The sequence below is a fragment of the Pseudomonas sp. FW305-96 genome (assembly GCF_058783825.1).
In genome coordinates this window covers 57672-113987 of sequence record NZ_JBYSYW010000007.1, presented here as the reverse complement: position 1 = coordinate 113987, position 56316 = coordinate 57672, and the positions used below count along the sequence as shown (strand labels likewise).

Sequence of the window (56316 nt, the reverse complement as noted above, 5' to 3'; positions counted from 1 at the left end):
AGGTAGTCGGCCAGGATATCCTGGACCAGCTTGAGCGTGCCCTCGCTGAGTTCGGCGCGGGTCTGCAGGTTGATCATGAACGGGCCGCGCACCTGCATCGGGCTGAAGACCGAGTACACGCCGTATGTCAGGCCGCGTTTCTCGCGAACCTCGCTCATCAGGCGGGTGCCGAAGGCGCCACCGCCGAGGATCTGGTTGCCCAGCGACAGGGCCGGCCAGTCCGGGTCGTTGCGGTCGATGCCCAGCTCGGCCAGCATCAGGTGAGTCTGCTTGGACGGGAAGTCGATATGCGTAATCCCCGGCTTGGGCTCGACCGGTTGCTCCGGCTTGGCCAGTGCAGCGCCCTTGGGCAGGCCGGCAGAGACCTGCGCGGCGATGGCCTCGGCTTCGCCGCGGCTGAGGTCGCCGACCAGGGCGATCACCGCGTTGCCGGCGGCGTAAGCCTTGCCGTGGAAAGTGCGCAGCTGGGCCAGGGTGATGCCTGGAATGGACTCGGCGGTACCGTCGCTGGGGCTGGCATAGGGGTGCTGGCCATAGAGATTGGCGAACAGCGTCTTGCCGGCAATCTTGCCCGGGTTCTGCTTCTCGTACTCGAAGCCCGCCAGCAACTGGTTCTTGATGCGCTTGAGGGCGTCCTCGGGGAAGGTCGGCTGGCCCACCACCTCGGTGAACAGTTTCAACGCCGGCTCGCGTTTTTCCGTGGCGCTGAGGCTGCGCAGCGAGGCCACGGCCATGTCGCGGTAGGAGCCGTTGCCGAAGTCGGCGCCCAGGCCTTCGAAGCCTTCGGCAATGGCGGTGACGTCCTTGCCGGCCACGCCCTCGTTGAGCATGGCGTTGGTCAGAGTGGCCAGGCCTGGGGTGCCGCCGTCCTGGCTGCTGCCGGCGGCGAAGGTCACGCGCAGGTCGAACATCGGCAACTCGCGGGCCTCGACGAACAGCACCCGGGCGCCTTCGGCAGTGGTCCAGTGCTGGATGTTCAACTGGCGTCGGCTGGGGGCCTTGCCGTCCAGTTCGGCCAGCGATTGCAGGGTGTTGGCCGGGCGGGCCGCGGCGTCGGCCTGGCTTTGGCTGTCGGACTGGGCAGGGCGCGCCAGCAGCGCGGCGATGGCCACCACCAGCACGATGATCGCCAGGCCGAACAGGGTGTAACGGGGTGCGCTGCGATCACTCATGAGCGGACTCCTCGGGCAGTACATGGGCAACGCTCAGGCGTTCGCGGGTGAAATAGGTGCGGGCGGCGGCCTGGATGTCCTCCGGGGTCACGCGCTTGAGGTCGTCGAGTTCGCTGTCGATCAGCTTCCAGGACAGGCCGACCGTTTCCAGTTGCCCGATGGTGGTGGCCTGGCTGCTGATCGAGTCGCGGTCGTAGACCAGGCCGGCGATCACCTGGGCGCGTACGCGCTCGAGCTCTTCGGCGGTCGGTGGCGTGGTCTTGAGCTCGTCGAGCAACTGCCAGATGCCTTTCTCTACTTCGGCCAGGGTCTTGTGTTTCTGCACGTTGGGGGTGGCCGAGATCATGAACAGGCTGTCGCCGCGGGTGAAGGCGTTGTAGCTGGAGGAGGCACCGGCCACCAATTCCTGGCCGCGCTCCAGGCGTGCCGGCATGCGGGCGCTATAGCCGCCGTCGAGCAGGGCCGAGATCAGCCGCAGGGCGTTGACGCTGCGCGGGTCCTTGGCGGTGGCCAGGGCCGGGACATTGAAGCCGTAGATCAGGCTGGGCAGTTGCGTGCGCAGGTGCAGGGTGAGCAGGCGCTGGCCCGGCTCGGCCAGTTCCAGCGGCAGTTTGCTCGGCGGCACGGCGCGTTTGGGGATGGGGCCGAAGTACTTCTGCGCCAAGGCCCTGACCTCGTCTGGCTTGACGTCGCCGACCACCACCAGGGTGGCGTTGTTCGGGGCGTACCAGGACTCGTACCAATGACGCAACTCCTCGACCTTCATGCGCTCGAGGTCGGCCATCCAGCCGATGGTCGGCGTGTGGTAGCCGCTGGCCGGGTAGGCCATGGCGCGGAACAGCTCGAAGGCCTTGGCATTGGGCTGGTCGTCGGTGCGCAGGCGGCGCTCTTCCTTGATCACCTCGATCTCGCGGCTGAATTCGTCGGCTGGCAGGCGCAGGCTGGCCAAGCGGTCGGCTTCGAGCTCCAGGGCCACCGGCAGGCGATCGCGGGCCAGCACCTGGTAGTAGGCGGTGTAGTCGTCGCTGGTGAAGGCGTTTTCCTCGGCGCCGAGATCGCGCAGGATGCGCGAGGCCTCGCCGGGGCCGATCTTGGCGCTGCCCTTGAACATCATGTGTTCCAGGGCATGGGACAGGCCGGTCTGGCCCGGCGTCTCGTAGCTGGAACCGACCTTGTACCAGATCTGCGAAACCACCACCGGCGCCCGGTGGTCCTCGCGCACGACCACTTTCAGGCCGTTATCGAGGATGAATTCGTGGGTGGGTTGCACATCGGCGGCGAAAGCCGCCAGCGGCAGGCACAGCGTGCCGAGCAACAGGCCAGCGGCGCGGCGGGCTAGAGCATTCATACGGTGTTCAACCTGTTCGGCGGCCCGCTTGGGTTTAGCGTCGGCGGGCCAGGAGGTGCTAGGATACTGATCCGGTTGCCTGGCGACCATGCCTGTCGCCGTTCTGGCCTGCAGGCCCTTACGACAAAACGTTGCGCATGAACCCGCTGGCTTCACAGTAGTCTGTTCTGCGTGAGTTAAGAATTCCCGATGCGCCGCTGCTGGCCCATCGCTACCCTGAGATAGCCGTCTTCCATGTTTGGTTCCAACGACGACAAAAAAGCGCCGGCCGCGGCTGGCGAGAAGAAAGGCCTGTTCAGCTGGTTCCGCAAGAAGCCGGAACAAACTGCCGCCGAACAGCCGCAAGCCCCTGCACCGCAAGCGCCCGTCGAGCAGACCGCACCGGCTGCCGAGCCGTCGCAGGCACCTGTTCCTGAACCAGTGGTTGCCACGCCGCAGCCGGAGCCCGTGCCAGAGCCGGTGGTTGTAGCGCCGCAGCCGGAGCCCGTGCCAGAGCCGGTGGTTGCTGCACCGCAACCGGAGCTCGCTCCAGAGCCGGTGGTTGCAACGCTGCAACCGGTCGAGGTCGAAGTAACTGCGGCCCCGGTCAGCAACCTGGTCTTGCCTGTCGCTGAAGAGCCGGTGGCATTGGTCGAGGACCTGGAACCCAAGGCGCCGCCCGTCATCCCTGCCCGGCCGTCCGTCCAAACGGTAGCCGCTGCCATTGTCGCTCCAGCACCGGTTGTCGAAACCGCCCCGGTCGTTGTGCCGGCTCCAGTCGACCCTGAGCCTGTCGTCGTGGCGGCCGCCGAGCCGGCCAAACCTGGTTTCTTCGCCCGCCTCAAGCAGGGCCTGTCGAAAACCAGCGCCAGCATCGGCGAAGGCATGGCCAGCCTGTTCCTCGGCAAGAAGGTCATCGACGACGACCTGCTCGATGAAATCGAGACCCGGTTGCTGACCGCCGACGTCGGCGTCGAGGCCACCTCGACCATCGTCCAGAACCTGACCCAGAAAGTTGCCCGCAAGCAGTTGGCAGACGCCGATGCGCTGTACAAGTCGCTGCAGGAAGAACTGGCCGCGCTGCTGCGCCCGGTCGAGCAGCCGCTGAAGATCGAGGCGCAGAAAAAGCCCTACGTGATCCTTGTGGTTGGCGTGAACGGGGCTGGCAAGACCACCACCATCGGCAAGCTGGCGAAGAAGCTGCAGCTTGAGGGCAAGAAAGTCATGCTCGCGGCCGGCGACACCTTCCGCGCCGCCGCGGTAGAGCAGTTGCAGGTGTGGGGCGAGCGTAACCAGATCCCGGTGATTGCCCAGCACACCGGTGCCGACTCGGCTTCGGTGATCTTCGATGCGGTGCAGGCCGCCAAGGCCCGGAACGTCGATGTGCTGATCGCCGATACCGCTGGTCGTCTGCACACCAAGGACAACCTGATGGAAGAGCTGAAGAAGGTCCGTCGGGTCATGGGCAAGCTAGATGTCGAGGCGCCGCACGAGGTGCTGCTGGTGCTCGACGCCGGTACCGGGCAGAACGCCATCAGCCAGGCCAAGTATTTCAACCAGAGCGTCGAGCTGACCGGCCTGGCCCTGACCAAGCTGGATGGTACCGCCAAGGGCGGCGTGATCTTCGCCCTGGCCAAGCAGTTCAACATCCCGATCCGCTTCATCGGTGTGGGCGAGGGTATCGACGACCTGCGCACCTTCGAAGCCGAACCTTTCGTCAAGGCGCTGTTCGCCGAGCGTGAACCTTCATGATCCGATTCGAACAGGTAGCCAAGCGCTATCCCAACGGCCATGTCGGCCTGCACGAACTGAGCTTCCGGGCGCGTCGTGGCGAGTTCCTGTTCGTCACCGGTCATTCTGGCGCCGGCAAGAGCACCCTGCTGCGGCTGCTGCTGGCCATGGAGCGTCCGACCAGCGGCAAGCTGCTGCTGGCCGGGCAGGACCTGGGCCAGATCAGCAACGCGCAGATCCCGTTCCTGCGCCGGCAGATCGGCGTGGTGTTCCAGAACCACCAGTTGCTGTTTGACCGCACGGTGTTCAACAACATCGCCCTGCCGTTGCAGATTCTCGGGCTGTCCAAGGCCGAGATCGCCAAACGCGTCGACTCGGCGCTGGAGCGTGTGTCGCTGAGCGACAAGGGCGAACTGTTCCCGGCCGACCTGTCCACCGGCCAGCAACAGCGGGTCGGCATTGCCCGGGCCATCGTGCATCAGCCGGCCCTGCTGCTGGCGGATGAACCCACCGGTAACCTCGACCCGCGCCTGGCCGCCGAGATCATGGGCGTGTTCGAGGACATCAACCGCCTGGGCACCACGGTACTGATCGCCAGTCACGACCTGGCGCTGATCGCGCGCATGCGCCACCGCATGCTGACGCTGCAACGCGGCCGCTTGATCGGCGATGGGGAGGCCGGGCAATGAGCACCACACGTACACCAAAGGTTTCCGAGCGGGTCGCGCCGAAAGCCGCTGATCCGCAGCCATCGAAGAAAAAGCGTGGCGATCATGATGACGATGGTCCGGATTTGCGCAGCCTCCTGCACGCCTGGCTGGAAAGCCACCGTGCCAGCCTGGCCGACAGTTTGCGCCGCCTGGGCAAGCAGCCGATCGGCAGTTTCTTCACCTGCCTGGTGATGGCCGTGGCGCTGAGCATGCCCATGGGCCTGTCGTTGTTGCTCAAGAATGTCGAGAAACTCGGCGGCTCCTGGCAGCGCGCGGCGCAGATCTCGCTGTACCTCAAGCTCGATGCCAGCAGCCGCGATGGCGAGGCCCTGCGTGACGAGATCAAGGGCATGCCCGGCGTCGCCGAGGCGCAGTACGTCAGCCGCGAGCAGGCGCTGGAAGAGTTCCAGCAACAGTCGGGCCTGGGCGAGGCGCTGCGTGAACTGCCGGACAACCCACTGCCCGGCGTGGTGGTGGTGACCCCGACCGAGGTCGACAAGCCAGCCCTGGAAGCCTTGCGTCAGCGCCTCTCCGAGCTACCTCGCGTGGAAACGGCGCAGCTGGACCTGGTATGGGTCGAGCGCCTGGCGGCGATTCTCAAGCTGGGTGACCGGTTCGTCTTCGGCCTGGCGGTGATGCTGATTTCCGCGCTGCTGTTAGTAATCGGTAACACAATTCGTCTACATATCGAAAACCGCCGGGTCGAGATCGAAGTGATCAAGCTCGTCGGTGGCACCGACAGCTACGTACGGCGCCCTTTCCTGTACATGGGTGCCCTGTATGGACTGGGTGCGGGCGTGCTGGCCTGGGGCATCCTGGCGTTCGGCCTGAACTGGCTGAACGACGCGGTGGTCGGGCTTTCCGGCCTGTATGGCAGTGATTTCGCCCTGGGTGGCGTACCAGCCTCGGATGGACTTTCACTCTTGATCGGGGCGGTACTGTTGGGGTATATCGGTGCATGGATCGCAGTCGCTCGTCACCTGAACGAGCTTGCACCGCGATAAATGTTTCATGGCCAGTATTGACAAATTTTTCATTCTGGAACTTGTACAACGGTTCCTTGTCTATGCTGGCAGTGCCCAAAAGGCATGAGTCTGTAAGCCGGAGGTACTTGAATGACCAATTCGTTGCAACCTGCCTATGCCCTGGTTCCCGGTGCAAACCTGGAAGCCTATGTGCACACGGTCAACAGCATCCCCTTGCTGACGCCGGAGCAGGAGCGTGAACTGGCCGAGCGTCTCTATTACGAGCAGGATCTCGAGGCCGCTCGGCAAATGGTGATGGCCCACCTGCGTTTCGTCGTACACATCGCGCGTAGCTATGCGGGCTACGGGCTGGCCCAGGCCGACCTGATCCAAGAAGGCAACGTTGGCCTGATGAAGGCGGTAAAGCGCTTCAACCCGGAAATGGGCGTGCGTCTGGTGTCCTTCGCCGTGCACTGGATCAAGGCCGAGATCCACGAGTTCATCCTGCGCAACTGGCGCATCGTCAAGGTGGCCACCACCAAGGCCCAGCGCAAGCTGTTCTTCAACCTGCGCAGCCAGAAGAAACGCCTGGCCTGGTTGAACAATGACGAAGTGCATCGCGTTGCCGAGAGCCTGGGTGTCGAGCCGCGTGAAGTGCGCGAGATGGAAAGCCGCTTGAGCGGCCAGGACATGGCCTTCGATCCGGCGGCGGAAGCCGACGACGACAGCGCCTTCCAGTCGCCTGCGCACTACCTGGAAGACCACCGTTACAACCCGGCCGTGCAGCTGGAGGACGCTGACTGGAGCGACAACTCCACCAGCAACCTGCATGAAGCGCTGCAGGGCCTGGACGATCGCAGCCGCGACATCCTCTACCAGCGTTGGCTGGCCGAAGAAAAGGCCACGCTGCATGAGCTGGCAGAGAAGTACAGTGTGTCGGCCGAGCGTATTCGCCAGCTGGAGAAGAACGCGATGAACAAGGTCAAGGCATTGATCACGATCTGATCGGCGCCCTGGCTGGATTGAAAAGCCGCTGCTCTCGGAAGAGGCAGCGGCTTTTTTGTGTGTTGAAGCTGACTGGGGCGTGGGAGCGGGCTTTAACGCCTGCGCGAAGCATCCAGCTGCATCAGGTAGCTCGGCCCGCCCAACTGGCTCATCTGCCGGCGGATCCACCCCGCACGGCTTGCCACATAGGCGCTGGGGCGGCTGGCACTCCACTTGATCGGGCTTGGCAGCACGGCCGCGAGCTGTGCGGCCTGTTGTCGCGTCAGGCGGCTGGCATCCACGCCGAAGTGATAACGCGCCGCCGCCTGGGCACCGAACACGCCCTTGCCCCATTCGGCACTGTTCAGATACACCTCGAGTATCCGTTCCTTCGACCAGAACAACTCGATAAGGGCGGTGAACCAGGCTTCCAGCCCCTTGCGCAGCCAACTGCGCCCGGACCACAGGAACAGGTTCTTGGCCACCTGCTGGGTCAGCGTGCTGGCGCCACGCACTTTGCCGCCACGCTCGTTGTAAGCCAGCGCCGCCTGGATCGCAGGGATATCGAAGCCCCAGTGGCTGGCGAACTTCTGGTCTTCGCCGGCGATGACCGCCACCTTGAGCTCGTCGGAGATTTCCTCCCACGGCGTCCAGTCACGTTGCAGGTCGATCGGCTCGCCGCTGGCCCATGACTGCACCTTGCGCTCGACCATCAGCGCGGTGCCGGGCGGCGGCACCCAGCGCAACACCAGGACCACGGCGATGCTGCCAGCAGCGAACCAGAGCAGGACGCGGGAAAGGCGGCGAAGAAGGGATGACAGCATGGTGATGGCTTGGCCGGACCGTTGGAACGGGCCATTATACAGACCCCTCCCGAGGAGTCGTCCCATGCTTCGCAGCTTCCTGATGCTCGCCGCGTTCTTCGGCTTTACCGGCGTCGCCCTCGGCGCTTTCGCCGCCCATGGCTTGAAAAACCGTCTCAGCGCCGACTACCTGGCGATCTTCCATACCGGTGTCACCTACCAACTGGTGCATGCCCTGGCGATACTGGGCGTGGCGGTGCTGTCGGCGCACTTGCCCGGGCGCCTGGTTGGCTGGGCAGGTGGCTTGTTCGCCGTGGGTATCCTGCTGTTCTCCGGTAGCCTCTACGCCCTCACGCTCAGCGGCCTGGGCAAGCTCGGCATGATCACCCCGCTGGGCGGCCTGTGCTTCCTTGCTGGCTGGCTTTGCCTGGGGTTGGCCGCCTGGCGGCTGGGCTGACCGGTCGGTCCACAATCGCGACTAATGGCGTGTGTCGCCCTTGGGTTGCAGGGCGGATCGGGGCTAGAATGCGGGCCCCCAAAGAACAATGGTGGCCGTGCGCATGCGCATTCAACTGAACGGTGAACCTTACGAACTGCCCGCGGGCGAGAGCGTCGCGGCGCTGCTGGGCCGGCTGGAGCTGGCTGGCCGCCGGGTGGCGGTGGAACTGAACCTGGACATCGTGCCGCGCAGTCAGCATGAGAGCACGCAGCTCAAGGACGGCGACCAGGTCGAGGTGGTCCACGCCATCGGTGGCGGCTAACCGCCCTTGAAACCTCGCCAGCAAAGTCCCGCAATCTTCCCTGAGGAACAACGATGAGCAACGTTCGCAGCGACAAGCCCTTCATCCTGGCCGGGCGCACTTTCCAGTCGCGCCTGCTGGTCGGCACCGGCAAGTACCGGGACATGGAAGAAACCCGCCTGGCCACCGAGGCCTCGGGTGCCGAGATCGTCACCGTCGCCGTGCGCCGTACCAACCTGGGCCAGAACGCGGGTGAGCCGAACCTGCTCGACGTGCTGTCGCCAGACAAGTACACCATCCTGCCGAATACCGCCGGTTGCTTCGATGCGACGGAAGCGGTGCGCACCTGCCGCCTGGCCCGTGAACTGCTCGATGGCCGCAAGTCCCATGAGTCCAGGACGCTGGTGAAGCTGGAAGTGCTGGCCGACCAGAAAACCCTGTTCCCCAATGTGATCGAAACCCTCAAGGCCGCCGAAGTGCTGGTCAAGGAAGGTTTCGACGTGATGGTCTACACCAGCGATGACCCGATCATCGCCCGCCAGCTGGCCGAAGCCGGCTGCATCGCCGTCATGCCGCTGGCCGGCCTGATCGGCACCGGCCTTGGCATCTGCAACCCGTACAACCTGCAGATCATCCTGGAGGAATCCAAGGTGCCGGTGCTGGTCGATGCCGGCGTTGGTACCGCCTCCGACGCCACCATCGCCATGGAAATGGGTTGCGAAGCGGTGCTGATGAACTCGGCCATCGCCCATGCCCAGCAGCCCGTACTGATGGCCGAAGCCATGAAACACGCCATCGTTGCCGGTCGCATGGCCTACCTGGCCGGTCGCATGCCGAAAAAACTCTATGCCAGCGCCTCTTCGCCGCTGGATGGTCTGATCAAGTAAGAGCCCCTGATGACTGAATCGCAAGAAACGCCGATCTCCGAAGACGGCGAAACCCGCCCGCACCGCCGTATCAAGAGCTTCGTGATGCGCGCTGGGCGCATGACCGAAGGCCAGCAGCGCGGCCTGGACCAGGGCGGCCCGCAGTTCATCCTGCCGCTGGCCGACAGCCCGGTGGACTATGACCAGGTGTTCGGCCGTTCGGCACCGCGCACCCTGGAGATCGGCTTCGGCATGGGCCACTCGCTGCTGGAAATGGCTGCCGCATCGCCTGAGCTGGACTTCATTGGTGTCGAAGTGCACCGCCCGGGTGTCGGCGCGCTGCTCAATGGCGTGCTGACACAGGGGCTGAAGAACCTGCGGGTGTACGACTGCGATGCCATCGAAGTGCTCAACCGCTGCGTGGCGGACAACAGCCTTGACCGTCTAATGCTGTTCTTCCCCGATCCGTGGCACAAGGCGCGTCACCACAAGCGTCGGATCGTTCAGCTGGAGTTCGCCGAGCTGGTGCGCCGCAAACTCAAGCCCAGTGGCGTGTTCCACATGGCGACCGACTGGGAGCCCTATGCCGAGTACATGCTGGAAGTGATGAGCGCAGCGCCCGGCTATCGCAACCAAGCGGCTGATGGTACCTACGTGCCACGCCCGGAAGAACGTCCGATCACCAAGTTCGAGCGTCGCGGTGAGCGCCTTGGGCATGGGGTGTGGGATCTGAAGTTCGAGAAGGTGAGCTGAGCCGGGTTCGTTCCGTGCATCCCTTCGAACCTGCGAAATTGCAGGTACAAAAAAACCGCCTTGAGAAGGGCGGTTTTTTTATGTGGGCCTCGGGTTACGAAGCCTAGCCCACGAACATCACTGGAGACAGTCACAACTGGATCTTAGGATGGCCTCGAATACAGGTCAACCAAGGAAATATCCGGCATTACGTGTGACAGGACAGGTAACAGATCTGGTAAAGAGGTTCACGTAAGATCGATTTGCTCGCATGTGATTCATCCGGTGACGGGCCGGGAGCCCAAACGCCTTCTCGGCCCCTTCGACGTGACCTACGACTCGCGCCGGTGATATTTATCGAAGGGCCACCAACCTGGCCACTTCACTGGAGACAGTCACATGCTCTCCGAAGGTGTCGAAGTGCCGGTTAGACGCTGGAAGAATGGCCCAGCCAACACGGAGGCCAAGGCATATGAAGCGTTTGCTGAATACGCTGAGCCGCGTCTGGAAGTTCATTCGGATCCTGATCGTTTTCAGGACCGTCAGGGACTTCCTGCGTGATCACTTCGACGATGCCCATTAAGGGGTTAGTCGGGTGAGAAGCCGCCCTGGCCCGCCAGGGCGGCTTTTAGTGGACGCTCACCCCCGCCGATCAGCGACCACGCCGATCAAAACCAGCACCACCAGCAGCACCGGCGCCAGCGCATAGTTGTTGAACTGCCCCAGCCCCTTGACGATCCACGGCGTCGCATAGATCAGCGCCGCACCGCTGCCGATCATCACCAGCAGTGCCATGAACGGCACGCGCAGGGCGCCGGCCAGGCCGCCCAGGCGCCCCTCGACCCAGCCTTTGATATCGGTGCCGAACAGCACCAGCAGGCAGCCCACCAGGGCCAGCGAAATCTCCGAGAGGTTGCTGCGGCTCCAGCGGGAAACGGTCGAGAGCAGGTCAAGTACCAGGTCCATGGGTCATCCTTAATTCAAGAAGTACTGCAGCAGGTCGTTGAGGAACAGCTGGCCGCGCGGCGTGGCGGCCAGCCGATCCGGTTCGACCCGCAAAAGGCCTTTTTGTTCGGCTTCACGGCGGGCTTCGGCCAGTTGTGCAAGGGGCAGGCCGGTACGCAGGTTGAACAGCTCGGCCTCCACGCCGTCGGTGAGGCGCAGCGCGTTCATCAGGAACTCGAAGGGTAGCTCATCGGCCGGCAACAGCTTTTCGCCGGCCTTGAACGGCTTGGACGGGTTTAGGTAGTCCTTGGGCAGGCGGGTCTTCCAGGTACGCAGGATGCGCCCGTCCGGGAACGACAGCTTGCCATGGGCGCCGGCACCGATGCCGATGAAGTCGCCGAAGCGCCAGTAGTTCAGGTTGTGCCGCGCAGCACGACCGGCTTGGGCGTAGGCCGAGACTTCATACTGGCGGTAACCGTGGTCGGCCATCAGCGCCTGGCCGGCTTCCTGGATATCCCAGAGGATGTCGTCCTCGGGCAGCTCAGGCGGCTGGTTCCAGAACACCGTGTTGGGTTCTACCGTCAGCTGGTACCAGGACAGGTGCGTCGGCGCCAGTTCGATGGCCTGGCGCAGGTCGCCCAGGGCGTCGTCGAGCGACTGGTCTGGCAAGCCGTGCATCAGGTCCATGTTGAAGTTGTCGAAGCCCGCGGCGCGGGCCATATCGGCGGCGCGCACCGCTTCGGCGCCATTGTGGATGCGCCCGAGTCTTTCGAGCTTGGCGGGCTGGAAGCTCTGTACGCCGATGGACAGCCGATTGATGCCGGTCTGGCGGTAGGCCTTGAACTTCTCCTGCTCGAAGGTACCCGGGTTGGCCTCGAGGGTGATCTCGATGTCCGGGGCGAACGGGATGCGTTGCTCGATACCGCGCAGCAGGCGCCCAAGCGCGTCGGCGCTGAACAGGCTCGGGGTGCCACCGCCGAAGAAGATCGTGCTGATCGGACGGCCCTGCACGGCATGCATTTCCTGGTCTAGGTCGGCGAGCAGGGCGTCGATGTACTCGGCTTCCGGCAGGGTCGGGCCGGCCTGGTGCGAGTTGAAGTCGCAGTACGGGCATTTGCGCACGCACCAGGGAATATGGATATAAAGCGACAGCGGCGGGAGTTCGGGAAGGATCAGGCCCGCCGGCTGTAGCAACAGCTTTTCGCTCATGCCAGGCCCAGACGCTGACGCAGCAGGGCCATGGCGCGGGCGCGGTGGCTGAGCTGGTTCTTGTCGACAGGGGTCAGGTCGGCGCTGGAGCACTTGCGCTCCGGCACCCAGAACAGCGGGTCGTAGCCGAAGCCGTGTTCGCCGCTGGCCTCGAACAGGATACTGCCGTGCCACAGGCCTTCGCAGAGGATCGGCAGTGGGTCGTCGGCGTGCCGCACCAGGGCCAGAACGCAGACGAACTGCGCGCCGCGCTGGTCTTCAGGCACATCCTTGAGCGCATCGAGCAGCTTGGCGTTGTTCGCCGCGTCGCCCTTGCCGTCGGCATAGCGCGCCGAGTAGATACCCGGCGCGCCGCCGAGGAAGTCCACTGCCAGGCCCGAATCGTCGGCCAGCGCCGGCAGGCCGGAGATGCGGGCGGCGTTGCGCGCCTTGAGGATGGCGTTCTCGACGAACGACAGGCCGGTCTCCTCCGGCTCAACCTGGCTGAATTCACCAATCGAGCGCAGGTTCACGGACTCGCCGAGCATGGCCTGCAGTTCCTTGAGTTTGCCGGCGTTATGGCTGGCCAATACGAGTTGCTGGAAATTCATCATTCGCCTGGGAACACTTCCTGGTTGAAGCTGAGTTTATTGCTGACGCCGCCGGTCTCGACGTTGAGGTCGAAGGTGACGGTCTCGGCCTGGTCGATCTTGAACTGTGCGATGTAGTACACCGCACCCTGATCGGTAATCTGCTTGAACGACAACGGACTGCTGCGCCCGGTGAGATCTTTCACTGTGCCGCTGACTACCGCCATCGCGGGTTTGCCGGCCTTGAGCACGGCGATGTTGAGCACGCCCTGGTTCTTGCTGCGGGTCAGGCCCGTGGCGGCAGCTATGTCGGGTTGCAGCATGCTTGAGGTGAAGGCGCTGTAGTGGACCGTCACATCACCGAACACTTCCTTGCGCTCGGGCCTGGCGGCATCGGCAGCCAGTACCGGCAAGGCCAGGCACAGGCTGATCAGAAACAGTGCTAGTCGACGCATGATGCCATTCCTCCGTTGAGGGTCAGACCGCGAGCTGATGCTCCTGCAGGCCCGGGCTGCTGACCCGATAGATACCGATCTCACCTAGAAGATTAGGCCAAAGCCGCCCACCCAACCCGTTACGGTGCAGGTGGTCGACGGCGAGGCGGTCGAGGACCTTGGCCTTGCGCTCATGGCACAGGTTCTCGAAGTCCTCGAAGGTGCAGAAGTGGATGTTCGGTGTGTTGTACCAGGTATACGGCATGAAGTCCGAGACCGGCATGCGACCCTTGGTCGCCAGGTACCAGCGGCAGCGCCAGTGGCCGAAGTTGGGGAAGGTGATGATGCACTGGCGGCCCACCCGCAGCATTTCGTCGAGGATCCGGTCAGGGTATTCCACGGCCTGCAGGGCCTGGGTCATGACCACCACGTCGAAGCTGTTGCTGGCGAAGTTGCCCAGGCCCTTGTCCAGGTCCTGCTCGATCACGTTGACGCCCTTGGCCACGCAGGCGGCGATGTTGTCGGGGTCGATCTCCAGGCCGTAGCCGGTGACGTTCTTGCGCTCGCGCAGCGAGGCCAGCAGTTCGCCGTTGCCGCAGCCCAGGTCGAGTACCCGGCTGCCGGCGGGGATCCAGTCTTGGATGATTTCCAGGTCGGCTCTCATGGGATCCTCAGACGGCGATGCGGTTCATGTAGTTGGCGAAGCCCTGCATGTAGCGGGGGGTCGGGATGAGGAAGGCGTCGTGGCCGTAAGGCGAGTCGATGTCCAGGTAGCAGACGTTCTTGCGCGCGGCCATCAGGGCGTCGACGATCTCCCGCGAACGGGCCGGCGAGAAGCGCCAGTCGGTGGTGAACGACATGATGCAGTAGTCCGCCGTCACATGTGCCAGGGTCGCCGCCAGGTCACCGCCGTGGGCGGCGGCCGGGTCGTAATAGTCCAGTGCCTTGGTCATCAGCAGGTAGGTGTTGGCGTCGAAGCGCCCGGAGAACTCCTCGCCCTGGTAGCGCAGGTAGCTCTCGACCTGGAATTCGACGCTGTGGAAGTCGTAGTTGAGCTTGTCGCTCTTGAGCTCTCGGCCGAACTTCTCGCCCATCGAGTCGTCGGACAGGTAGGTGATGTGGCCGACCATGCGCGCCAGCATCAGGCCGCGCTTGGGGATCACGCCCTGGTCCTGGAACGAGCCGCCGTGGAACTCGGGGTCGGTGAGGATAGCCTGGCGCGCCACTTCGTTGAAGGCGATGTTCTGCGCCGACAGCTTGGGCGCCGAGGCGATGTCCACGCAATGGCGCACCCGATCCGGGTAGGTGATGGTCCATTGCAGCGCCTGCATGCCACCCAGGCTGCCGCCGACGATGGCGGCCCAGGTATGGATCCCCAGGCGATCGGCCAGGCGCGCCTGGCTGTGCACCCAGTCTTCCACGGTCAGCACCGGGAAATCGGCACCGTAGGGCTTGCCGGTGGCTGGGTTGAGGCTGCTGGGGCCGGTGCTGCCATTGCAACCGCCGAGGTTGTTCAGGCTGACCACGAAGAAGCGGTTGGTGTCGATCGGCTTGCCGGGGCCGATGCAGCTGTCCCACCAGCCCGGCTTGCGGTCGGTGGCGGCATGGTAGCCAGCGGCATGATGGTGGCCGGACAGCGCATGGCAGATCAGCACGGCATTGCTGGCGCTGCTGTTGAGGGTGCCATAGGTTTCGTAGATCAGCTCGTACGAGGCCAGGGCGCGGCCACAGGCCAGGGCCAGCGGTTCATCGAACCGGGCGATCTGCGGTGTTACCAGACCGACGGAATCTTCGGGAAGGACAGTGGACATCGACCCTGCTCACGCTTGACGGAGGCGTAAGTCTAAAGAGCGCTACCCCCAGCGGCAAGCAAAGGCTTGCCGCTGGATGCAGGGTGGGTCAGATCATCCGCCACAGCTCTTGCGGCATGCCGGCGTAGGCTGCCAGCTGGGGCATGAGGAACGACTGGATCACCTGGATGGCGATGAAGGCGAAGATCGGCGAAATGTCCATGCCGCCGAGGTTCGGCACCAGGCGGCGGAACGGCGCCAGCACCGGTTCGCTGATCTGGTAGGCCAGTTCTGCAGCAGGGTTATGGCTGTTCGGGGCTACCCAGGAGACGATCACCATGACGATCATGGCCACCCAGAAGATTTTCAGGAACAGCGAGGTGATGCCCAGGATCGACCACATCAGCAGGTGCAGGACGTCGCCGAAGGTGCCGTAGGTGACCATCAGCACGAAGGCCATCAGCAGCGCCTGGATGATGATCGACAGCAGCAGCGAGGAGGTATCCAGGCCAGCGATGCTGGGGACCACGCGGCGCAGCGGCTTGAGCAGTGGCTGGGTGGCGCGCACGGCGAACTGGCTCAGCGGGTTGTAGAAGTCGGCCTTGACCAGCTGCAGCACGAAACGCAGCAGGACGATCACCAGGTACAGGCTGACCAGGGTTTGCACCACGAAGATCGCGGCGCCGGACAGTGCATTCATCAAAAGCTCCTTATTTGCCCAGTTTCTCGGCCAGCTCGGCCGAGCGTTTCGCCGCGGCCTGCAGGGCCTGTTCGACGATGGCCTCGAAGCCGTTGGCCTGGAACGATTTGATCGCCGCTTCCGTGGTGCCGGCCGGCGAGGTCACGCGCCGACGCAGCTCGGCGGCGTCGACGTCGCTGGAAACCGCCATGCGGGCGGCGCCCAGGGCGGTCTGCAGGGTCAGTTGCGAGGCGGTCTCGCGCGGCAGGCCGAGTTTTTCGCCGGCAGTGGTCATGGCTTCGATCAGCAGGAAGAAATACGCCGGGCCACTACCGGAGACGGCTGTGACGGCGTCCAGTTGCTGTTCGTGCTCCAGCCACAGGGCGGTGCCCACGGCTGACAGCAGCTGTTCGGCCTGGCGGCGTTGTTCCATGGAAACTTCCCGGGTTGCGTACAAGCCGCTGACACCCTGACGCAGCAGCGCCGGGGTGTTCGGCATGCAGCGTACCAGGGGGATCGCGCCCAGCCAGGCCTGCAGGCTGGCGCAGGTGATGCCGGCGGCAATGGAAACCACCAGCTGGCCCGGTTTCAGGTTCGGCTTCAGTGTTTCGCAGACCGCTTTCATGACTTGCGGTTTGACTGCCAGGACGATCACGTCCACGCCATCGATAGCCTTGGCGTTGTCTTCGAAGGCTTCGATGCCGTGCTCGGCAGTGATGCGTGCGCGGGTTTCGGCACCTGGGTCGCTGGCGCGAATCAGTGCGGTGTCCAGGCCCTGGGCGCGCAGGCCGCCGATCAGGCTGGCGGCCATGTTGCCGGCGCCGATAAAGGCAATACGAGTCTTGCTCATGTCGGGTCCTTGTGGGGGAAGAGTGAGTTAAGCATGGAATCAGGCCTGGCCGTAGTCGCGGGCGCCGAACAAGGCGGTACCGATGCGGACCCAGGTCGCGCCTTGGGCGATGGCGGCTTCCAGGTCATGGCTCATGCCCATGGACAGGGTGTCCAGGCCGAGGCCGAGCTGGGCCTGCAGTTCACGCAGCGTGGCGAAAGCGGCCTCTTGCTCGGCGCGGTCCTCGGTAGGTTCCGGGATCGCCATCAACCCGCGCAGGCGAAGGCCGGGCAGGACGTTCACGGCCTGGGCCAGGGCTGGCAGTTCGGCGGGCGAGCAACCGGACTTGCTGGCCTCGCCGCTGACATTCACCTGCAGGCAGATGTTCAGCGGTGGCAGCTCGGCGGGGCGCTGCTCCGAGAGGCGTTGGGCAATCTTCAGGCGGTCCACGGAATGTACCCAGTCGAAGTGCTCGGTGATGGCCTTGGTCTTGTTCGACTGAATGGGGCCGATGAAGTGCCAGATCAAGGGCAGGTCGGAAAGCGCCTGTTGTTTTGTCAGGGCTTCCTGAAGGTAGTTCTCACCCATGTGGCACAGGCCAGCGGCATGAGCCTCGCGGATGGCGCTGGCGGGCTTGGTCTTGCTCACCGCCAGCAGCTGCACGCTGGCCGGGTCACGCCCGGCGGCCCGGGCCGCGCTGTCGATGCGGCGGGCAATGACGGAAATATTGTCTGCTAGGGTGGACATGGTTCGTCGCCGACGGCTTTGGGGTCTGCGGCATTCTACCTGCTTGATCGCCGTTGGGGAGTCTCATGGATGTGACCGACCTGCTGGGCCGGGCCGTGGCCGAGGGCGCCAGCGATCTGCACCTGGCCGTGGGCGAGCCGCCGTTGCTGCGCCTGGATGGCGAGCTGCAGCGCCTGGCGGTGCCGGTGCTGACCTGCGCAGCTCTGGAGCAGGGAATGGCCGGCCTGCTCGATGACCGGCAGCGGCGGCAATGGCTAAGCGGTGATGAACTGGACCTGGCGCTGAGCTTGCCCGGCGTGGGGCGGCTGCGCTTGAACCTGTTCCGCCAGCGCAATGGGCTGGGCGCAAGCGTGCGGCTGATCCCTGCGCGGGCTCCCAGCCTCGATGAACTTGAGCTGAACGATGTGTATCAAACCGTTGCGCAATGCCGGGATGGCCTGGTGCTGGTGGGCGGGCCGACGGGTAGCGGCAAGTCCAGCACCCTGGCGGCGCTGCTCGATCAGATCAATCGCGAACGCGCGTTACAGGTCATCACCCTTGAAGACCCTATCGAATTTATCCACAGCGGCCAGGCTTGCCTGGTCAACCAGCGGGAGATCGGCGTGCACAGCCGTGACTTAGCCCAAGGGCTGCGCAGTGCCCTGCGCCAGGACCCGGATGTGATCATGGTGGGTGAGTTGCGTGATCTGGAGAGTATCCGTCTGGCGTTGCGCGCGGCAGAAACCGGGCACCTGGTGCTGGCAACGGTGCACACCCGCTCGGCGGTGAGCAGCATCGACCGGCTGGTGGAGGTGTTCGCGGCCGACGAGAAGCCGCTGGTGCGCATGATGCTGGCCGAATCACTGCGCCTGGTGGTGGCTCAGGTGCTGGTCAGGCGGGTGGGCGGCGGCAGGGTCGCGGCACGGGAGGTGCTGATAGCGACGCCGGCGGTGCGCAACCTGATTCGCGAGGGGCGCATGGCACAGCTGCAGTCGGTGATGCAGGCGGGTGCGGCGCTGGGAATGCGGACGATGGAAGGGGCGATGCAGGCGCTCAGGCAGAAAGGGCTGGTTGATTAGCACTGCTGCCTGCTGGGGGCAATCGCGGAGCAAGTCCGCGATTGACGGTCTAGCGCTTGGCCAGGGCCAGCGTCTGCTGGTTTTTGGGCAGGACGCGCTTGGCGACCACGTAGTGCTTTTGCCAATAGGGTTTTTCCAGGCTGTCGATACTCACTCGCTTGCCAGTGCGTGGCGCGTGGATGAAGCGATCGTTGCCCAGGTAGATGGCTACGTGATTGACCCGGCGACTCTTGATGTTGAAGAAGATCAGGTCGCCCGGCTTGAGATCGCTCTTGGCCACCTTGACGCCCTGGCCCTGAGCCATCGCGTTGGAGGTGCGCGGCAGGTCGACATCGGCCACATCGTTGAACGCGTACTTGACCAGGCCGCTGCAATCGAAGCCCTTCTTCGGGCTGCTGCCGCCCCAGCGATAGGGCGTACCCAGTACGTTCACGGCGCGGCTGAGCACTTCGCTGCTCTGTTTGGGTGACATGGCCACGGCCTGCATGCCCACAGCTTGTTGCTGCTTGGCGGCGTTGGCCGGGCGAGCGCGCACGGAACTGCTGCGATACTGGATCGGGGTGCGTTTCACCGTGGCATCGGCGTTGGTCGTATAGCCGGTGAATCCGCTGGGAAGTCGTTGCTCACGGTTAGTGGCGTGGGCGGCCAGGGGTAACAAAAGGCAGAGGGTCAGCCATGTCTTGATAAAAGGTGGCATAGATGAAGCTCTTATAAGTGTTGGCGCGCAACTTTATAACAGCTTTTTGATCAGATTCTGATCCGTTGGTCGCTCAAGCACGTACCATATGTCGGGTCAAAACGAAAAAGTCACATTTTTCCTTAGAAAATTTTCGGCTATCCCACGAGGGCTTCGAATGAATGGTTATCAACAGGGTGCCCCCTCGCACGACACCCATAGCAAAGTTCTCGGCTACCTGCTGTGGATCTTCGGCTTTACCGGCTCGCACCGCTTCTACTATGGCAAACCGATCACCGGAACCCTCTGGTTCTTCACCCTGGGCCTGCTGGGCATCGGCTGGCTGATCGACCTGTTCCTGATCCCTTCGATGGACCGTGAGGCCGACATGCGTTTCGAGTCGGGCGGCGTGGACTACAACCTGGCGTGGATACTCCTGACCTTCCTCGGCATCTTCGGCGTGCATCGGCTGTATCAGGGCAAGTGGATCAGCGCGCTGATCTACCTGTTCACCGGCGGGTTGTTCCTGTTGGGCGTGCTGTATGACTTCTGGACGCTCAACAGCCAGATTTCCCAGGTCAACGCCGAGCGTCGCCGGGTATGAAAAAAGGCCTTGTCGCTACGAGCGGCAAGGCCTTTTTCATTACTGACGCCGCTGTTGCAGCAGCAGGTTGCTGAAACCTGCCCCGGCCAGTTGTTTCTGCGCCACGGTCAACTGTTCGCGGTTGCTGAACGGGCCGACCATCACGCGGTACCAGGTCTCTTCCTTCACCGTGCCCGACTCAACCTTGACCGCCTGGCCAAGCAGGATGATCTGCGCACGGACCTTGTCGGCATCGGCCTGCTTGCGGAACGATCCGGCCTGCAGGAAGAACTGGGTCGTGGCCGCTGGCTTGATCACCGGTGGTGCCGGTGGCGGTGTCTGGCCCAGCAGCGCGGCCTGGGCGCGGGCGGTGTCGATCTTCGCCGCTTCCGCAGGGGTGACCGGCGTGCTTGGCACGGGCGGTTGCGCCGGCACCGGCGGGGTTTTCTCCGGCACGGCCTCGGGCGGCACGATCACTTCCGACTCCGGCAGCAGGGTGTAGAAGTCATACTTCGGCTTCACTGGTTGCTGGGGCGTCGGTGTGGTGGTCTTGCTCGCTTCGGCGACTTTCTCCTGCTTATGTTGCTCGGGCTTGGTGCGCTTGATATCAGCGCCACCGGGCTCGAGTTTCATCAGGAAGACGATGAACGCCCCCACGGTCAGGCCGACCGCCAGCCACACCCAGCCGGGGATCGGCTGTTTGGCGGGTGGCTGGTGGCGGCTGGCGCCGCGCTTGGGCGCGGGCTTTTTCTTTGCAGCCAACTTACATGCGCTCCAGGGTTTCCAGGCCAAGCAGCTCCAGGCCCTGCTTGAGGGTGCGACCGGTCAGGGCAGCCAGGCGCAGGCGGCTTTGCTGTTGTTCGGCGGTTTCGGCAGAAAGGATCGGGCAGTTCTCGTAGAAGCTGGAGAACAGGCCGGCGAGGTCGTACAGGTAGGTGCACAGCACGTGAGGCGTGCCTTTTTCGGCGACGTTATTGAGGATTTCGCCGAACTGCGCCAGGCGCGCGGCCAGGTCCTGCTCGTGCGCTGCCTGCAGGACGATGCTGCCATCGACTTTGTCGAAGCCCTTGCCGAGCTTGCGGAACACGCCGGCCACGCGGGTGTAGGCGTACAGCAGGTACGGCGCGGTGTTGCCCTCGAAGTTCAACATCAGTTCGAAGTTGAAGCTGTAGTCGCTGGTGCGGTGCTTCGACAGGTCGGCGTACTTGACCGCGCCGATGCCGACCACTTCACCGATGTGGCGCAGCTCGTCCTCGGCCAGCGACGGGTTCTTCTCCTTGACCAGCGCATAGGCGCGGTCCTTGGCCTCGGTGAGCAGGTCGATCAGCTTGACGGTACCGCCATCGCGGGTCTTGAACGGGCGGCCATCGGCGCCGTTCATGGTGCCGAAGCCCATGTGTTCCATCTTCATCGGGTGGCCGACAAAACCTGCGCGGCGGGCCACTTCGAACACCTGGTTGAAGTGCAGGGCCTGGCGCTGGTCGACGAAGTACAGGGCGCGGTCGGCCTGCAGCTTGTTGCTGCGGTAGCGCACGGCGGCCAGGTCGGTGGTGGCGTACAGATAGCCGCCATCGGCCTTCTGCACGATCACCGGCAGTGGCTCGCCTTCGGCATTCTTGAACTCTTCGAGGAACACGCATTGGGCGCCTTGGTCCTCGACCAGCAGACCCTTGGCCTTGAGGTCGGCGACCACGTTGGCCAGGTCGTCGTTGTAGGCGCTCTCACCCATCACGTCGGCCATGGTCAGCTTGACGTTGAGCAATTCGTAGGTCTTCTGGCAGTGCGACAGGGAGATGTCCTTGAAGCGCGTCCACAGCGCCAGGCACTCGGGATCACCGGCCTGCAGCTTGACCACCAGCCCGCGGGCGCGGGTGGCGAACTCTTCGGACTCGTCGAAGCGTTTCTTCGCCGCGCGGTAGAAGTTCTCCAGATCCGACAGCTCGTCACTGGTGATCGGGTTTTCCTGGAGGTAGGCCATGAGCATGCCGAACTGGGTACCCCAGTCACCCACGTGGTTCTGGCGGATGACGTCGTCACCGAGGAACTCCAGTACCCGTGCAACGCTGTCGCCGATGATGGTCGAACGCAGGTGGCCGACGTGCATCTCCTTCGCCAGGTTCGGTGCCGACATGTCGATCACCACCTTTTCCGCCGGGCCGGCCTTGCGCACGCCCAGATGGCCATCGGCCAGGGCAGCGTCGAGGCGGCCTGCCAGCGCTTCGGTGTTCTGGAAGAAATTGAGGAAGCCGGGGCCGGCGATCTCGGCCTTGCTTATGTCGGCGCTGGCCGGCAGGGCGGCGATGATCTTCTCGGCCAGGTCGCGCGGCTTCATGCCGGCCGGCTTGGCCAACATCATGGCGATGTTGCTGGCGAAATCGCCGTGGGTCTTGTCCCGGGCGTTTTCCACCTGGATCGCCGGCGTCAGCCCTTCAGGCAGCACACCGTCGGCGACGAGTTGGGTGAGGGCTTGCTGGATCAGCTGGCGAATGGTGTCTTTCATGGGGTTCTCTTTTCGACCGCAAGCGCGGTGGAGCGCTTCGATGCGCAGGTGGAAAAACTGGGCATTATCCGTTGCCGGGGGCGGGTTGCCAACCTTTTGGGGCGAGCCCGCTCCTACGCCAAACCTCAAACAGTCAGTAAAGGTCGACCGGATCGACGTCCAGCGACCAGCGCACTTGCCGCCCCGATGGCATCTGCTCCAACACTAGCAACCAGGCACTGATCAGTCGATGCAGGGGGGCACGGGCATTGGCCTGGAGCAATAGTTGCGCACGGAATCTGCCCGCCCGTCGCTCCATGGGGGCCGGCACCGGGCCGAGCAACTCGATGCCGTGCAGGCCCTGCTCGGCAAGTATGCGCTCGGCAGCGGCGCAGGCTTCGTCAAGGAAGCCTTCCGCCTGGCCCGGCTTGTGCGCGTCGGCGCGCAGCAGTGCCAGGTGGGCGAACGGCGGCAGTCCGGCCGCACGGCGCTCGCTCAAGGCCTGTTCGGCAAAGGCGAAGTAGCCCTGTTCGGTCAACTGCACCAGTAACGGGTGGTCTGCCAGGTGGGTCTGCACGATGACTTTGCCCGGTTCCTCGGCGCGCCCGGCCCTGCCGGCCACCTGGACGATCAGCTGGGCCATGTGTTCGCCGGCGCGAAAGTCGCCGGAGAACAGCCCGCCGTCGGCATCGAGGATCGCGACCAGGGTGACGCGAGGGAAATGATGCCCCTTGGCCAGCATCTGGGTGCCGACCAGGATGCTCGGCTGACCACGCTGGATAGTGGCGAACAGGTTGTGCATGGCGTCCTTGCGCGAGGTGCTGTCGCGGTCCACACGCAGGATCGGGTAATCCGGGAACAGCACCTTCAGACGCTCCTCGGCACGCTCGGTACCGGCGCCCACGGGACGCAGGTCGACGTGGGCGCATTGCGGGCACTGCAGCGGCAGGCGCTCGTCGTAGCCGCAATGGTGGCAGCGCAGCACGGCGGAGCGCTGGTGCACGGTCATGCGCGCATCGCAACGTGGGCATTCGGAGAGCCAGCCGCAGTCGTGGCACAGCAATGTGGGGGCGAAGCCGCGGCGGTTGAGGAACACCAGCACCTGCTGGCCGGCCTCGAGTGTCTGGCGGATGGCCTGCTGCAACGGGCCGCTGATGCCGCTGTCCAGTGGCAGGCTGCGTACGTCCAGGCGCAGGAAGCGGGGCGCCTTGGCGTCGCCGGCGCGCTGGTTCATGCGCAGCAGGCCGTAGCGGCCACTGTGGGCGTTGTGCAGGCTTTCCAGCGACGGTGTGGCCGAGCCCAGCAGGATCGGGATGTTCTCCTGGTGCGCACGCACCACGGCCAGGTCGCGGGCGTGGTAGCGCAGGCCTTCCTGCTGTTTATAGGAGCCGTCGTGCTCTTCGTCGATGATGATCAGGCCCGGGTTCTTCATCGGGGTGAACAGCGCCGAACGGGTGCCGATGATGATGTCCGCATCGCCATCACGTGCCGCCAGCCAGGCGTCCAGGCGCTCGCGATCGCCCACCGCAGAATGCAGCAGGGCGATGCGCGCGTTGAAGCGCTGCTCGAAGCGTTGCAGGGTCTGCGGGCCGAGATTGATCTCGGGGATCAGGATCAGGGCCTGCTTGCCGGCCTCGAGCGTTTCGCGGATCAGCTGCAGGTAGACCTCGGTCTTGCCGCTACCGGTGACGCCGGCCAACAGGTAGGCATGGAAGGCACCGAAGCCCGAGCGCACAGCCTCGAAAGCAGCGCGCTGTTCTTCGTTGAGCGGTAGTTCCGGTTGGGCCAGCCAGTGCTCGTGGCGCGCGGCCGGCAGGTGGCGGCGTACTTCGACTTCCACCATCTCCTTGGCCAGCAGCAGGTCGAGGCTGTCTTTGTTCAGGCCAAGCTTGCTCAACAGGCTGTGGGCCACGCCGTGGGGGTGCTGCGACAGGGTCTTGAGGGCGTCGCGCTGGCGCGGGGCACGGGCGATGCGGGGGTCTTCCAGGCGCGCACCGGGCGCGACATGCCAGAAGCGTTCCTGGCGTGCCTCGGCCGGTTCGCCCTGGCGCAGCAGCGTCGGTAGGGCCCAGTTGAGGGTGTCGCCCAGGCTGTGCTGGTAGTACTGGGCCGTCCACAGGCACAGCTTGAACAATGCCGGCGGCAGGGGTGAGACAGGGTCGAGCAGGGCGCTGGCTGGCTTGAGCTTGTCGGCAGGCACTTCGCTGTGCTCGGCGACTTCTACCAGCACCCCGATCATCTCGCGGCGGCCGAACGGCACGCGGATGCGCATGCCGGGCGTCAGTGCCTGGCGTGCCATGCTCGCGGGTGCCCGGTAGTCGAACAGGCGACGCAGGGGCGAGGGCAGGGCAAGGCGCAGAATGACGTCGGACACGCGGAAGGTCTCTGGAGGGCGTTTCACAAATCAGGCGAGCCTAGCAGACGACGGTCGGTGCAAGCGACAACTTGCGCTACGGCCGCTCTCTGGTATTATTCGCCGCCTAATTACGTGCGGTATTCAACAATAGGTGTTGGGTGGCGGCACGCAGCTCGAGGAAGTGACCATGAAAGCAGATATTCATCCGAACTACGAAGTAGTTGCAGTCACCTGCAGCTGCGGCAACAAGTTTGAAACTCGTTCGACCATGGGCAGCGTCCTGGCAATCGACGTTTGCAACCTGTGCCACCCGTTCTACACCGGTAAGCAGAAAGTCCTGGACACCGGCGGCCGCGTACAGAAGTTCGCCGATCGCTTCGGCATGTTCGGTGCCAAGAAGTAATCATGCACATGGCGAAGCCTTCGGGGTTCGCGCTGTTGCAAAAGAAGGCGCCCCTTGTGGGCGCCTTTTTTGTGGCCGCGATCTGGCATTTCCCGGCCCTGGCCTTCTGCCCGAGGCCCGACAGGGTGCAAGCGGTGGCGGTACGTCACGTGGTCGATGGCGACACCTTGCGCCTGAGCGATGGGCGCAGCGTGCGGTTGATCGGTATCAACGCCCCCGAAATCGGCCGCAAGGGGCGCTCCAGCGAACCTTATGCCGAGGCTGCCAAAAAGCGCCTGCAGGCGCTGGTGAAGGCCAGCGATGGCCGTGTCGGGCTGGTTCCGGGCGTCGAACCCAAGGACAAGTACGGCCGTATCCTGGCGCATATCTATGGCCGCACTGGCAACAATCTGGAAGCACAACTGCTCAGCGAGGGCCTGGGCTACCAGGTGGCCATTGCACCCAACGTGCAGCTGTCGGGCTGCCAGCAGCAGGCCGAGCATCAGGCACGCCAGGCCAGGGCAGGGCTGTGGAGACAATCACCGGTCACGCCTGGGCGCGAGGTGCGGCAATCCGGATTCGCGGTGATCGGCGGCAGGATCAACGGGATCGAGCGTAATCGCAGCGGCATCTGGCTGGAGCTTGACGAGAACGTGGTCCTGCAGGTTCCCGCTCGTCTGCAGCGCCACTTCCCCGCCAGCTTCTTCGCTAACCTCAAGGGACGCCAGGTCGAGGCGCGTGGCTGGGTGCTGGATCGTTCCCGCAAGGGCGGGCTCAAGCCTGGGCAGCGACGCTGGCTGTTGCCATTGACCGATCCGAGCATGTTGGCGCTTGTTTCTGGCTAAATAGTTGTAGACATTTTGCTATTGGATTGTACACACTGGCTCCCGTAAGCCCCGTGGGTTATAGCGTAAAGTCGTAGGCCAAAGGCCTTGACACATAGTGACCGGGCAGTCTTGTCGCCCCCCGGCTCTTTGCGTATCCTCGGCGGTCCGTCAGAACAGTAAATAGCGGAATGCCCATCATGTCAGACCTGAAAACCGCCGCTCTCGAATACCACGCTCAGCCTCGTCCGGGGAAACTGAGCGTCGAGCTCTCCAAGCCAACCGCCACCGCCCGTGACCTCGCCCTGGCCTACAGCCCGGGTGTCGCCGAGCCTGTGCGCGAGATCGGCCGTGATCCGGAGCTGGCCTACAAGTACACCGGCAAGGGCAACCTGGTTGCGGTGATCTCCGATGGCACCGCCATCCTCGGTCTGGGTGATCTCGGCCCGCTGGCCTCCAAGCCGGTCATGGAAGGCAAGGGTGTTCTGTTCAAGCGTTTCGCCGGTATCGACGTGTTCGATATCGAAGTCGAGTCGGAGAGCCCGCAAGCCTTCATCGACACCGTTCGCCGCATCTCCATCACCTTCGGCGGCATCAACCTGGAAGACATCAAGGCACCTGAGTGCTTCGAGATCGAGCGCACGCTGATCGAGCAGTGCGACATTCCGGTCTTCCACGATGACCAGCACGGCACCGCGATCGTTACCGCGGCCGGCATGATCAACGCCCTGGAAATCGCCGGCAAGAAGCTCGAAGACGCCAAGATCGTCTGCCTGGGCGCCGGTGCCGCGGCCATCTCCTGCATGAAACTGCTGGTGAGCATGGGTGCCAAGGTCGAGAACATCTTCATGATCGACCGCAGCGGCGTGATCCACGCTGGCCGCGACGACCTGAACCAGTACAAGGCCCAGTTCGCCCACGCCACCGACAAGCGCACCCTGGCTGATGCCCTGGACGGCGCAGACGTGTTCGTCGGCTTGTCCGGCCCGAACCTGCTGAGCGCCGAAGGCCTGAAGTCGATGGCCGCCAACCCGATCGTGTTCGCCTGCTCGAACCCGGACCCGGAAATCGCCCCGGAGCTGGCTCACGCCACCCGCAGCGACGTGATCATGGCCACCGGTCGTTCCGACTACCCGAACCAGGTCAACAACGTACTGGGCTTCCCGTTCATCTTCCGTGGTGCCCTGGACGTTCGCGCCAAGCGTATCAACGAAGAGATGAAGATCGCTGCCGCCATCGCCCTGAAGGACCTGGCCAAGCTGCCGGTGCCGAAGGAAGTGTGCGAAGCCTATGGCGTGCAAGCCCTGGAGTTCGGCCGTGAGTACATCATTCCGAAGCCGCTGGATGCCCGCCTGATCACCGTGGTTTCCGATGCCGTGGCCAAGGCCGCCATCGAGTCCGGTGTGGCCACTCTGCCGTATCCGAAGCACTACCCGCTCAAGAGCGTGGATGACGTGTTCAACGGCTGATCCAGTCGTAGCGTCATGAAAAAGCCCCGGCTCGCAAGAGTCGGGGCTTTTTGTTGGGCGCGGAAAACATCGCGAGACCTGTCCGTTCCCACAAGCACCTGCCTACGTTCGTGCGTGGGGGCGGGCTTGCCCCGCGAAGGGTCGATGGATCAGAACAGATCCATCGGCGCTGCTTCATCTGCCGGCAGCGGGCTGCCCGGTGCTGCGCCGTTGCCCAGTTCGTCCGCCGACGGTGGCGAGTCCTCGGCCTTGAACAGTTCGAAGTAGGCGTTCGGCGTGCTCGGTGTAGCGGCGCGGCCGCTGATTGGGTCGACGCGCAGGCTGAGGATGCCTTCGGGTTCGGCAGGTGGGTGCTCGGGCATGCCCTTGAGTGCGGCGCCCATGAAGCTCATCCAGATCGGCAGGGCCACGGTGCCGCCGTATTCGCGGCGCCCCAGGGTTTCCGGCTGGTCGAAGCCGACCCACACGGTAGTGACATAGTCAGCGTTGTAGCCGGAGAACCAGGCGTCCTTGGACTCGTTGGTGGTGCCGGTCTTGCCCGCCAGGTCCGAGCGGCCAAGGGCCAGAGCTCGGCGGCCGGTACCGCGCTTGATCACGTCCTGCAGCATGGTGGTGAGAATGTACGAGGTGCGGCCATCGATGATCTGCTCGGCAACGGCGGGCGCCTGAGGCACTTGTGGGGGCGGGGTGACCTGGCCTGCGGCCGACAGCGCTTCGCCTGGCATCGGGGCGGTGCTGATGGGTGCCTCAGGTGCGGCGAGGCCGGCCTGGTCCTGGCTGCCCTGCGGTACGCGTGGCGGGTTGGCGGTGAACAGGATTTCGCCGTTGCGGCTCTCGACACGCTCGATAAGGTACGGGCTGATCTTGTAGCCGCCGTTGGCGAAGGTGCTCCAGCCGGTGGCGATCTCCATCGGCGTGAGTGTCGCGGTGCCCAGTGCCAGCGACAGGTTGCGCGGCAGGTCCTGTTTGTTGAAGCCGAACTTGGCGATGTAGTCGATGGTGCGATCCACGCCCATCGCCTGCAACAGGCGGATCGATACGAGGTTGCGCGACTTGTACAGCGCTTCGCGCATGCGGATCGGGCCGAGGAAGGTGTTGGTGTCGTTCTTCGGGCGCCAGACCTTGTCCAGGTACTCGTCGACGAACACGATCGGAGCATCGTTGACCAGGCTGGCGGCGGTGTAGCCGTTGTCCAGGGCGGCGCTATAGACGAAAGGCTTGAAGCTCGAGCCTGGCTGGCGCTTGGCCTGCATGGCGCGGTTGTAGTTGCTCTGCTCGAAGGAGAAACCGCCGACCAGCGCACGGATGGCGCCGTTGTAAGGGTCGAGGGTGACCAGCGCGCTCTGGGCGGCAGGAACCTGGCTGAACTTGAGCTTGCCATCCTCCTGGCGTTGCAGGCGCACCAGGTCGCCGACCTGGGCCACATCGGCCGCTGATTGCGGCGAGCGCCCCTGCGAGTTGCTGTTGAGGTAAGGGCGGGCCCATTTCATGGTGTCCCAGGCGACGTTTTCCTCCAGGCCGCCACGGGTCATCACCTTCAACCCGGTCTTCTCGACCTGGGTGACGATGGCGGGCTCCAGGCCACCCAGGGTGCGTTGCTTGCTCAGCTCCTGCAGCCAGGCCGCACGCGTCTTGCCAGGGAAGCGCGCCTCGGGGCCGCGGTAGCCGTGGCGTTCGTCGTACTCGCTGAGGCCGTTGAGGACTGCGCTGTTGGCCATCTGCTGCATGTCGCTCGGCACCGTGGTGGTGACCCGGAAGCCTTCGGTATAGGCGTCGCTGCCGTAGCGACCGACCATCTCGGCCCGGGCCATCTCGGCGACGTACGGCGCATTCACTTCCGGGGTCGGTACGTGGTAGCTGGCATTCAGCGGTTCAGCCAGGGCGGCCTGGTAGCTGGCTTCATCGATCTTGCCGAGTTTGTACATGCGCCCGAGGATCCAGTCGCGGCGCTCCTTGGCGCGTACCGGGTTGGCCAGCGGGTTGAAGCGCGAGGGTGCCTTGGGCAGGCCGGCGATCATGGCCATCTGCGCCAGGCTGACGTCGCGAATCGACTTGCCGTAGTACACCTGTGCCGCGGCGTCGATGCCGTAGGCACGGTTGCCCAGGTAGATCTTGTTGACGTACAGCTCGAGAATTTCGTCCTTGGTCAATTCCCGCTCGATCTGCAGGGCCAGGAGAATCTCGTTGGTCTTGCGCGAGAAGCTGCGTTCGCTGGTGAGGAAGAAGTTCTTCGCCACCTGCATGGTGATGGTGCTGCCGCCGCTCTGGATGTGTCCGGACTTGACCAACTGCGAGGCCGCGCGCATCAGGCTGCTAGGGTCGACGCCATAGTGGTTGAGGAAATTGTCGTCCTCAGCGGACAGAAGCGCCTGGATGAACTGTGGGGGAATTTCCTGGAACTTGATCGGCGAGCGCCGCATCTCGCCGAACTCGGCGATCAGCTTGCCGTCGCTGCTGTAGACCCTCAGGGGGATTTGCAACTGGACGCTTCTGAGCGCGTCGACCGAGGGCAGGCTGGGACTAAGATACAGAAACGCACCGCTCACACCGAGAACGAGCGCGCAGATGACGGCGACGAGAGACCACCAGAAGAACTTCAGCAGGCGTATCAAGGCTTTTGGGTGTCCAGGTTGAGAGTGGATTGCGCGCAGGGCCGGCGGGCAGAAAAACGCTGGCCATTATAAGCATTTTTCGCCCCGTCGGGTGACCGCCCGGGGAGAGGGACGACCGCCTGCGCCGCAAGGGGGCAGGCAGCCAATGACCAGGAAGGAACAGCCATGCTTGGACGCTTTGGCAGGGACGCCGGTTCACTGCTGGGGGTGGAAATCGCCTCCGACGCCGTACGGATGCTGCACCTGCGCCGCCAGCGTGGCGGTTGTCGGGTGATGGGTTGGGCGCAAGAGCGCCTTGGTGACGCGCCAGGCAGCTCATTGGGGCGTGACGAGGTGGAGTGCCTGGTCGCGGGGCTGCGACAGGCACATGCCAGGTGTCGGACTTCGCAGTCCCGGGTCGCCCTGGCGTTGCCTGCATCGCAGGTCATCTGCAAGGTTTGCCGCCTGCCTGCAGGGTTGCCCGGCCATGGCGTCGAAGCCGCCTTGCTTGCACAGGCCGAGCAGCTGTTTCCCTTTCCTGTGGAAGACCTTGCCCTGGATTTCCAGGTGTATGGCCCATGCGCGGAGGATGCCGGGCAGGTCGAGGTGTTGGTGGTGGCCTGTAGGCAAAGTCAGCTCGACCCACTGGAGCGCGTGTTCGCGCAAGCCAGCCTGCAGTTGGTAGCTGTGGAGGTGGACAGCTTTGCGTTGCGCCGGGCATTGGTGGCCGAGGCGCAGGCAAGCGTCACGGCGCTGCTGCAGTTGGAGCGGGACGAGGTAGTCCTGCATCGTTGGCAGGGAGGCCACATACCGCATCGGCAGCGCTGTGTCGTGCCCTCTGTGGCGCGTTGGGCCGAGGCTGTCGAGGGGCTCTGGCAGTCGGGTGCCCAGGGCGCGTTGGAGCAAGTTGTGTTGTTCGGGGCCACCGCCGATGAGGTTCGGGCAGCAGAGCTGTCCGAGCGTCTGGGCGTGAAATGCCATGTCGGCCGCCCGGGGCCTCTGGCCGGCGAATTCGATGAAGCCAGCGTGCCCGCTGCCGCCATGGCCTTGGTCTGTGGCTTGGCAATGGGAGGCCTGGCATGAAAGGACGACTGAATCTGATGCCCTGGCGCGAACAGCGCCGGGCAAGCGTTGTGCGGCGATTCCAGATCACCCTGGTCGCCACGCTGGTGGTGGCGCTGTGCGGGGTCATGTTGCTCGATCGAACGGCGCGGTCGCGTCTGGCCAGACAGGCGCAGGTTGTCGCCACGCAGCAGGTGGCCGTTGAGCGGTTGGACGCTTCGCTGCGGCAGATCGATCAGTTGCGTGAAACACGGGATGCGTTGTCGGCCGAGCAAGCGGCGGTGTCTGCGCTGGACGCAGCGCGAGCGCAGTTGCCTGGGCTGTTTCTCGCATTGGAGCAGGCAATGCCCGAAGGCGCGCGCTTGACCGAGGTGGGTGTGGAGGACGGGCATCTGCGCCTTACCGGATTGGCAGCCTCTGCTTCAGTGGTGGCCCGGCTTATGCGCGGCTTGGAGCAGGTAGCGATGGTACGGGACCTGCAGCTTGTTCACTTGCGGCGTCATGGCCAGGGCGATGAATTCCTGCTGGCGGCGCGCTTGTTGGCGGGTGAGTCATGAACCGCCTGTGGGCCCAGGATTGGCAGGGCCTGGCGGCCCGGTCCCGGTTGTTCCGGTGGATGGTGGCAGCAGGGTTGCTGTTTCTGGTGGCTTTTGTGGGTTATTTCGCCCGCCTGCGTGAGCCGCTCAATAGGCATGCCGAGGCAGTCCAGAGACAGTTGCAGCTACAGGGCGTCCTGGAGGATGGGGCGGGAAAACTTGTCGAGCTGGAGCGAGCGCAGCAGGCTCTGGAACAAGCCAGGATGGGTCTGCAAGCGTTGCGATGGCGACTGGCTGCGGGCGAGGGCATGAGTGAACTGCTTGACCAGTTGGCCTTGTCGGGCCATGAGCATGGCCTGTCGTTCGAACGCATCGAGGTAAACGAAGCGCTGCAGGCAGCAGGGTACCGTCTGCAGCCTCTGGATATCAGCGTGCACGGGCGCTACCCGGCGTTGCGCTTATGGCTTGAGCAGTGGCTACAGCAGTTGCGTTTGCTGAACGTGCCCCATCTCAGGTTGGCCTTGCAGGAAGAGGGCACAGGGGTGGTTGGCGCACGGTTGCTGATACATGCCTATCACCCAGGGGAAGAGCTACCCGTGCCGGCTGCGCTGGCGGATGAACCTGCCCAGGCTGCTCTGTCGAAGGCCACGTTCGATCCATTTCAGGCCTGGTTGCCCGCCACACAGGGTAAAGAGCTGCGGCATATTCCCTTGGCGCGACTGGAAATGGTCGGAAGCCTGTCCCAGTCAGGGCGCCGGCAGGCATTGTTGCGTTCGGCGGGGCACGTGTATCGGGTCGGTCAAGGTGACCGGCTCGGGTCGGATGAAGGGGTCGTGGTGGCAATCGATGCCGATCGGCTGGAGGTCCGCGAGCAGATCTACCTTGGCGGGCGTTGGCAGGCGCGTTCCAGGTATCTGGTGCTTGTAGAACGTGAGCAAGGAGAGGTCAGGGATGAGGCCGAGACGATGGTTGAGCGGCGTGGGGTTGATGTTGAGCATCCTGGCGGTGCAGGCAGCGGAGCTTCAGGGTGAGCCGATGTCGCTCAACTTCCAGGATGTCGAGCTGCGCTCGGTGCTTAAGGTCATGGCCGAGCACGCCGGCGTCAACCTGGTTGCCAGTGATTCGGTGCAGGGACGGATAACCCTGCGCCTGGAGGACGTGCCCTGGGGGCAGGCGCTCGACCTGGTGCTGCGCAGCAAGGGGCTGGGTAGGCGCCAGGAGGGCAATGTGCTGCTGATCGCCCCCGTTGCGGAGCTGGCCGGGCAGGCCCGGGGCATGGGCGAGGAGGTGTTGCTGGAGCCCTTGCGGCGTGAACTGATCCCGGTCTTTCATGCCAAGGCCGCCGAGCTGGCGGAGCTGTTGCTGGCGAGCCTGGCCGATGACGGCATTCTGACGGGGCGCGGCAGCCTCAGTGTGGATGCGCGGACCAACACGCTGGTGGTCACCCAGCCTGGCGAACGGCTTGCCGAGCTGCGCAGGCTGGTGACGCAACTGGATGTGCCGGTGCGCCAGGTCATGATCGAGGCGCGTATCGTCGAGGCCAGCGTCGATTACGAGAAGGTGCTGGGCGTGCGATGGGGTGGCCCGTTGTATGGGGGGGACAGTCGCCTGGGTAGCGACCTGTTCGTCGATCTCGGGGTCGAGCGGGCCAATGCCGGGCTCGGCGTGGGGTTGCTGCGCAGCGACATTCTGCTGGACCTGGAGCTCAGCGCCATGGAGAAGAGCGGCAATGGCGAGGTCATCTCCCAGCCCAAGGTGGTCACGGCCGACAAGGAGACTGCGCGCATACTCAAGGGCACCGAAGTGCCGTATCAGGAGACCACCCGCAGTGGCGCCACCTCGATTTCCTTTCGCGAGGCCTCCCTGTCGCTGGAGGTGACGCCGCAGATCACCCCGGATGGCAAGGTAGTGATGGATGTGCGTGTGACCAAGGACGAGCCCGACTTCATCAATGCGCTGAACGATGTGCCGCCGATCCGCAAGAATGAGGTCACGGCGAAGGTCCGGGTGGCTGATGGGCAGACCATTGTGATTGGTGGCGTGTATTCGACGTCGCAGAACAAAGTGGTCGACAAGGTGCCATTTTTCGGTGATCTGCCGTATGTTGGGCGGCTGTTTCGACGCGATGCATTACAAGAGAAAAAATCCGAGCTGCTGGTCTTCCTGACTCCGCGTATCATGAGTGACCAGGCGATTGCTGTGAGTCGTTGATTCTGTGCGAAATTTGATACTTGTAGGGCCCATGGGCGCTGGAAAAAGCACCATCGGGCGCCTGTTGGCCAAAGAGCTGCGCCTGCTGTTCAAGGATTCCGACAAGGAAATCGAGCTGCGAACCGGCGCCAACATCCCGTGGATCTTCGACAAGGAAGGCGAGCCGGGCTTTCGCGACCGCGAGCAGGCGATGATCGCCGAACTCTGCGCGCTCGATGGCGTGGTCCTGGCGACCGGTGGCGGCGCGGTGATGCGCGATGCCAACCGTGCCGCGCTGCATGCCGGTGGCCGGGTGATCTACCTGCATGCCTCGGTGGAGCAGCAGGTGGGGCGCACCTCCCGTGACCGCAACCGACCGCTGCTGCGTACTGCCAACCCGGAAGCCACCTTGCGTGCCCTGCTTGAAACACGCGACCCGCTCTATCGCGAGATTGCCGACCTGGTGGTGGAAACCGACGAACGGCCACCGCGCATGGTCGTGCTCGACATTCTCGAGCGGCTGCAGAAGTTGCCGCCCCGCTGAGTGGGGTCTATCCTCGGCGACCAACGCCGAGACGGGGTTGAACGTCACCGCGTGGGGCCACAGCGCCACCGCGCCCAAGTACATTGTGGGGATACATGCAGACACTTAAGGTCGACCTGGGCGAGCGTAGCTACCCGATCTACATTGGCGAAGGCCTGCTTGACCAGCCCGAGCTGCTGGCGCCGCATATTGCCGGCCGGCAGGTCGCCATCGTCTCCAACGAGACCGTCGCACCCCTGTACCTCGAACGCCTGAGCAAGACCCTGGGTGCCTACTCGGTGCTGCCAGTGGTGTTGCCCGACGGCGAGGCCCACAAGAACTGGGAAACCCTGCAACTGATCTTTGATGCCCTGCTGACCGCGCGTCATGACCGGCGCACCACCGTGGTCGCCCTCGGTGGCGGCGTGATCGGTGACATGGCCGGCTTTGCCGCGGCCTGCTACCAGCGTGGGGTCGACTTCATCCAGGTGCCAACCACGCTGCTGTCCCAGGTGGACTCCTCGGTGGGCGGCAAGACCGGCATCAACCACCCGCTGGGCAAGAACATGGTCGGTGCCTTCTACCAGCCCAACGCAGTGCTGATCGACACTACCAGCCTGAAAACCTTGCCTGCGCGTGAGTTGTCCGCCGGTCTCGCCGAAGTCATCAAGTACGGCCTGATCTGCGACAAGCCATTCCTCGCCTGGCTCGAGGACAATATGCAGGCGCTACGTGCCCTGGACTCCGTCGCCCTGACCGAGGCCATCCGTCGCTCCTGCGCGGCCAAGGCCGCCGTGGTTGGTGCTGATGAGCGCGAATCGGGCGTGCGTGCCACGCTCAACCTTGGCCACACCTTCGGCCATGCCATCGAAACACACATGGGTTATGGCGTCTGGCTGCACGGCGAAGCCGTGGCGGCCGGCACGGTCATGGCCCTGGAAATGTCCATGCGCCTGGGCTGGATCGACCAGCCGGCGCGTGATCGCGGAATTCGCCTGCTGCAGGACGCAGGATTGCCGGTGGTGCCACCACAGGAAATGACCCCGGCGCATTTCATGGAGCACATGGCGGTCGACAAGAAAGTGCTCGACGGGCGCCTGCGCCTGGTGCTGCTGCGCCAGCTGGGCGAGGCCGTCGTCACCGACGACTATTCGACAGAGATTCTTCAGGCCACGCTGGCGGCGGATTACCGCGCGATCGTGGCCCAGCTTTGAGGTTGTGACAACGCAATGACCAGTCTGCATGCCGATGAGGCGTTTCTCGATCATTACCAGCTGAGCCACGATCCGTTCGCACCCCGGGTGCCCGGTTTCAAGTTCTTTCCCGCCCAGCGCAAGCCAGTGCTTGGCCAGCTGCACCACCTGGCGCGTTACAGCCAGTTGATGCTGGCGGTCACCGGCCCTGTGGGCAGCGGCAAGACTTTGCTGCGCCAGGCGCTGGTGGCCAGCACCAACAAGCAGTCGGTGCAAAGCGTGGTGGTATCCGCCCGTGGCGCCAGCGACGCGGCCAGCGTGCTCGGCCAGGTGGCACAGTCGCTGGGCGTGGCGCAGCCGGAAGTGCAGGCGATCCTGTCGCAGGTGGTGCAACTGGCGCTGACCGGCCAGGAAGTCTATCTGCTGGTGGACGATGCGGAACAACTCGACGAGTCGGCACTCCAAGCGTTGCTGGAGTTGGCGGCAGGCGTAGCTGAAGGGCGTCCGCACGTGTTCCTGTTCGGCGAGCCTTCGCTGATCGCCGGGTTGGACGAGCTCAATGCCGATGGCGAGCGATTCCACGTCATTGAACTGGCCCCGTACAGCGAGGAAGAAACCCGCGAGTACCTGGAGCAGCGCCTGGAGGGTGCTGGCCGGGGCATCGAGGTGTTCACCGCCGAGCAGATCGTCGACATCCACGAAAACGCCGACGGCTGGCCTGGGAACATCAACCAGGTCGCCCGCGATACCTTGATCGAAGCCATGATCGCCAGCCGTACCACGGTCAAGCGACCATCCATGGGGTTCAAAATGCCTAAGAAACACGTGCTCGCGTTGTCCGCAGTGGTCGTGGTCGCCGTTGGCGCGGCGGTCCTGATGCCCAAGAAAGGCGACAAGGCCCCGGCCGACGCGCCCCCCGCTGCCCAGGCCCAACTGCCCCTGGGTCAGGGCGGCAACGGCGGCGCGCCCGCCATCGAGTTCTCCGGCTCCTCGCAGCCCATGCCGTTGCCGCTGGTCGGCCAGTCGCAGCCGGTAATGCGCGAACCGCTGGCCCAGGCCGCTGGCATGGGTGAAGGTGAAGACGGCGGGCCGGCCGACAACACTGCACTGCAACCAGCCACGCCATCGGCTGCCGTGCCGCCGACCGTGACCACCATCGCGCCGCCGCAAGGTGCCACCGCCAGTCCTGCGCCGGCCCCGGCCCAGCCGGTGACCAGCGCTCCGGTACAGCCGGTTGCGCCTGCGACAAAACCTGTAGCAACCCAACCGGCAAAACCGGTTGCACCTGCCAAGCCAGCCCCGGCCCCGACCCAGGTCGCGAGCGCCAAGCCTGCAGCCAAACCCGTCGAGAAACCGGCTGCCGGCGGCGCCGGCAACAGCAGCTGGTACGCGGGCCAGAAGCCCGGCAATTATGTGGTGCAGATCTTCGGCACCAGTTCCGAGGCGTCGGCGCAGTCGTTCGTCAAGGCGCAGGGTGGCGACTATCGCTACTTCAGGAAAAACCTGCAGGGCAAGCCGCTGTACGTGGTGACCTACGGCAACTTCGCCAACCGCGATGCCGCCGCTGCGGCAATCAAGAACTTGCCAGCCAAGGTCCAGGCTGGTAAACCTTGGCCACGTACCGTGGGCAGCGTCCAACAAGAGCTGGCCACGGCCCGCTGATACCTTCCGGGCGGCATCACCCCGCCGCCCAGTTGCTGAGCGACTTCTAGCTTTCAACTAGCCTGCTGCGCCTAAGCGCGGCAGGCTTTTCTGTCCCAGACTGCCGGCCACAAGCCCTTTCTTGCAGTCCTGGCTGAAACGCTTCAGACTCCAGTCAAGCCGCTATCACGGCGAACGACTTAAAAACATTCAAAATTGCGACATAAATTTTCAATGGTGAGACATGAAAATTTGTGGGCGTCGCTGTCGCTGTGCAACAATGGTTTTCCATGGCCACCGCAAAAAAGCTGGCGTTTGATCGGCGTGGATGGTAAGTGGTTGTTAAAAAAGAGATTTGCCTCCGGTTGAGAGGTAAACCTGGTGAGAAAGTGTCTATGAAAACAGGTCTGTACCATCCCGAAGAATTCAAGGACAACTGTGGTTTCGGCCTGATCGCCCATATGACGGGCGAGCCGAGTCACCACCTTCTGCAAACCGCCATGCAGGCGCTGACCTGCATGACCCACCGCGGCGGCATCAACGCCGACGGCAAGACCGGCGACGGTTGCGGTCTGCTCATGCAGAAGCCCGATCAATTCCTGCGCGCCGTGGCCCAGGAGCACTTCGCCGTCGAGCTGCCCAGGCAGTACGCCGTCGGCATGGTGTTCTTCAACCAGGACCCGGTCAAAGCCGAAGCCGCCCGCGCCAACATGGATCGCGAGATCGTCAACGCCGGCCTCAAGCTGGTGGGTTGGCGCAAGGTGCCGATCGATACCAGCGTCCTTGGCCGCCTGGCCCTGGAGCGCCTGCCGCAGATCGAACAGGTGTTCATCGGCGGCGAAGGCCTGAGCGATCAGGAATTCGCCATCAAGCTGTTCAGTGCCCGTCGCCGTTCGTCCGTGGCCAACGCCCACGACGCCGACCACTACATCTGCAGCTTCTCGCACAAGACCATCATCTACAAAGGCCTGATGATGCCGCGCGATCTCGCGGCGTTCTATCCGGACCTCGGTGACGAGCGCCTGCAGACCGCAATCTGCGTGTTCCACCAGCGCTTCTCCACCAACACCCTGCCGAAGTGGCCGCTGGCGCAGCCCTTCCGCTTCCTCGCCCACAACGGCGAGATCAACACCATCACCGGCAACCGCAACTGGGCCATGGCCCGTCGCACCAAGTTCGCCAACGACCTGATCCCCGACCTCGAAGAGCTCGGTCCGCTGGTCAACCGCGTCGGTTCCGACTCATCCAGCATGGACAACATGCTCGAGCTGATGGTCACTGGCGGCATCGACTTGTTCCGCGGCGTGCGCATGCTGGTACCGCCAGCCTGGCAGAACGTCGAGACCATGGACGCCGACCTGCGCGCCTTCTACGAATACAACTCCATGCACATGGAACCGTGGGATGGCCCGGCCGGTATCGTCATGACCGAAGGCCGCCACGCGGTGTGCCTGCTCGACCGCAACGGCCTGCGCCCGGCGCGTTGGGTCACCACCACCAACGGCTATATCACCATCGCGTCGGAGATCGGCGTATGGGGTTACCAGCCTGAAGATGTCGTCGCCAAGGGCCGTGTCGGCCCAGGCCAGATCCTTGCCGTGGATACCGAGACCGGCCAGATCCTCGACACCGACGCCATCGACAACCGCCTGAAGTCGCGCCATCCGTACAAGCGTTGGTTGCGCCAGCACGCCACGCGCATCCAGGCGACCCTGAGCGACGACCAGGGCGTGGCCAGCTACGACGCTGACCAGCTCAAGCAGTACATGAAGATGTTCCAGGTCACCTTCGAGGAGCGTGACCAGGTGCTGCGCCCGCTCGGCGAGCAGGGCCAGGAAGCGGTCGGCTCGATGGGTGACGACACGCCGATGGCCGTGCTGTCCCAGCGCGTGCGTTCGCCGTACGATTTCTTCCGTCAGCAGTTCGCCCAGGTGACCAACCCGCCGATCGACCCGCTGCGCGAAGCGATCGTCATGTCCCTGGAAATCTGCCTGGGCGCCGAGCGCAACATCTTCCAGGAGTCCCCCGAGCACGCCTCGCGGGTGATCCTCAGCTCGCCGGTCATCTCGCCCGCCAAGTGGCGTTCGCTGATGAACCTGGAGCGCGAAGGTTTCGACCGCCAGCTGATCGACCTCAACTATGAGCAAAGCCTCGGCCTTGAAGCGGCCATCCGCAATATCGCCGACCAGGCCGAAGAAGCGGTGCGCGGCGGCAAGACCCAGCTGGTGCTCAGCGACCGCTACATTGCCCCGGGCAAACTGCCGGTACACGCCTCGCTGGCCGTAGGCGCAGTACACCATCGCCTGACCGAACAAGGGCTGCGTTGCGACAGCAACATCCTGGTCGAGACCGCCACTGCTCGCGACCCGCACCACTTCGCCGTGCTGCTGGGCTTCGGTGCCTCGGCTGTCTATCCGTACCTGGCCTACGAAGTGCTGGCCGACCTGATCCGCACCGGCGAAGTGCTGGGCGATCTGGACGAAGTGTTCAAGTACTACCGCAAGGGCATCTCCAAGGGCCTGCTGAAGATCTTGTCGAAGATGGGCATCTCCACCATCACCTCGTACCGTGGCGCCCAGCTGTTCGAAGCCATCGGCCTGTCCGAGGAAGTGGTTGGCCTGAGCTTCAAGGGCGTGTCGAGCCGCATCAAGGGGGCGCGTTTCGAAGACCTGGAGAGCGACCAGAAGCTGCTGGCCGCCGAAGCCTGGAGTGCGCGCAAGCCGATCCAGCAAGGTGGGCTGCTCAAGTTCGTCCATGGTGGCGAATACCATGCCTACAACCCGGACGTGGTCAACACCCTGCAGGCCGCCGTGCAACAGGGCGACTACGCCAAGTTCAAGGAATACACCACGCTGGTCGACCAGCGTCCGGTGTCGATGATCCGCGACCTGCTGAAAGTGAAAGTGGCCGACCAGGCCCTGCCGTTGGATGAAATCGAGCCGCTGGACGCGATCCTCAAGCGCTTCGACTCCGCCGGCATCTCGCTGGGTGCGCTGTCGCCAGAGGCGCACGAAGCCCTGGCTGAGGCGATGAACCGCCTGGGGGCGCGCTCCAACTCCGGTGAGGGCGGTGAAGACCCGGCCCGCTACGGCACCATCAAAAGCTCGAAGATCAAGCAGGTGGCCACCGGCCGCTTTGGCGTGACCCCGGAATACCTGGTCAACGCCGAAGTGCTGCAGATCAAGGTCGCCCAGGGCGCCAAACCCGGCGAGGGCGGCCAGCTGCCAGGTGGCAAGGTCAACGGCCTGATTGCCAGGCTGCGCTACGCGGTACCGGGCGTGACCCTGATCTCGCCACCGCCGCACCACGACATCTATTCGATCGAAGACTTGGCCCAGCTGATCTACGATCTCAAGCAGGTGAACCCACAGGCCCTGGTTTCGGTCAAGCTGGTCGCCGAGGCCGGCGTAGGTACCATTGCCGCCGGCGTGGCCAAGGCCTATGCCGACCTGATCACCATTTCCGGCTACGACGGCGGCACCGGCGCTTCGCCGCTGACCTCGATCAAGTACGCCGGCGCCCCGTGGGAACTGGGTCTGGCTGAAACCCACCAGACCCTGCGCGGCAACGACCTGCGCGGCAAGGTGCGGGTGCAGACCGACGGCGGCCTGAAAACCGGCCTCGACGTGATCAAGGCCGCGATCCTCGGCGCCGAGAGCTTCGGCTTCGGCACCGCGCCGATGATCGCCCTGGGCTGCAAGTACCTGCGCATCTGCCACCTGAACAACTGCGCCACCGGCGTGGCCACCCAGAACGACAAACTGCGCAAGGACCACTACATCGGCACCGTCGACATGGTGATCAACTTCTTCACCTTCGTCGCCGAAGAGACCCGCGAGTGGCTGGCCAAGCTGGGCGTGCGCAGCCTGGGCGAGCTGATCGGCCGTACCGACTTGCTCGATGTGCTGCCGGGCGACACCGAGCGCCAGGGCCACCTCGACCTGTCGCCGCTGCTGGGCAGCTCGCACATCCCGGCCGACAAGCCGCAGTTCTGCCAAGTGGACAAGAACCCGCCGTTCGACCAGGGCGAACTGGCCGAGAAGATGGTCGCCATGGCCCTGCCGGCGATCCGCGACATGGCTGGTGGCGAATTCGCCATGGACATCTGCAACTGCGACCGTTCCATCGGTGCGCGCATCTCTGGCGAAATCGCCAGGCTGCACGGCAACCAGGGCATGGCCGCGGCGCCGATCACCTTCCGCTTCAAGGGCACCGCGGGCCAGAGCTTCGGCGTGTGGAACGCCGGCGGTTTGAACCTGCACCTGGAAGGCGACGCCAACGACTACGTCGGCAAGGGCATGACCGGGGGCAAGGTGACCATCGTGCCACCGGCCGGCAGCCCGTTCGAAACCCAGCACAGCGCCATCGTCGGCAACACCTGCCTGTATGGCGCCACCGGCGGCAAGCTGTTCGCCGCAGGCACTGCGGGCGAGCGCTTCGCTGTGCGTAACTCCGGCGCCCACGCTGTGGTCGAGGGCACCGGCGATCACTGCTGTGAATACATGACCGGTGGCTTTGTCTGCGTCCTGGGCAAGACCGGTTACAACTTCGGTTCTGGCATGACTGGCGGTTTCGCCTACGTGCTCGACATGGACAACAGCTTCTTCGACAAACTCAACCACGAGCTGGTGGAAATCCAGCGTATCAGTGGTGAGGCGATGGAAGCCTACCGCAGCCACCTGGCGCGGGTCCTGGGCGAGTACGTGGAAGAGACCGGCAGCGAGTGGGGGCGTGAGCTCTCGGAGAACCTGGACGACTATGTGCGGCGCTTCTGGCTGGTCAAGCCGAAGGCGGCCAACCTCAAGCACCTGTTGTCCAGCACCCGTGCCAACCCGCAGTAAGAACAGCTGCAAGTGGCAAGCCTCAAGCTGCAAGTAAATGCGCTTCGAGGTTTGCCCGGCTTAAGTGATCGTCTTGCGGCTTGCAGCTTGTAGCTTGCAGCTGCTGTTAAGAGGTTTTGAAAAATGGCTGAACGTCTGAGCAACGACTTCCAGTTCATCGAAGTGGGGCGCAAAGACCCCAAGAAAAAGCTGCTGCGCCAGCGCAAGAAGGAGTTCGTCGAGATCTACGAACCGTTCAAGCCGCAGCAGTCCGTGGAGCAGGCGCACCGCTGCCTGGGCTGCGGCAACCCGTATTGCGAGTGGAAATGCCCGGTGCACAACTTCATCCCCAACTGGTTGAAGCTGGTTTCCGAGGGCAACATCCTGGCGGCAGCCGAGCTGTCGCACCAGACCAACACCCTGCCGGAAGTCTGTGGCCGTGTGTGCCCGCAGGACCGCCTGTGCGAGGGTGCCTGCACCTTGAACGACGGCTTCGGCGCGGTCACCATCGGTTCGGTGGAGAAGTACATCACCGACACCGCGTTCGCCATGGGCTGGCGCCCGGACATGTCCAAGGTCAAGCCGACCGGCAAGCGTGTCGCCATCATCGGCGCCGGCCCGGCGGGCCTGGGCTGTGCCGACGTGCTGGTACGTGCCGGCGTGACCCCGGTGGTATTCGACCGCAACCCCGAGATTGGTGGCCTGCTGACTTTCGGCATCCCCGAGTTCAAGCTGGAAAAGACCGTGCTGAGCAATCGCCGCGAAGTCTTCACCGGCATGGGCATCGAGTTCCGCCTGAACACCGAGGTGGGCCGTGACATTACCATGGAGCAACTGCTCGCCGAGTACGATGCAGTGTTCATGGGCATGGGCACCTACACCTACATGAAGGGCGGCTTCCCCGGCGAGGACTTGCCGGGCGTGCACGACGCGCTGGACTTCCTGATCGCCAACGTCAACCGCAACCTCGGTTTCGAGAAGTCGCCGGAAGACTTCGTCGACATGCAGGGCAAGAAGGTCGTGGTGCTTGGCGGTGGCGACACCGCGATGGACTGCAACCGCACCTCGATCCGCCAGGGTGCCAAGTCGGTGACCTGTGCCTATCGCCGTGACGAGGCCAACATGCCGGGTTCGCGCAAAGAGGTGAAGAACGCCAAGGAAGAGGGCGTGAAGTTCCTCTACAACCGCCAGCCCATCGCCATCGTCGGCGAGGACAAGGTCGAGGGCGTGAAGGTGGTCGAGACCCGTCTCGGCGAGCCGGATGCCCGTGGTCGCCGCAGCCCTGAGCCAATCCCGGGCTCCGAGGAGATCCTGCCGGCTGACGCCGTGGTGATCGCTTTCGGCTTCCGCCCGAGCCCGGCGCCGTGGTTCGAGCAGTTCGGTATCCAGATGGACAGCCAGGGCCGCGTGGTGGCCCCGGAGAAGGGCAAGTTCAAGCACCAGACCAGCAACCCGAAAGTGTTTGCCGGTGGCGACATGGTGCGGGGTTCGGACCTGGTGGTGACGGCGATCTTCGAAGGGCGTACCGCAGCTGAAGGCATTCTGGATTACCTCGAAGTCTGATGTTGCCTGAACCGGCCTCATCGCCGGCAAGCCGGCTCCCACAAAGGCAGTGCCTTACCCTGTGGGAGCCGGCTTGCCGGTGATGAGGCCATCAGATGCAACCCCAGGACCTCGTTTTGTATACAAAAATGCTTGATCCATGGCACCTGATAGACAAAACGCATGGCCATGGCCGTGCCTTTTGCGTCCGCGTCTGAGAAAATGCCCGCACTTTTTTTCCGGATGCCGACATGACTGCCCTGAAGAACGATCGTTTCCTGCGTGCACTGCTCAAGCAACCCGTAGATGTCACCCCGGTATGGATGATGCGCCAGGCCGGCCGCTACCTCCCGGAGTATCGCGCCAGCCGCGCCAAGGCCGGTGACTTCATGAGCCTGTGCATGAACCCGCAGTTCGCCTGCGAGGTCACCCTGCAGCCGCTGGACCGCTACCCGCTGGACGCGGCGATCCTGTTCTCGGACATCCTCACCATCCCCGACGCCATGGGCCAGGGCCTGTACTTCGAGACCGGCGAAGGCCCGCGCTTCAAGAAAGTCATCAGCACCCTGGCCGACATCGAAGCGTTGCCGATCCCCGACCCGCAGCAGGACCTGGGCTACGTGATGGACGCGGTCAGCGCCATCCGCCGCGAGCTCAACGGCCGCGTGCCGCTGATCGGCTTCTCCGGCAGCCCGTGGACCCTCGCCACCTACATGGTGGAAGGTGGTTCGTCCAAGGACTTCCGCAAGATCAAGGCCATGGCCTATGACAACCCGCAGGCCCTGCACCTGCTGCTGGACAAGCTGGCGCAGTCGGTCACCAGCTACCTCAACGGGCAGATCCAGGCGGGCGCCCAGGCGGTGCAGATCTTCGATACCTGGGGTGGCAACCTGTCGGCGGCGGCCTACCAGGAATTCTCCCTGGCCTACATGCGCAAGATCGTCAGCGGCCTGATCCGCGAGCACGAAGGGCGCAAGGTGCCCGTGATCCTGTTCACCAAGAACGGCGGCCTGTGGCTGGAAAGCATCGCCGATGCAGGTGCTGACGCGCTGGGCCTGGACTGGACCTGCGAGATCGGCGATGCCCGCCGCCGCGTCGGGGACAAGGTCGCGTTGCAGGGCAACATGGACCCGACCGTGCTGTACGCCAACCCCGAGGCGATTCGCAAGGAAGTGGCGCGCATCCTGGCCAGCTACGGCAAGGGCAGCGGCCACGTGTTCAACCTGGGCCATGGCATCACCCCAGAAGTCGACCCGGAGCACGCCGGCGTATTCATCAACGCCGTGCACGAGCTTTCGGCGCAGTACCACCAGTAACCGGTGTGCATCGCAAAAAGCCCGGCCAAGTGCCGGGCTTTTTGTTGTATTAAGTTTCAATTCAGCGATCGTCGGTAATCTGGTGCCATCAAAACGCAAACAGGACCCGATCACCATGAAAGCCCGTTACCTGCCCCTGATTCTCGCCCCACTGTTCAGCACCGCCGCCCTGGCCGCCGGCTACACAGGCCCCGGTGCCCAGTCCGTGACCACGGTGGCTGCCGCCAACGATGCCGCCGACGACACCCCGGTGGTACTGCAAGGCTACGTGACCAAGAAGATCAACAACGACGACAAGTACGAGTTCAAGGACAACACCGGCACCATCACCGTCGAGATCGACGACGAAGACCTGCCAGCGACGCCGTTCAACGACAAGACCAAGGTCAAGCTGACCGGCGAGGTGGAAAAGCACCTGATGAGCCGTGAAGTGGATGTGGATATCGTCGAGATCATCAACTGATCCGAGATTTTGGGGCCGCACAGCGGCCCCAGCGATCAGGCGGTCTTCGGCGGTAACTTGCTCAGGTGCAGCGCCACCAGCAACGCCACCGCCAACAGGCTGCCGATGAACAGCCCGATGCCGTTCCAGCCCCACTGGTGCCAGAACAACCCGCCCGCCGTCCCGGCGACACTCGACCCCGCGTAATAGCTGAACAGGTACAGCGAAGAAGCTTGCCCCTTGGCCCTCAGCGCCCGGCGGCCGATCCAGCTGCTGGCCACCGAATGCGCGCCAAAGAAGCCGAAGGTGAACACCAGCATGCCGAGAATGATCATGGCCAGCGGGTTGGCCAATGTCATGAGCAGGCCGCCGGCCATGACCACGATACTGGCCCAGAACACCTTGCGCCGCCCGAGCTTGTCGGCCAGCGCGCCGACCTGCGCAGAGCTGTAGATCCCCGACAGGTACACCACCGACAGCAGGCCGACCAGCGCCTGGTTCATATGGTAGGGGCCGGCGAGCAAGCGATAGCCAATGTAGTTGAACAAGGTGACGAAGGCGCCCATCAGCAGGAAGGCCTCGAGGAACAGCCAGGGCAGCCCGGCATCCTTGAAGTGCATGACGAAACCGTCCAGCAGGCTGCGGGGTTTCAATGATTGAGCCCGGAAGTTGCGCGATTCGGGCAGCACCTTCCAGAACACCACGGCCGCCACAAGGGCCAGGCCGCCGATCACCAGCATCGCCGTGTGCCAGCTGACGAAGTCGATCAGTACGCCGGTGATCAGCCGCCCGCTCATGCCGCCGATGGCATTGCCGCCGATATACAGCCCCATGGCCAGGCCAATGTGCTGCGGGTGGATCTCTTCGCTCAGGTAGGTCATCGCCACCGCGGCCAGGCCGCTCAGCGACAAGCCCACCAGTGCCCGCGTGGCCAGCACTAGCTCCCAGCTCGGCATCACCGCGCTGGCCAGGGTCGACAGCGCCGCGCACAGCAAGGCGAAGACCATCACCGGCTTGCGCCCGATACGGTCGGAAATCGGCCCAGTAATCAGCAGCCCGATGGCCAGCATGGCCGTAGACACCGACAGCACCAGGCTGCTCTGCGCGGCGTTGATGGCGAACTCTTCGGACAGCAGCGGCATCATCGGCTGCACGCAGTACAGCAGGGCGAAGGTGGCAAAGCCGCCGCTGAACAGCGCCAGCACGGTCTTCATGAAGGCGGGTGTGCCTTTCTCGATCCAGATGTCGTTGACGACAGGGTCGGGCTCGATGGGCAGGGGGGCGACGGCGGATCTCACAGGAGCGGTACCTCGGGGCGTTGCGATGGAAAAATCATATAGCTGGCTAATGATTAGATCCAATATATTGTTCGACCTGTTTAAGACGTTTAACGACCTGTTCGGAGCCGACCATGGAGCTGCGTCACCTGCGTTATTTCATCGCTGTGGCCGAAGAGCTGCACTTCGGCCGCGCCGCCCAGCAACTGGGCATCTCGCAACCGCCGCTGAGCCAGCAGATCCAGGCCCTGGAACAGGAGCTGGGCGCACGACTGTTCGAGCGCACCAACCGTCGGGTCGAGCTCAGCGAGGCCGGTCGGTTGTTCCTCGAAGAGGCCCGGCAAGTCCTGGCCCAGGTGGAAAAGGCCGCCGACGTGGCCCGGCGTGCGCAATTGGGCGAGTTGGGCGAGATGAAGATCGGCTTCACCTCGTCGGCGCCTTTCACCTCGCGGATTCCCAAGGCTATTCACGCCTTTCGCCAGCGTTTCCCCTCGGTGCATCTGAATCTGGAAGAAATGAGCAGCCGTGAAGTGGTGGAGGCGGTGTTCGACGAGTCCATCGAAGTAGGCCTGATGCGGCCGATGCCTCTGCCGGACGGGATCGTTTGTACCGAACTGTTCCGCGAACCCCTGGTGGCCGTGCTCAACGCATCGCACCCGCTGGCCAGCGGCAGCGAGCAGGGGCTGTACATGCAGGCCCTGGCCCACGAGCCCTTCGTGTTCTTTCCGCGCAGCTATGGCAGCGGCTTGCATGCCCAATTGCTGAGCCTGGCGCGCCAGGCGGGTTTCAGCCCACATTTTGCCCAGGAGGCCGGGGAGGCGATGACTATCATCGGCCTGGTCTCGGCGGGGCTGGGTGTGTCAGTGCTGCCAGCGTCGTTCCAGCGCATGCGCATCGAGGGTGTGGTGTATCGCACACTGCTCGACGAGCAGGCCATGACCGCCGTGTGGCTGGTGCGCCGCGAAGCGTCTGGCTCGGCCATGGCCAATGCCTTCGTCGCGTTGCTGGCCGGGCTTGAGCAGCCCGAAGGTGCTGGCTAAACCGCCGCGCTGGCCACATACTCGGGCATTCGTTGATACACGGAGGTCTGACATGCGGCGCGTGGTGTTCAATCAGAAAGGTGGCGTGGGCAAGTCGAGCATTGCCTGCAATCTAGCGGCGGTCAGTGCCAGTGAAGGCTACCGGACCTTGCTGATCGACCTTGATGCCCAGGCCAACTCGACCCAGTACCTTACCGGCCTGACCGGCGACGACATCCCCATGGGTATCGCCGACTTTTTCAAGCAGTCGCTGTCCAGCGGGCCGTTCGCCAAGAAGAACAAGGTCGATATCTACGAAACCCCCTTCGACAACCTCCACGTGGTGACTGCCACCCCCGAGCTGGCCGACCTGCAGCCCAAGCTCGAGGCCAAGCACAAGATCAACAAGCTGCGCAAACTGCTCGATGAGCTGGACGAGGATTACGAGCGGATCTATATCGATACCCCTCCAGCACTCAACTTTTACGCGGTTTCCGCATTGATCGCGGCCGATCGCGTGCTGATCCCCTTCGACTGCGACAGCTTCTCGCGCCAGGCCCTGTATGGCCTGCTGGCCGAGATCGATGAGCTCAAGGAAGACCACAACGACGACCTGATGGTCGAGGGTATCGTGGTCAACCAATTCCAGTCCCGCGCCAGCCTGCCCCAGCAGATGCTCGACGAACTGCTGGCCGAGGGCCTGCCGGTGCTACCGGTTTACCTCGGCAGTTCGGTGAAGATGCGTGAGTCACACCACGCCAGCCTGCCGCTGATCCACCTGGAGCCACGGCACAAGCTGACCCAGCAGTTCGTCGAGCTGCATGATCTGCTGGAGCGTAGCGCCTAGATTCCTTGGCTGCGCAGCCACTCCAGCAATGACTGGAGTGGAAACGCGCCGGCCTGGCGGGTCACTTCGCGGCCGTTCCTGAACAGGATCAGGCTGGGGATCGAGCGGATACCCAACTGGCCGGCCAGGTTGCGGTTTGCCTCGCTGTCGAGCTTGGCCAGGCGGCAGCGGCCCGACAGCTGGCGCGCGGCTTGTTCGAAGGTCGGGGCGAAGCTCTTGCACGGGCCGCACCAGTCGGCCCAGACATCCAGCAGCAGCGGCAGGTCGCCTTTGATCTGGGCGGCGTAGTTGCCTTCGGTCAGCTCGAACGAGGTGCTCAGCAGCACGTTCTGTTTGCAGCGGCCGCATTTCGGGGTGTCGCCCAGGCGCTCGGCGGGGATGCGGTTGAGGCCGTTGCAGTGGGGGCAGGGGATTACCAGCGGATTGGACATTGGGGTCTCCAGTCGAAAGATGCGTCGGCGAACCGCAGCTTCCACAGGGTTGGCGCGCTCATTGTGGGAGCCGGCTTGCCGGCGATTGAGGGGGAAGCCGTCGCAGAGTTTCACGCGCAGCAATGGAAATCAGGATGAACAGCTGATCTCCAGGTGCTTGCCCCACTCTGGCGGCCGCTCGGCATACGCTTGCATCCCGGGCTGTTCCTCGAACGGTTTGCTCAGCACCTGATGCAGCCGACGCACTTCACTGTAGTCAGCGGCCTCTGCCGCTTCGATAGCCTTCTGCGCCAGATAATTGCGCAGTATGTACAGCGGGTTGACCGCATGCATCCGCTCACGGCGACCTTCGGCATTACCCGGCTCACGCTCGCAGCGTGCCAGGTAGTCCGCACCCCAGGCATCGAAACCGGCCAGGTCGACGAAATCGTCGCGCACCATTTGCAGGGCCTCGGCCACCGGTTGCTCGCCCAGGCGGCGGAAGAACAGCGCGTAGTCCACACCGCCGCTCTGCATGCGTTGCAGCAGGCGTTCGACCAGGGCCATGTCGTCGTCCTCGGCGGTGGTCAGGCCCAGGCGGCGGCGCATCAGGTCCAGATAGTGGGCCTGGTACAGCGGCAGGAACAGCGCCAGCGTCTCCTTCAGCGGCTCGACCTCGATCACTGTGGTCAGGGCCTGGGCCAGGGCGCTGAGGTTCCAATGGGCGATCGGCACTTGGTTGGCGTAGCTGTAGCGGCCGCGGTCGTCGGAGTGGTTGCAGATGAAGTTGGCGTCGAAGTCGTCGAGGAAGGCGTAGGGGCCGAAGTCGAAGGTGATGCCGAGGATCGACATGTTGTCGGTGTTCATCACCCCGTGACAGAAGCCGTAGGCCTGCCAGCGAGCGATCAGCTCGGCATTGCGCTCGACAATGGTGCGGAACATGGCCAGGTAGGGCTGCTCGGCGCTGCGGCATTCGGGATAGTGCTGCTCCAGCACATGGTCGATGAGCACACGCTGCTGCTCGGGCTGTTTCGTGTAGTAGAAATACTCGAAATGGCCGAAGCGCACATGGCTCTGTGCCAGGCGCAGCAGCATCGCGGCGCTTTCGCGGGTTTCCCGCCACACTGCGGTGCTCGAGCCGATCACGCACAGCGCCCGGCTGCTGGGGATGCCCAGGGCGCTCAGGGCTTCGGAGGCAAGGAACTCGCGAATCGACGAGCGCAGTACGGCACGGCCATCACCCATGCGTGAGTAGGGCGTCTGGCCGGCGCCCTTGAGGTGCAGGTCCCAGTGTTCGCCGGCCTCGTTGAGGATCTCGCCCAGCAGCAGGCCACGGCCATCCCCCAGGCGCGGGTTGTAGGAGCCGAACTGGTGGCCGGAATAGACCATCGCGCGCGGGTCTGCTTCTTCCCAGAGCTTGTGGCCGCTGAACAGCTCGGCGAACACCGGCAGTTCGGCCTGGGCGGGGTCCAGGTCGAGCAGGGCCATCGCCGATTTGCTGGCAACGACCAGGCGGGGGTCGGCAATCGGGTCGGGCAGGACCTGGGTGGAGAAGGCATCGCCGAGTTGGGCGAAGCGGTTGTCGAAGGTGAGTTGGTCGAGGGACTTCACGGGGCCTGCTCCTGAATTCGGTGCCATTGGGGCCGCTGTGCGGCCCTTTCGCCGGCGAGCCGGCTCCCACAGGGCAAGGCATGCCATCTTGTGGGAGCCGGCTTGCCGGCGATCGAGGGCAAAGCCCTCGCCTGCATTCTGGAGGGCATGCCTGTCGCAGTCCACTCAGCTCGGCGGCGTGCTGTCCGGTTTGCTGTCCATCGGGATCAACTGCTGCTTGCCGTTCTTCGCGTCCATGAGGAACACCTCCACCTGGCGCACCGAGATCTTGATGTTGTGCGCCTTGAACTCACGGTTGATATAGCGGTTGAGCTCGTCCAGCGTCGGGTTGCGGTCGCCGAGGTCGCGCACGTGCATGCGCAGCTCGTGGTCCAGCGAGCTTTCGCCGAAGTTGAGGAAGTACACCAGCGGCTCCGGGTCCTTGAGCACCCGCGGGTTTTCGTGGGCGCCCTTGAGCAGCAGGTCGCGCACCAGGTCCAGGTCCGAGCCGTAGTCGATGCCCAGCTTCAGCGTCACCCGGGTGACGGTGTCGGTCAGCGACCAGTTGATCAGCTGGCCGGTGATGAAGGTCTTGTTGGGGACGATGATGTCCTTGCGGTCGAAGTCGGTAATGGTGGTGGCGCGGATGCGGATCTTGCTCACCGTGCCGGACAGGTTGCCGATGGTGATGGTGTCACCGATGCGCACCGGGCGTTCGAACAGGATCATGATGCCGGAGATGAAGTTGGCGAAGATCTCCTGCATGCCGAAACCCAGGCCCAGCGACAACGCCGCCACCAGCCACTGCAGCTTGTCCCAGCTGACTCCGAGGGTGGCCAGGGTGCTGACGATACCTACCCCGGCGATTACATAGGACAACAGCGTGGTAATAGCGTATGCGCTGCCCTGGGCCAGGTTCAGTCGTGACAGCACCAGCACTTCGAGCAGGCCTGGCAGGTTGCTGGCCAGGGCCACGGCGATACCGGCGATGACCATGGCGCCGAGCAGGTCGCCGAGGCTGATCGGTACCATGCTGGCAGCTGCGCCGGTGCCGCTGCTGTACTCGTACAGGGTGATGTTGTTGAGGTAGGCGAACACGGTGATCAGGTCCGCCCAGACCCAGTACAACCCGCCGATGAAACCGCCCAGCAGGGCCAGGCGAATCAGGCGCAGCGACTGCTGGTTGACCTGCTCGATGTCCAGGGTCGGCTCCTCGACCACCACCTCGCCATCCAGCCCTTCCTTGGCGGCCTGGCGTTTGCTCAGGGCGCGCTGGTAGGCCAGGCGCCGCGCCGCCACCGACAGGCCACGCACGAACGCGGCCTCGATCACCAGCCAGAACAGCAGCAGGTAAAGGGTGTAGATCAACCGGTCGGTGAGCTTGAGGGCGGTGTAGTAGTAGCCGAAGCACACCGCCACGAACAGCGCGATGGGCAAGGCGGTGAAGGCCACTCCCACGGCCTTGCGGAACAGCGAGGTGTTGCGGTGCGCTGGGCTGCTCAGCAGCAGGCGGCTGAGCAGCCAGGCCATCAGGGCGTAGCAGGTCAGTACCACGCCGATGCCCAGCACGTCCTCGGCCAAGGCCGACGGCTGGTGTTCGGCCACTGCCACCACACCGACCAGGGCCAGCACCACGGTGCCGAGCCGGCGCACCCAGCCGCGCAGGAACTCGACCTGCGGCTTGTGCCAGCGGAAGTGGATCTCTGCCACTCCGCCCGGGGCGAGGATGCGGTAGGCGGTGTAGAACACCAGCCATGCCTGGGCGATCTGCCACAAGGCGGCGCCGAGATTGGCGTTCTGCCCACGGGCATCGAGCTGCAGGGCGTAGCTGCCCAGGGTCAGGGCCAGGGCCACCGGCAGGGCCAGCAGGATGTTGATCAGGATCGCCTGGGGCGTGTGCCACTGGCTGTCGCGCTTGAAGTGGCCGATGTCCTGGTGGACCTTGCCCAGGCGCCGGTACAGCGCCTTACGCCGCCACAGCAGGGCGCCGATCACAAGGATCAGCGGCAGGAACAGCAGCGGCTGTTGCACCAGGCCGTCAGCCAGTTCCTTGATGCCCGCGCCCCAGGGCAGGCTGGCCACCTGGTAGGCCAGGCCCTCGGGCACTTGGCGCAGCCACTGCCAGTCCAGCGGTTTGTTGCTGGGGATCCAGAACATCTGCTCTTCCAGCGTGGTGCGCAGGTTCTGGGCAGTGCTCAGCAGTTGTTTCTGGTTCAGTTGCAGGGTGATGCATTCGTTGAGCAGCGCCGACAGCTCGCGGTTCAACCGCTCGAGCAGGTCGCCGCGGGTGATCGCCACTTCCAGCAGGGCCTTGCGCAGCTGCGGGGTGACGTCTTCCTCGGGCTGGCTGGCCAGCAGCTTGTCCACGTAAGCGGACGGGCTGCTCATCTGTTCGCGTTCCTGGTTGATCTCGAACTGGTACAGGCGGATATCGGCGATCTGGTCGGCCAGGTTGCGGTCGAGCTTCAGGTGCGGCAGGGCCTGCTTCTGCTTGTACAGGATCTTCGACAGCAGCAAGCTGCCCTTGAGTACGTTGATCTGCTCGTCGAGGGCCTGGTCGGCCTGGGTGAGGCTGTCGAGCTGCTGCTTGGTGCGCAGGTTCTGCTGGGTCACCTCGTTGAGGCGGTCGGTGCTGCGCAGCAGGTAATCGGACAACTGCAGATTGGCGGTGCTCTCGGTGGCCAGCAGGTTGCTGCCGCCGGCCTTCTGCGCCTCGATCGACTGGCGGGTGACGGCCTGTTGCGACTGCGCCAGGCGCTTTTCGTTGATCAGCGTCTGCAGGTCCTGGATTTCCTGTTCCAGCCTTGTGGCGCGTTCGATCAGCAGGTCGTGGCGGGCGTTGCCCAGGTCCTGCAGCACGCTGTTGCCGGCCAGTTCCTGGCGGCGCAGCAGGGTCAGGGCGTTGAGCGAGGCCAGCTCGGCGTTGAGCTGGTTGCGCTGGTCGGCATTGATCGACTTGCCGTTGTCCTTGCCGCTCTTGAGGCTGTTGTTGATCTGCTGGGCACGCATCTGGTTGCCGCTGATCTCGGCCTGGGCGCGCTCCGGGCGGGTCTGGGAGTTGATGATCAGGCTGTTGGCTTCGGACAGCGCCTTCTGCAGGTCGCCCTGCTGAGTGCTGCGCTCGCTGAGCATCTGTTCGAGCTGCGGCACCGTCAGGCTGGCGTAGCGCTGCGCCACCGGCACGACGCTGGAGGCCTTGAGCTTGATCAGTTCGCGCTGGCTGTCGCGGATCTCCTGGGGGGCATTGGCCAACTGCTGCTTGAGGGCTTCGAGTTTCTTTTCGCTGTCGTCGCGGGCGTTGAGCAGCGCCAGTGTCTGCTCCAGCACCTGCTGCACGGCTTTCTGCTCGGTTTCCGGCAGTTTGCGCTCGGCGATCTTGCTCAGGCTGCTCTGGATGCCCGGAGTGGTCGGGATTTCCACCGCGCCAGCGGCGAACGAGAGGGTCAGGCACAGCCCCAGCAGGGCTGCGCGGCAATGGTCACGCAGGGACATAGGCAGAGTTCTTGTGTTACGCGGCAAATCGGAGTTTAGAGGAACAGCCCGGGGCCGGGGCGGGTACCTTCGGGGAATCTGACGCCCACTTTCTGGATCTTGTTCCCGTCCATGACCGCGACGGTCCAGATCGTGCCGTGCCATTCGATCTGGTCGCCTACTACTGGAGCGCCTCCGACCTTCTGTCGGATGAACTGCGCCAGCGGCATCTTCGCGTCCAGGCCATCGAGTTTCAGGCCGTAAAGCGCCGCCACCGCACCCAGCTCGGCATCGCCTTCGAGCACGAAATCGCCGAAGAAGCGCAGGTCGAGGCCGCGTTGCGGCGCCTGGCTGAACAGCTTGCCCAGCGCCGGCAGGTTATGTTCGTGGCCGATCACGCAGAGCATGTCGCCGACCTCCAGCACGGTGCTGCCCGACGGGTGCAGCAGCTGCTCGCCGCGGAACAAGGCGGCGATCCGCGTGCCTTCGGGCATCTTCAGCTCGCGCAGGGCAGCGCCGATGCACCATTTTTCGGCGCCCAGGCGGTAGACGAACAGCTCCCATTCGCTGGTGACGTGCACCTCCAGCGCGGAGCGCGAAATCGGCGCCGGGTCCGGCGGTACCGTGACCTTCAGCAGCTTGGCCATCCACGGCAGGCTTGTGCCTTGCACCAGCAGCGACACCAGCACGATGAAAAACGCCAGGTTGAAGAACAGCTGGGCCTGGGGCAGGCCGGCCATCAACGGGAACACCGCCAGAATGATCGGCACCGCGCCGCGCAGGCCGACCCAGCTGATGAAGCCTTTCTCGCGGCCATGGAAGGCCTTGAACGGTAGCAGTGCGGCGACCACCGACAGTGGCCGGGCGACCAGGATCATCCACAATGCCAGGCCCAGGGCGGGCAGGGCGATGGGCAGCAGGTCGTGGGGCGTGACCAGCAGGCCCAGTACCAGGAACATGCCGATCTGGGCCAGCCAGGCCATGCCGTCGAGCATGTGCAGGATGCCGTGGCGACTGCGGATCGGCTTGTTGCCCAGCACCAGCCCGCACAGGTAAACCGCGAGGAAACCGCTGCCGTGCAGGGCGTTGGTCAGGGAGAACACCACCAGGCCGCCGGCCACTACCAGGATCGGGTACAGGCCGCCGGCCAGGTTGATGCGGTTGACCAATTGCAGCATCAGCCAGCCGCCGCCCAGGCCTATCAGACCGCCGATGCCGAACTCGCGCAGCAGGTGGGTGAGCAGGCTCCAGTGCAGGCCGGTCTGGCCGCTGGCGATCATGTCGATCAGGGTCACGGTGAGGAACACCGCCATCGGGTCGTTGCTGCCCGACTCGATCTCCAGGGTGGCGGTGACCCGTTCGTTGAGGCCCTTGCCGCCGAGCAGCGAGAACACCGCCGCCGCGTCCGTGGAGCCGACGATGGCGCCAATCAGCAGGCCCTGGATGAGGCTCAGGTCGAACAGCCAGGCGGCGACCATGCCGGTCAGTCCAGTGGTGATCAACACGCCCACCGTGGCCAGCGACAGCGCCGGCCACAGCGCCACGCGGAAGCTCGCCACCCGGGTGCGCAGGCCGCCGTCGAGCAGGATGACCGCGAGCGCCAGGTTGCCCACCAGGTAGGCGGTCGGGTAGTTGTTGAAAATGATGCCGCCACCGTCCACGCCAGCGACCATGCCGACCGCGAGGATGATGACCAGGATGGGGATGCCCAGGCGCGATGACAGCGAGCTGACCAGGATACTTGCACCCACCAGCAATGCGCCGATCAGGAACAGGCTGTTGATGGTGCTTGCATCCAAAGGCAGGTACTCCGGGACAGCGGGGGAAAGGGGGCGTGCAACTATGAACTAGCAGGTCGCGTGCCAATCGATTCTAACCTGATGAATTGGCAGCCTGTAAAGCGTTTCTGCAGATGTAGAAAAGGCACCTCGAAAGGTGCCTTTTCTTGTGTTGCCTGTTACGGCCTCATCGCTGGCAAGCCAGCTCCCACAGGGTCGTCACAGCCCTTGAGTACGGGTGCTAGCTGTGGGAGCCGGCTTGCCTGCGATGAAGCCAAGCAGGTCAGGCCTGCTTCACTTCACGCATCGGCTTGCCCTTCACCGGTGCATCGCCCGCCACGTAGTACTTGGCGGTGCTGCGCGGCAGCGGCTTGCGGCCACGGATCTTGTCCGAGATCTTCTCGGCGATCATGATCGTGGTGGCGTTGAGGTTGCCGGTGATGATCAGCGGCATGATCGACGCATCGACGACGCGCAGGCCCTGCATGCCGTGCACGCGACCCTCGCCATCGACTACGGCCATGTCGTCGGTGCCCATCTTGCACGAGCAGGACGGGTGGAAGGCGGTTTCGGCGTGCTCGCGGATGAATTTGTCCAACTCTTCATCGGTCTGCACGTGGGCGCCCGGGCTGATCTCGCGGCCGCGGTACGGGTCCAGCGCCGGCTGGGCCATGATTTCGCGGGTCAGGCGGATGCCGTCGCGGAATTCCTGCCAGTCCTGCTCGGTGGACATGTAGTTGAACAGGATGCTCGGGTGCTGGCGCGGGTCTTTCGACTTGGCCTGGATGCGACCACGGGCTGGCGAGCGCATGGAGCCCATGTGTGCCTGGAAGCCGTGCTCTTTCACACCGTTCGAGCCGTTGTAGTTAATCGCTACCGGCAGGAAGTGGTACTGGATGTTCGGCCACTTGAATTCAGGGCGGGTGCGGATGAAACCACCGGCCTCGAACTGGTTGCTGGCGCCGATGCCGGTGCCGTTGAACAGCCACTCGGCACCGATGGCCGGCTG

At 64.2% G+C, this 56316-nt stretch carries 50 protein-coding genes (2 of these 50 running past the window's edge); 27 read left to right on the top strand and 23 right to left on the bottom strand.

The features are described from left to right. Positions 1–1172: the 5' portion of a M16 family metallopeptidase gene (locus AC3WL2_RS07600; RefSeq protein ID WP_102681790.1), read on the bottom strand. Its footprint begins 322 nt before the window's first position; 1172 of the gene's 1494 nt are visible here — the first part of the coding sequence; it begins with the start codon at positions 1170–1172; its stop codon lies off the left edge, out of view. Next, complete coding sequence (locus AC3WL2_RS07595; protein ID WP_102681789.1) at positions 1165–2520, bottom strand: M16 family metallopeptidase; 1356 nt, start codon at positions 2518–2520, stop codon at positions 1165–1167. The genes AC3WL2_RS07600 and AC3WL2_RS07595 overlap by 8 nt, the downstream gene beginning before the upstream one ends. 234 nt (positions 2521–2754) lie before the next feature. Here AC3WL2_RS07595 and ftsY point away from each other — a divergent pair, with 234 nt between their 5' ends. From ftsY to rpoH, 4 genes are all read left to right on the top strand, one after another. Further along, positions 2755–4251 carry a signal recognition particle-docking protein FtsY gene (gene ftsY, locus AC3WL2_RS07590; RefSeq protein ID WP_102690660.1) on the top strand — a complete coding sequence of 499 codons (1497 nt, stop codon included), beginning with the start codon at positions 2755–2757 and terminating at the stop codon, positions 4249–4251. Further along, a complete protein-coding gene (gene ftsE, locus AC3WL2_RS07585) occupies positions 4248–4919 on the top strand; it encodes a cell division ATP-binding protein FtsE (RefSeq protein WP_011531723.1) in 672 nt (223 codons plus the stop codon). The genes ftsY and ftsE overlap by 4 nt, the downstream gene beginning before the upstream one ends. Next, positions 4916–5944, top strand: coding sequence for a permease-like cell division protein FtsX (ftsX, locus tag AC3WL2_RS07580; protein ID WP_102681787.1), 1029 nt, complete (start codon positions 4916–4918; stop codon positions 5942–5944). Before ftsE ends, ftsX begins: the two co-directional genes overlap by 4 nt. 111 nt (positions 5945–6055) lie before the next feature. After that, entirely contained in the window at positions 6056–6910 is an 855-nt protein-coding gene (gene rpoH / locus AC3WL2_RS07575) for an RNA polymerase sigma factor RpoH (protein WP_023630664.1), read from the top strand. Positions 6911–7002: 92 nt separating this feature from the next. Here rpoH and mtgA read toward each other — a convergent pair whose 3' ends face one another. Next, positions 7003–7713 carry a monofunctional biosynthetic peptidoglycan transglycosylase gene (mtgA, locus tag AC3WL2_RS07570; protein WP_102681786.1) on the bottom strand — a complete coding sequence of 237 codons (711 nt, stop codon included), beginning with the start codon at positions 7711–7713 and terminating at the stop codon, positions 7003–7005. 64 nt (positions 7714–7777) lie between these two features. On the opposite strand from mtgA, the gene AC3WL2_RS07565 reads away from it, so the two are divergent. The 5 genes from AC3WL2_RS07565 to AC3WL2_RS07545 all read left to right on the top strand — a co-directional run bounded on the left by AC3WL2_RS07565 (position 7778) and on the right by AC3WL2_RS07545 (position 10591). Continuing rightward, positions 7778–8149: a DUF423 domain-containing protein gene (locus AC3WL2_RS07565; protein WP_094011016.1), complete on the top strand. Its 372-nt coding sequence runs from the start codon at positions 7778–7780 to the stop codon at positions 8147–8149. 103 nt (positions 8150–8252) lie between these two features. Then, positions 8253–8453, top strand: coding sequence for a sulfur carrier protein ThiS (gene thiS / locus AC3WL2_RS07560; protein WP_038707614.1), 201 nt, complete (start codon positions 8253–8255; stop codon positions 8451–8453). 53 nt (positions 8454–8506) lie between these two features. Beyond that, positions 8507–9319 carry a thiazole synthase gene (locus tag AC3WL2_RS07555; protein WP_046853827.1) on the top strand — a complete coding sequence of 271 codons (813 nt, stop codon included), beginning with the start codon at positions 8507–8509 and terminating at the stop codon, positions 9317–9319. A 9-nt stretch (positions 9320–9328) separates the two neighbouring features. Further along, complete coding sequence (gene trmB / locus AC3WL2_RS07550) at positions 9329–10051, top strand: tRNA (guanosine(46)-N7)-methyltransferase TrmB (protein WP_102681785.1); 723 nt, start codon at positions 9329–9331, stop codon at positions 10049–10051. A 378-nt stretch (positions 10052–10429) separates the two neighbouring features. Next, positions 10430–10591: a hypothetical protein gene (locus tag AC3WL2_RS07545; RefSeq protein ID WP_158247497.1), complete on the top strand. Its 162-nt coding sequence runs from the start codon at positions 10430–10432 to the stop codon at positions 10589–10591. A 78-nt stretch (positions 10592–10669) separates the two neighbouring features. Here the strand turns inward: AC3WL2_RS07545 and AC3WL2_RS07540 are convergent, their stop codons facing one another. The 9 genes from AC3WL2_RS07540 to AC3WL2_RS07500 all read right to left on the bottom strand — a co-directional run bounded on the left by AC3WL2_RS07540 (position 10670) and on the right by AC3WL2_RS07500 (position 17232). Then, positions 10670–10996 (bottom strand): DUF3392 family protein, encoded by a 327-nt coding sequence (locus AC3WL2_RS07540; RefSeq protein WP_011531731.1) that lies wholly within the window; start codon positions 10994–10996, stop codon positions 10670–10672. Between the two features lie 9 nt (positions 10997–11005). After that, a complete protein-coding gene (hemW, locus tag AC3WL2_RS07535; RefSeq protein WP_023629905.1) occupies positions 11006–12184 on the bottom strand; it encodes a radical SAM family heme chaperone HemW in 1179 nt (392 codons plus the stop codon). After that, positions 12181–12777, bottom strand: a complete 597-nt coding sequence (gene rdgB, locus AC3WL2_RS07530; protein WP_038706972.1) for an RdgB/HAM1 family non-canonical purine NTP pyrophosphatase — start codon at positions 12775–12777, stop codon at positions 12181–12183. The genes hemW and rdgB overlap by 4 nt, the downstream gene beginning before the upstream one ends. Then, positions 12774–13208, bottom strand: a complete 435-nt coding sequence (locus tag AC3WL2_RS07525) for a DUF4426 domain-containing protein (RefSeq protein ID WP_023630878.1) — start codon at positions 13206–13208, stop codon at positions 12774–12776. Before AC3WL2_RS07525 ends, rdgB begins: the two co-directional genes overlap by 4 nt. A 22-nt stretch (positions 13209–13230) precedes the next feature. After that, entirely contained in the window at positions 13231–13851 is a 621-nt protein-coding gene (gene metW, locus AC3WL2_RS07520) for a methionine biosynthesis protein MetW (RefSeq protein ID WP_023630879.1), read from the bottom strand. A 7-nt stretch (positions 13852–13858) separates the two neighbouring features. Next, complete coding sequence (metX, locus tag AC3WL2_RS07515) at positions 13859–14998, bottom strand: homoserine O-succinyltransferase MetX (protein ID WP_094011022.1); 1140 nt, start codon at positions 14996–14998, stop codon at positions 13859–13861. An 88-nt stretch (positions 14999–15086) separates the two neighbouring features. Next, positions 15087–15677 (bottom strand): YggT family protein, encoded by a 591-nt coding sequence (locus AC3WL2_RS07510; protein ID WP_023630880.1) that lies wholly within the window; start codon positions 15675–15677, stop codon positions 15087–15089. 10 nt (positions 15678–15687) lie between these two features. Next, positions 15688–16506: a pyrroline-5-carboxylate reductase gene (gene proC / locus AC3WL2_RS07505; protein ID WP_102681784.1), complete on the bottom strand. Its 819-nt coding sequence runs from the start codon at positions 16504–16506 to the stop codon at positions 15688–15690. A 39-nt stretch (positions 16507–16545) separates the two neighbouring features. Beyond that, entirely contained in the window at positions 16546–17232 is a 687-nt protein-coding gene (locus AC3WL2_RS07500) for a YggS family pyridoxal phosphate-dependent enzyme (protein ID WP_102681783.1), read from the bottom strand. A gap of 65 nt (positions 17233–17297) precedes the next feature. Here AC3WL2_RS07500 and AC3WL2_RS07495 point away from each other — a divergent pair, with 65 nt between their 5' ends. After that, positions 17298–18290, top strand: coding sequence for a type IV pilus twitching motility protein PilT (locus AC3WL2_RS07495; protein WP_102681782.1), 993 nt, complete (start codon positions 17298–17300; stop codon positions 18288–18290). Positions 18291–18339: 49 nt separating this feature from the next. On the opposite strand, the gene AC3WL2_RS07490 is transcribed toward AC3WL2_RS07495, so the two are convergent. Then, positions 18340–18987: a C40 family peptidase gene (locus AC3WL2_RS07490; RefSeq protein WP_102681781.1), complete on the bottom strand. Its 648-nt coding sequence runs from the start codon at positions 18985–18987 to the stop codon at positions 18340–18342. Positions 18988–19144: 157 nt separating this feature from the next. On the opposite strand from AC3WL2_RS07490, the gene AC3WL2_RS07485 reads away from it, so the two are divergent. Beyond that, positions 19145–19570 carry an NINE protein gene (locus AC3WL2_RS07485; protein ID WP_102681780.1) on the top strand — a complete coding sequence of 142 codons (426 nt, stop codon included), beginning with the start codon at positions 19145–19147 and terminating at the stop codon, positions 19568–19570. Between the two features lie 39 nt (positions 19571–19609). Here the strand turns inward: AC3WL2_RS07485 and AC3WL2_RS07480 are convergent, their stop codons facing one another. From AC3WL2_RS07480 to AC3WL2_RS07470, 3 genes are all read right to left on the bottom strand, one after another. Continuing rightward, a complete protein-coding gene (locus AC3WL2_RS07480; protein WP_102681779.1) occupies positions 19610–20311 on the bottom strand; it encodes an SPOR domain-containing protein in 702 nt (233 codons plus the stop codon). 1 nt (position 20312) lies between these two features. Further along, positions 20313–22049: an arginine--tRNA ligase gene (gene argS / locus AC3WL2_RS07475; protein ID WP_102681778.1), complete on the bottom strand. Its 1737-nt coding sequence runs from the start codon at positions 22047–22049 to the stop codon at positions 20313–20315. A 133-nt stretch (positions 22050–22182) separates the two neighbouring features. Further along, the gene (locus tag AC3WL2_RS07470) at positions 22183–24402 is read right to left on the bottom strand and encodes a primosomal protein N' (protein ID WP_102681777.1); all 2220 of its coding nucleotides are present in this window, start codon (positions 24400–24402) and stop codon (positions 22183–22185) included. A gap of 169 nt (positions 24403–24571) precedes the next feature. Between AC3WL2_RS07470 and rpmE the strand changes: the two genes are divergently transcribed. From rpmE to AC3WL2_RS07455, 3 genes are all read left to right on the top strand, one after another. After that, positions 24572–24787 carry a 50S ribosomal protein L31 gene (rpmE, locus tag AC3WL2_RS07465; RefSeq protein WP_031315083.1) on the top strand — a complete coding sequence of 72 codons (216 nt, stop codon included), beginning with the start codon at positions 24572–24574 and terminating at the stop codon, positions 24785–24787. 2 nt (positions 24788–24789) lie between these two features. Next, a complete protein-coding gene (locus tag AC3WL2_RS07460) occupies positions 24790–25611 on the top strand; it encodes a thermonuclease family protein (protein ID WP_102681776.1) in 822 nt (273 codons plus the stop codon). A gap of 179 nt (positions 25612–25790) precedes the next feature. Continuing rightward, positions 25791–27059, top strand: coding sequence for a malic enzyme-like NAD(P)-binding protein (locus AC3WL2_RS07455; RefSeq protein ID WP_046853841.1), 1269 nt, complete (start codon positions 25791–25793; stop codon positions 27057–27059). A gap of 149 nt (positions 27060–27208) precedes the next feature. Here AC3WL2_RS07455 and AC3WL2_RS07450 read toward each other — a convergent pair whose 3' ends face one another. Continuing rightward, complete coding sequence (locus AC3WL2_RS07450) at positions 27209–29668, bottom strand: penicillin-binding protein 1A (protein ID WP_371918093.1); 2460 nt, start codon at positions 29666–29668, stop codon at positions 27209–27211. A gap of 168 nt (positions 29669–29836) precedes the next feature. On the opposite strand from AC3WL2_RS07450, the gene pilM reads away from it, so the two are divergent. The 11 genes from pilM to AC3WL2_RS07395 all read left to right on the top strand — a co-directional run bounded on the left by pilM (position 29837) and on the right by AC3WL2_RS07395 (position 44936). Next, on the top strand, positions 29837–30733 hold the full coding sequence (gene pilM / locus AC3WL2_RS07445) for a type IV pilus biogenesis protein PilM (protein WP_102681774.1): 897 nt from the start codon (positions 29837–29839) through the stop codon (positions 30731–30733). Next, complete coding sequence (locus tag AC3WL2_RS07440) at positions 30730–31269, top strand: PilN domain-containing protein (RefSeq protein ID WP_102681773.1); 540 nt, start codon at positions 30730–30732, stop codon at positions 31267–31269. The genes pilM and AC3WL2_RS07440 overlap by 4 nt, the downstream gene beginning before the upstream one ends. Continuing rightward, on the top strand, positions 31266–32279 hold the full coding sequence (locus AC3WL2_RS07435) for a pilus assembly protein PilP (RefSeq protein WP_102681772.1): 1014 nt from the start codon (positions 31266–31268) through the stop codon (positions 32277–32279). Before AC3WL2_RS07440 ends, AC3WL2_RS07435 begins: the two co-directional genes overlap by 4 nt. Next, positions 32236–33459: a type IV pilus secretin PilQ gene (locus AC3WL2_RS07430; RefSeq protein ID WP_102681771.1), complete on the top strand. Its 1224-nt coding sequence runs from the start codon at positions 32236–32238 to the stop codon at positions 33457–33459. The genes AC3WL2_RS07435 and AC3WL2_RS07430 overlap by 44 nt, the downstream gene beginning before the upstream one ends. Before the next feature lie 4 nt (positions 33460–33463). Further along, the gene (gene aroK, locus AC3WL2_RS07425; protein WP_038706967.1) at positions 33464–33982 is read left to right on the top strand and encodes a shikimate kinase AroK; all 519 of its coding nucleotides are present in this window, start codon (positions 33464–33466) and stop codon (positions 33980–33982) included. A 95-nt stretch (positions 33983–34077) separates the two neighbouring features. Continuing rightward, positions 34078–35175, top strand: coding sequence for a 3-dehydroquinate synthase (gene aroB, locus AC3WL2_RS07420; protein WP_023631794.1), 1098 nt, complete (start codon positions 34078–34080; stop codon positions 35173–35175). Between the two features lie 15 nt (positions 35176–35190). Beyond that, positions 35191–36816 (top strand): AAA family ATPase, encoded by a 1626-nt coding sequence (locus AC3WL2_RS07415; protein ID WP_102681770.1) that lies wholly within the window; start codon positions 35191–35193, stop codon positions 36814–36816. A gap of 374 nt (positions 36817–37190) precedes the next feature. Next, the gene (gene gltB / locus AC3WL2_RS07410; protein ID WP_102681769.1) at positions 37191–41636 is read left to right on the top strand and encodes a glutamate synthase large subunit; all 4446 of its coding nucleotides are present in this window, start codon (positions 37191–37193) and stop codon (positions 41634–41636) included. Positions 41637–41759: 123 nt separating this feature from the next. Next, entirely contained in the window at positions 41760–43178 is a 1419-nt protein-coding gene (locus tag AC3WL2_RS07405) for an FAD-dependent oxidoreductase (protein ID WP_046853848.1), read from the top strand. 230 nt (positions 43179–43408) lie between these two features. After that, positions 43409–44473: a uroporphyrinogen decarboxylase gene (gene hemE, locus AC3WL2_RS07400; protein WP_102681768.1), complete on the top strand. Its 1065-nt coding sequence runs from the start codon at positions 43409–43411 to the stop codon at positions 44471–44473. A gap of 115 nt (positions 44474–44588) precedes the next feature. Beyond that, a complete protein-coding gene (locus AC3WL2_RS07395) occupies positions 44589–44936 on the top strand; it encodes a YgiW/YdeI family stress tolerance OB fold protein (protein ID WP_046853850.1) in 348 nt (115 codons plus the stop codon). Between the two features lie 35 nt (positions 44937–44971). Here the strand turns inward: AC3WL2_RS07395 and AC3WL2_RS07390 are convergent, their stop codons facing one another. After that, positions 44972–46213 (bottom strand): MFS transporter, encoded by a 1242-nt coding sequence (locus AC3WL2_RS07390; RefSeq protein ID WP_102681767.1) that lies wholly within the window; start codon positions 46211–46213, stop codon positions 44972–44974. Between the two features lie 113 nt (positions 46214–46326). On the opposite strand from AC3WL2_RS07390, the gene AC3WL2_RS07385 reads away from it, so the two are divergent. Together AC3WL2_RS07385 and AC3WL2_RS07380 are read left to right on the top strand one after the other, a co-directional pair. Beyond that, positions 46327–47232: a LysR family transcriptional regulator gene (locus tag AC3WL2_RS07385; RefSeq protein ID WP_102681766.1), complete on the top strand. Its 906-nt coding sequence runs from the start codon at positions 46327–46329 to the stop codon at positions 47230–47232. Positions 47233–47284: 52 nt separating this feature from the next. Next, positions 47285–48058, top strand: coding sequence for a ParA family protein (locus AC3WL2_RS07380; RefSeq protein ID WP_094011035.1), 774 nt, complete (start codon positions 47285–47287; stop codon positions 48056–48058). Here AC3WL2_RS07380 and trxC read toward each other — a convergent pair. The 5 genes from trxC to betA form a co-directional block, all read right to left on the bottom strand. Then, positions 48055–48489 (bottom strand): thioredoxin TrxC, encoded by a 435-nt coding sequence (trxC, locus tag AC3WL2_RS07375; RefSeq protein WP_102681765.1) that lies wholly within the window; start codon positions 48487–48489, stop codon positions 48055–48057. The genes AC3WL2_RS07380 and trxC overlap by 4 nt on opposite strands. 129 nt (positions 48490–48618) lie before the next feature. After that, positions 48619–50079: a protein adenylyltransferase SelO gene (gene selO, locus AC3WL2_RS07370; RefSeq protein ID WP_102681764.1), complete on the bottom strand. Its 1461-nt coding sequence runs from the start codon at positions 50077–50079 to the stop codon at positions 48619–48621. Between the two features lie 165 nt (positions 50080–50244). Next, the gene (gene mscK, locus AC3WL2_RS07365; protein WP_102681763.1) at positions 50245–53550 is read right to left on the bottom strand and encodes a mechanosensitive channel MscK; all 3306 of its coding nucleotides are present in this window, start codon (positions 53548–53550) and stop codon (positions 50245–50247) included. Positions 53551–53585: 35 nt separating this feature from the next. Continuing rightward, a complete protein-coding gene (locus tag AC3WL2_RS07360) occupies positions 53586–55328 on the bottom strand; it encodes a potassium/proton antiporter (RefSeq protein ID WP_102681762.1) in 1743 nt (580 codons plus the stop codon). Positions 55329–55590: 262 nt separating this feature from the next. Beyond that, positions 55591–56316, bottom strand: the end of a protein-coding gene (gene betA / locus AC3WL2_RS07355; protein WP_102681761.1) for a choline dehydrogenase. It continues 972 nt past the right edge of the window; only the last 726 of its 1698 coding nucleotides appear in the window; the start codon falls outside the window, past its right edge — the gene reads right to left on this strand; the stop codon is at positions 55591–55593.

What these genes read in the sequence shown, in the direction of transcription:
- AC3WL2_RS07595 (WP_102681789.1), bottom strand. Translation starts at nt 2,520, where the DNA reads ATGAATGCTCTAGCCCGCCGCGCCGCTGGCCTGTTGCTCGGCACGCTG.
- ftsY (WP_102690660.1), top strand. Translation starts at nt 2,755, where the DNA reads ATGTTTGGTTCCAACGACGACAAAAAAGCGCCGGCCGCGGCTGGCGAG.
- ftsE (WP_011531723.1), top strand. Translation starts at nt 4,248, where the DNA reads ATGATCCGATTCGAACAGGTAGCCAAGCGCTATCCCAACGGCCATGTC.
- ftsX (WP_102681787.1), top strand. Translation starts at nt 4,916, where the DNA reads ATGAGCACCACACGTACACCAAAGGTTTCCGAGCGGGTCGCGCCGAAA.
- rpoH (WP_023630664.1), top strand. Translation starts at nt 6,056, where the DNA reads ATGACCAATTCGTTGCAACCTGCCTATGCCCTGGTTCCCGGTGCAAAC.
- mtgA (WP_102681786.1), bottom strand. Translation starts at nt 7,713, where the DNA reads ATGCTGTCATCCCTTCTTCGCCGCCTTTCCCGCGTCCTGCTCTGGTTC.
- AC3WL2_RS07565 (WP_094011016.1), top strand. Translation starts at nt 7,778, where the DNA reads ATGCTTCGCAGCTTCCTGATGCTCGCCGCGTTCTTCGGCTTTACCGGC.
- thiS (WP_038707614.1), top strand. Translation starts at nt 8,253, where the DNA reads ATGCGCATTCAACTGAACGGTGAACCTTACGAACTGCCCGCGGGCGAG.
- AC3WL2_RS07555 (WP_046853827.1), top strand. Translation starts at nt 8,507, where the DNA reads ATGAGCAACGTTCGCAGCGACAAGCCCTTCATCCTGGCCGGGCGCACT.
- trmB (WP_102681785.1), top strand. Translation starts at nt 9,329, where the DNA reads ATGACTGAATCGCAAGAAACGCCGATCTCCGAAGACGGCGAAACCCGC.
- AC3WL2_RS07545 (WP_158247497.1), top strand. Translation starts at nt 10,430, where the DNA reads ATGCTCTCCGAAGGTGTCGAAGTGCCGGTTAGACGCTGGAAGAATGGC.
- AC3WL2_RS07540 (WP_011531731.1), bottom strand. Translation starts at nt 10,996, where the DNA reads ATGGACCTGGTACTTGACCTGCTCTCGACCGTTTCCCGCTGGAGCCGC.
- hemW (WP_023629905.1), bottom strand. Translation starts at nt 12,184, where the DNA reads ATGAGCGAAAAGCTGTTGCTACAGCCGGCGGGCCTGATCCTTCCCGAA.
- rdgB (WP_038706972.1), bottom strand. Translation starts at nt 12,777, where the DNA reads ATGATGAATTTCCAGCAACTCGTATTGGCCAGCCATAACGCCGGCAAA.
- AC3WL2_RS07525 (WP_023630878.1), bottom strand. Translation starts at nt 13,208, where the DNA reads ATGCGTCGACTAGCACTGTTTCTGATCAGCCTGTGCCTGGCCTTGCCG.
- metW (WP_023630879.1), bottom strand. Translation starts at nt 13,851, where the DNA reads ATGAGAGCCGACCTGGAAATCATCCAAGACTGGATCCCCGCCGGCAGC.
- metX (WP_094011022.1), bottom strand. Translation starts at nt 14,998, where the DNA reads ATGTCCACTGTCCTTCCCGAAGATTCCGTCGGTCTGGTAACACCGCAG.
- AC3WL2_RS07510 (WP_023630880.1), bottom strand. Translation starts at nt 15,677, where the DNA reads ATGAATGCACTGTCCGGCGCCGCGATCTTCGTGGTGCAAACCCTGGTC.
- proC (WP_102681784.1), bottom strand. Translation starts at nt 16,506, where the DNA reads ATGAGCAAGACTCGTATTGCCTTTATCGGCGCCGGCAACATGGCCGCC.
- AC3WL2_RS07500 (WP_102681783.1), bottom strand. Translation starts at nt 17,232, where the DNA reads ATGTCCACCCTAGCAGACAATATTTCCGTCATTGCCCGCCGCATCGAC.
- AC3WL2_RS07495 (WP_102681782.1), top strand. Translation starts at nt 17,298, where the DNA reads ATGGATGTGACCGACCTGCTGGGCCGGGCCGTGGCCGAGGGCGCCAGC.
- AC3WL2_RS07490 (WP_102681781.1), bottom strand. Translation starts at nt 18,987, where the DNA reads ATGCCACCTTTTATCAAGACATGGCTGACCCTCTGCCTTTTGTTACCC.
- AC3WL2_RS07485 (WP_102681780.1), top strand. Translation starts at nt 19,145, where the DNA reads ATGAATGGTTATCAACAGGGTGCCCCCTCGCACGACACCCATAGCAAA.
- argS (WP_102681778.1), bottom strand. Translation starts at nt 22,049, where the DNA reads ATGAAAGACACCATTCGCCAGCTGATCCAGCAAGCCCTCACCCAACTC.
- rpmE (WP_031315083.1), top strand. Translation starts at nt 24,572, where the DNA reads ATGAAAGCAGATATTCATCCGAACTACGAAGTAGTTGCAGTCACCTGC.
- AC3WL2_RS07460 (WP_102681776.1), top strand. Translation starts at nt 24,790, where the DNA reads ATGCACATGGCGAAGCCTTCGGGGTTCGCGCTGTTGCAAAAGAAGGCG.
- AC3WL2_RS07455 (WP_046853841.1), top strand. Translation starts at nt 25,791, where the DNA reads ATGTCAGACCTGAAAACCGCCGCTCTCGAATACCACGCTCAGCCTCGT.
- pilM (WP_102681774.1), top strand. Translation starts at nt 29,837, where the DNA reads ATGCTTGGACGCTTTGGCAGGGACGCCGGTTCACTGCTGGGGGTGGAA.
- AC3WL2_RS07440 (WP_102681773.1), top strand. Translation starts at nt 30,730, where the DNA reads ATGAAAGGACGACTGAATCTGATGCCCTGGCGCGAACAGCGCCGGGCA.
- AC3WL2_RS07435 (WP_102681772.1), top strand. Translation starts at nt 31,266, where the DNA reads ATGAACCGCCTGTGGGCCCAGGATTGGCAGGGCCTGGCGGCCCGGTCC.
- AC3WL2_RS07430 (WP_102681771.1), top strand. Translation starts at nt 32,236, where the DNA reads ATGTTGAGCATCCTGGCGGTGCAGGCAGCGGAGCTTCAGGGTGAGCCG.
- aroB (WP_023631794.1), top strand. Translation starts at nt 34,078, where the DNA reads ATGCAGACACTTAAGGTCGACCTGGGCGAGCGTAGCTACCCGATCTAC.
- AC3WL2_RS07415 (WP_102681770.1), top strand. Translation starts at nt 35,191, where the DNA reads ATGACCAGTCTGCATGCCGATGAGGCGTTTCTCGATCATTACCAGCTG.
- gltB (WP_102681769.1), top strand. Translation starts at nt 37,191, where the DNA reads ATGAAAACAGGTCTGTACCATCCCGAAGAATTCAAGGACAACTGTGGT.
- AC3WL2_RS07405 (WP_046853848.1), top strand. Translation starts at nt 41,760, where the DNA reads ATGGCTGAACGTCTGAGCAACGACTTCCAGTTCATCGAAGTGGGGCGC.
- hemE (WP_102681768.1), top strand. Translation starts at nt 43,409, where the DNA reads ATGACTGCCCTGAAGAACGATCGTTTCCTGCGTGCACTGCTCAAGCAA.
- AC3WL2_RS07395 (WP_046853850.1), top strand. Translation starts at nt 44,589, where the DNA reads ATGAAAGCCCGTTACCTGCCCCTGATTCTCGCCCCACTGTTCAGCACC.
- AC3WL2_RS07385 (WP_102681766.1), top strand. Translation starts at nt 46,327, where the DNA reads ATGGAGCTGCGTCACCTGCGTTATTTCATCGCTGTGGCCGAAGAGCTG.
- AC3WL2_RS07380 (WP_094011035.1), top strand. Translation starts at nt 47,285, where the DNA reads ATGCGGCGCGTGGTGTTCAATCAGAAAGGTGGCGTGGGCAAGTCGAGC.
- trxC (WP_102681765.1), bottom strand. Translation starts at nt 48,489, where the DNA reads ATGTCCAATCCGCTGGTAATCCCCTGCCCCCACTGCAACGGCCTCAAC.
- mscK (WP_102681763.1), bottom strand. Translation starts at nt 53,550, where the DNA reads ATGTCCCTGCGTGACCATTGCCGCGCAGCCCTGCTGGGGCTGTGCCTG.